Raw genomic sequence first — 57671 nt, 5'->3', positions numbered from 1 at the left:
CCATTCGAAGATGCTGGCCCTGTCCGGCGGCATGAAGCGTCGTGTCATGATTGCCAAGGCCCTGTCCCACGAACCCCGTATCCTGTTTCTGGATGAACCGACCGCAGGCGTCGACGTAGAACTGCGCCGGGACATGTGGGAGATGGTACGCGGCCTGCGCGAAGATGGCGTGACCGTGATCCTCACCACCCATTACATCGAAGAGGCCGAAGAGATGGCCGATCGGATCGGCGTCATCAACCGGGGAGAGCTGGTTCTGGTGGAGGACAAGGCTGAACTGATCCAGAAGCTGGGCCAGAAGCAGTTGCATCTGCACCTGCAGACACCGCTGACGGAGCTGCCCCCTTCGCTGAAGCCGTTCAATCTGGTCCTGAGCGAAGAAGGCACTCAACTGACCTATACCTTCGATGCCCATCAGGAAACCAGCGGGATCGCGGACCTGCTGCGCGGCCTGAGTGAACTGAATATCGATCTCAAGGACCTGCAGTCGAAACAGAGTTCACTGGAGGAGATTTTCGTCAGCCTCGTCCACCGACCAGAGAGTTAAGCCATGAATATCAACGGAATTCGTGCGATCTACCGCTTCGAAATGAACCGCACCCGACGCACGCTGATGCAAAGTATCATTTCGCCGGTGCTGTCGACGTCGCTCTACTTCATCGTCTTCGGCACCGCGATCGGCTCGCGCATGGGCGAAATCGACGGGATCAGCTACGGCGCCTTCATCATTCCCGGTCTGCTGATGCTGTCGCTGCTCAGCGAGAGCATCTCCAACGCGTCCTTCGGCATCTTCTTTCCGAAATTCTCCGGCACCATTTACGAGGTGCTGTCGGCCCCGGTGTCCCCCTTCGAAATTCTGGCCGGCTATGTCGGTGCCGCAGCGACCAAATCGCTGATCATCGGCGCCCTGATACTGCTCACCGCCCGAGTGTTTGTCGACTACAGCATCGCCCACCCGTTCTGGATGCTGGCCTTCCTGCTGCTCACTGCGCTGACCTTCAGCCTGTTCGGGTTCATCATCGGGGTCTGGGCCAACGATTTCCAGCAACTGCAGGTGATTCCGCTGATGGTGATCACGCCACTGACGTTTCTGGGCGGAGCCTTCTACTCCATCAACATGCTGCCGGAACCCTGGCATACCCTGACCCTGTTCAATCCGGTGGTCTACCTGATCAACGGCTTCCGCTGGGCCTTTTACGGTGTTGCCGACGTCCACATGGGCCTGAGCCTTGGCATGACCCTGATGTTCCTGCTGATCTGCCTGACGGTTGTCTGGTGGATTTTCCGCACCGGATATCGCATCAAACCCTGAGTACCCAATGCAGCTTCTGGATAGTTGCCCCGCTTCCAAACGGTGTAACATCCCGCTTTTAGTCACAACTGAACGACACTGGAGAGTTGCCGATGAGCCTGACCCCCGCCCCGACCCTGACGCTGGCCAACGGGATCGAGATGCCCCAGGTTGGACTGGGCACCTGGCCACTGAACGACCAGCAAGCGGCGGAGGCCGTCACCACCGCGCTGGAGCTGGGGTACCGCATGATCGATACCGCCGAGAACTACAACAATGAGGTCGGTGTGGGACAGGGTATCCGCAACGCTTCGGTGCCACGCGATCAGGTGTTCGTGACCACCAAGTTCAATCGTCAGTGGCACGGTTTCGAAGGTGCACAGACAGCCTGTGAAGCCAGCCTCCAGCGCCTGGGACTGGACTACATCGACCTCTTGCTGATCCACTGGCCCAACCCGGATCAGGACCGCTTCGTCGAAGCCTATCTCGGTTTGCTCAACCTGCAGGACAAGGGACTGGTACGTGCCATCGGCACCTCCAACTTCAAACCCGCACATCTGCAACGCCTGCTGGCTTTGGGCCTGACCCCTCAGGTCAACCAGATCCAGCTGGACCCGTATCACCGCCGCGACGACCTGATCTCGCTGCACCAGAGCAAGGGCATCGTGACCGAGTCATGGCGTCCACTTGGCTGCGGCAACGCCATGCTGGCCGATCCTGTGGTCACCGGTATCGCCGCAGCGCACCAGTGTACGCCTGCACAGATCGTGCTGCGCTGGGCGGTGCAGCAGGGGTTCGCTACGGCACCCAAGTCAGCCAACCCGGCACGCATGGCCGAGAACCTGAGTCTGTTCGATTTCGCCCTGAGCGATAGCGAGATGGCAGCGCTGGATCAACTGGGTCGTGATGATCCGGAGATGCTGGACGCCGACAGCTTCGGTCATTGAAAGGGGCGGTTGCCATCAAGGCTGACCGCTCGAAACCGGCTGTGCAGGGTTCGGATCAGCCCTGCCGGCGCTGCAGATATGAAAGGGTCAGCGAATCCGGCTCGCCGCCGTAGTACTTGTCCAGTATCTGCTCAAACTGCGACCCCGGCTTGTCCGCTCGGGCAAAGAGGGTTGCGCAGGACCTGAGTTTGAGGTCGTCCGGCGAGCCCAGAATCGCATGAGCACTGAGTCCCTCATGCTCCAGCAGAGCCTCGCAGCACTTGCGCAGTCTTGGTCCCAAAACCGGATGGTGCAGATAGGCACGCGCCTCTTCCAGCCCCGAGAGGCCGTAATGCTGCGCCATGCTACTGCGCCCCAGCACCGCCAGTTGCGGCAGGATGTACCAGATCCAGTGGCTGCGCTTGCGTCCCGCCTTGAGCTCGGCCAGTGCTTGTGGATACGCGCCTTGCTGGGCGGTGACAAAGCGGTTCAGGTCGAAGGGATCAGTGCCCATGGCGCGCATCCTCACAGTCATTCAGCATCAGTGTAGCCTGCCTCACGGCAACTCCAATAAGACCGAAAGCACCATTAGTCCACCCGCCGAATATCGCAGTCGGGATAGACTGGCATTGCATGAGCCGCTGCAGCCTGCGCAGGATCCTGCTCCGCCTCGCCCCAGACCTGCCGCACCGGCAATACCCCCGCCCAGACCGGCCAGTCCATATCCTCCTCGTCATCCACGACACCGGCAGCACGCGCCTTCATGGAGGCTTCGTCCAGCTTGATCCTCATGATACCGGTGGCCCGGGCTTCCAGCTCGGTCACAGGACGAAGCTGCGGCCAGCGTCCGGGGCTGAGTTTTTCCACGAATCGCTCAAAGTGGTACAGCTTCTGTACCGGGTCCGTCACCGCTTCCGGTACGCCGTATACCATTACGGAGCGATAGTTGACCGAGTGGTGAAAGGCCGAACGTGCCATCACCAGGCCATCCAGAGTCGCCAGGGTGATGCAGACCTTCTGCTCCGCCTGCCCGGCGCCATGAACATTGGCTGCCTTGCTGTGACCGTGCCAATAGAGGTAGTCCCCATCGCGCCAGTGACACGTGGGTATCACCCGCACCTGACCCGCGATCTGAAAACCGACAAAACAGAGCAGTGACCGGTCGATAAAATCCAGCATGGCTTCGCGCTCAGTCAGCGCCCGTTTGGCACCCCGTTTCAACTGGGTCAGGGGAGTGGCTGAAAGACGACCGCAGGCAACATTCTGTGACATTGAGAATCTCCGCTCTGTGCTTTCCCGCGTGAAGCCACATGAACTGTCCGGCTGTAGCTGGGAAATGAAAAAGAATGAGCACACTTTAGCCCCTTCAGGTATTCTCAAAAACATCCACCTTTTAACTTTTTTACCAGTCCAGATGAGCAGCACACGGCGTCACAGTATCGGCAGTCTGAGCCTTTCCCTGCACCCCGGCCAGGGGCCCTATTACCGCCAGCTGATCGAGCAGATCCTGCAGGCCATCACGACGGGGCAACTCCAGCCCGGAGACCGACTGCCGGGCAGTCGCGCACTGGCACAGGCATTGGGCGTCTCGCGCAGCACACTGGTACACGTTTACGAGCGACTGATTGCTGAAGGCATGCTGATCAGTCGGGTCAAAAGCGGTGTTTTCGTGGCCGACCAGCCGCAGCCAAGCGTCCAGATCCGTCCCCTCGCCCCTGCGAAGCCCGAAGCCCAGCCGCTGGCCTTTGACTCCGGGGCCGATAGCCGCATGTTCCCAAGCCGGAGCTGGCAGAAAAGCATGCGGGCCAGCTGGCAAGCACCCGACCCGCGGGTACTGGACGACGCCTACGCAACCGGATACCCGCCGCTGAAGCAGGCGATTGCCGAATATCTCCATCAGCTGCGCGGACTGAACTGCTCGGCAGAGCAGGTGTTCATTACGGCCGGCAACCGTGATGCCCTCACTCTGCTGCGTCACGCCTTCGGACAGATCAGCCCCGATAGTCGCTGGCTGACTGAAACCCCGTCCTACACGCCGATCAGGCACCAGTTGGCTGACTGGGCGGGTAACAACCACCAGCCCTTTCTGCTGCCCGTCGATGGTGAAGGCTGCCGCCTGCCGGCTCAGGAGTCCGCGCCGCCCATCGTTTTGCTGACGCCCAATCGCCAGTACCCCTCGGGGGTGGCCATGAGCTCCGAACGACGCCAGCACTGGCTGCAGCAACTGCAGGACAGACACATATGGCTGGTGGAAGATGACTACGACAACGAATTCAGTTACCAGGGGCGTACGGGGTTGCCCCTGATGCAGGCGGATCGCTCCGGGCGGGTCTTTTTCCTCGGCAGCTTCTCCAAGGTACTGTTCCGAGGACTGCGCCTGGGGTTCATTCTGGCGCCGCCGGAACACTGTGCCAGCCTGCGCCGCAGCCGTGAACTGCTGGGCGGATCAGCGGCACTGCCCATGCAGCCGGTGCTGACCGAGTTCATGACCAACGGGGAATTCGGCCGCCACATCAACCGCATGCGCCGTCATTACCGTAAGAAAAGAGATTACCTGCTGTCCCTTGTCGAACAGTATTTGACGCCCTGGTTCGACTGGCAGAGCCCCCAAGGCGGCATGCATCTGATGATTCGCCTGCGCCCCGCCGTGGCAGAGCGACTGCGCTCTGGGGACCGTCAGGAGCAACGCCCGCTCGATCAGCAAATCGCCGCAACGTTGGCGGCCGAGGGGGTCCTGCTCGAGCCATTATCGCCACACTATGGCCACCCGAAACAGGTGATCCAGACAGCGGGTGACCCACGGACTCCATCTACCGAAGGCTTCATTCTGGGCTTTTCTCGCCCGGATGAAGACAGCATGCACCTCATGCTGCAGACGCTGGCGGAACAGCTGACCAGAATGTCTGACTGAACCGATGAAGTCTGGTGTCCCGCCCCCAGCTACTGGATTAATCCCGCCAAACCGGCTAAGGTGACCAAAAATAATTACGGCTGCAGGACATGCTCAACCGTTCCATGCATAAACATCAATGGCGTCTCTCGATCGGTCAGCACTGGTCGCGGAGCATTCGTGGCATCGCCATTCCCCCTCCCCGCTTCATCGGACAGATCTGATCTGGCCGAGCTTTTCCACATCTCCATTTTCGTTGTTACGGCATTTTAAGTTCCTTGCACGCGTCCGCGTGTGCTGAGCTTCGTCCCCGACATCTGAACGCCCTGCATACCCGGGAATCTGTCGTGCGAGGCTGAATGCCACCCGCCGTCTGAACGTACAACAGCGAATGGATATCCAGGCGAAGTACCGACCGAGCCAAGGCTCGGCGCTGTACCCGTGGCGGCATACCGCCGCAGGTACGGACGGCCAGACAACTCACTAAGGTTTACCCATTTGTCAGCCAAAAAGAGTTTTCTGCGTCATGAAGCACACAGCCATGAACAATACCGCCACGAAAAAAATGACCGCCGGCGAAGCCATGATCGAGTCCGCCGTTGCCAACGGAGTGGATACCGTTTTCGGCATTCCGGGGGCTCAGATCTACCCGCTGTTCGACGGCATCTACAAGCACAACCTCAACTTGATCGTGCCTCGGCATGAGCAGAGCGCAGCCTACATGGCGATGGGCTATGCCAAGTCCACCGGCAAGACCGGCACCTTTGCCGTAGTGCCCGGCCCCGGCATTCTCAACACCACCGCAGCATTGTGCACCGCCATGGGCAATTGCAGCCCGATCCTGGGCCTGACCGGACAGGTCCCGTCACCCTTCGTTGGCAAGGGCCGTGGCCACCTGCACGAACTCAAGGATCAGGCCGGCACGCTGCGGTCCATCATCAAGGACGCCTTCGCCATTGACGATCCTGCACAAACCGCACAGGTTATGAACCGGGCCTTTGACACGGCTCGCAGCGGTCGACCGGGGCCGGTCACCGTGGAAATGTGCTGGGACACCATGGCGGCCGAAGGCGAGTTTGCCTCACCCGCGCCGGTGCCGGCCGCCGAGCCTGAACCCGAGATCAGCCCTGACTCGATCAAGTCGGCGGTCGAGATGATCGCCAAGGCCCGCAAGCCGATGATCATGTGTGGGGCCGGCGCTCTGCATGCCTCCGAAGAAGTCACCGCACTGGCTGAATTGCTCAACGCACCGGTCACGGCCTTCCGCAGCGGCCGTGGCGTTGTGTCGGAAGATCACCTGCTGGGCATGTCTGCCGTTGCGGCACGCCAGTTGTGGGACGACTGCGACCTGCTGATCGGCATCGGTTCCCGGCTGGAGATGCCCTATCTGCGCTGGAACAACTACATGCAGTACGAGCGCAAGCCGAGCAGTGGCCCCCAGCTGATCCGCATCGATATCGATCCGGCACAGATGGAAATCTTCGCCCCGGATCTGGGCATTGTCGGCGACTCGGCCCAGGTTTGCCGTGCGCTGTACGATCAGCTCATCACCCGGGCCAAGCCGAATTCCGACCGTCTGGACGAAATCGCACAAGCCAAGGCGGTCGCCTGGAATGCGCTGCAGAGCGTTCAGCCGCAGATGGCCTATCTGGATGTGATTCGTCAGGTGCTGCCGCGTGATGGTTTTTACGTGCCCGAACTGTCCCAGATGGGCTTCACCACCTGGGTCGGCGGTCTGCCGGTCTACCAGCCGCGCACCTATGTGGAAGGGGGGTTTCAGGGCACGCTGGGCTACGGCTTCCCGACGGCGCTGGGCGTCAAGGTAGCCAATCCGGACAAGGCAGTGGTTTCCGTCAGCGGTGACGGCGGCTTCATGTTCGGCGTACAGGAGCTGATGACCGCTGCCGAGTTCAACATCGGGCTGGTGTGCATCGTGGTCAACAACCATTCCTACGGCAATGTTCGCCGCGATCAGGAAATGGGGTTCGGGGGCCGCTTCAGTGGCTCCGAGCTGAAAACGCCGGACTTCGTCAAGCTGGCGGAGAGCTTTGGCGTCCGGGCTCATCGGGTCAACAGCCCTCAGGCGCTCAAGCCGGTGCTGGCCAAATGCATCGAGCTGAACCAGCCCTGTCTGATCGAGATCCAGTCCGAGCGCGGTCTGGAAAGCTCGCCCTGGCCCTTCATCCATCCGCAGGGCCCCTTGAAATCGGCCTGATCCCCGCTATGGGTTAATATGAAGGTATTCGGAGCAGGCCGCTGGTCAGGCTGGCCTGCTCCACAACTCACTTCATCCCGATAACACGAGATCAGCATGGCGATTTACGAATATGACGGCCAGCGTCCCGACGTGGACGCAGACGCCTACGTCCATGAACAGGCCACCTTGATCGGACAGGTCACGCTCGCCTCCGGTGCCAGTGTCTGGCCACAGGCGGTATTGCGCGCCGACAACGAACCCATCCACATCGGCACCGGCAGTAACGTGCAGGACGGCGCTGTACTGCACACCGATCCGGGCTTTCCGCTCCAGATTGGTGACGGCGTCACCATCGGCCACCAGGCAATGCTGCATGGCTGCACCATCGGCGACAACTCGCTGGTCGGCATTCAGGCGGTGGTATTGAACGGTGCCAGGATCGGCCGCAACTGTCTGATCGGAGCCGGCTCACTGGTGACTGAAGGCAAGGAATTTCCGGACAACTCGCTGATTCTGGGCAGCCCGGCCAAGGTGGTTCGTCAGCTCAGCGACGAGGCGATCGAAGGGCTGCGCGCCAACGCCCTGTCCTATGTCGGCAAGGCAGGCGACTACCCGACCAAGCTGAAACGGATCGGCTGATATTCACGGCCCGGGTGACGGCGCTTTACTCGTCATCGTAGCCCTTGAGCAATCGGCGCAGGTACCAGAACAGGCCCAGGGCCAACAGCGGCACCAGCAGGCTGAGTCCCAGTGACAACTGGCGCTCCAGCTCGGTATCGCCGAGGATGTTCCTTAGCGTACGGTCGATCAGGTCGAAGGCATAGTAGGTCACCACGATCACGGTGAAGCTTTCCAGCTTGGCCTGCATACGGATCTGGCGGCGGGCCCGGCGGTTCAGGCCCTCCAGCAGGTCCTTGTTCTGCCCTTCGATGGAAAGATCGACCTGTGAGCGGATCAACTCGGTGGAGCGGGCAATGCGTTTCGACAGTCGTTCGACCCGCTCACCGGTGGCACGGCAGGTGCGCCGTGCCGGGTCCAATCGCCGGTCCATGAACTGCTCGATGGTCTGAATCCCCTCCAACCGCTCCTCCCGCAGTTCTTCAATGCGACTGTAGAGCAACGCAAAATAGGCTTCGGATGCGGCCAGGCGGTTGGCACTGCGGGCCGACAGCTCTTCCACCTGCGCGGCCTGCAACATCAGCTGGTTCACCAGCTCCGCCGGCTCACGGCGTGCTTCGGCAATAGCCGCCACCGTCTCCGCCAGCGCCCGGTCCAGCTCGGTAACCTGAGGCATAACATCATTACTCATCGGCAGGCCCAGCAGTGCCATATGGCGATAGGTGTCGATTTCGCAGATCCTCTGCAACAATCGTCCGCAGCGATAATCGATCATTTTCGGCTGCTGCAGCACCAGTACCCGGCTCATGCGGCTGTCAGCCCGCTCCCGGAAATCGGTAAACACCTGCCCGGCTGACCCCATCACCGACGAGCCGGACACCTGATGATCGCCAAAGTGCTGTTCCAGCAACGGCTCCAGATCCATCTCGATCTGGGGCTGGCAGATCACCTCGACACCACAGAGATAGGCACCCGGCAATTGACCACATTCCTCATTGGAAAAGGCCGGCGGCTCGGTCGTCGCCAGTGCATAGAGCGTCAGACTGTAGAACTCGCCATGCGGTTCGAATCTGAGTGCCCAGCGCTCGTTACGGGAAAAGAAGAACCCCTCGCCGTTCTCCGGCAACGGCAGCCCGCGCCGGCTGGCCAGATCACGTACGCTGCGATTGACGGCATCCTCGCCGACACCATCATACAAAATGGCCTGATGGCACAGCGCCAGCGGCCCACTGAGTTTCTGGAACGGACGAGCGTGCACTTCGGCAACGATTTGGTCACGAAGGGAGTGGTCATGCATACTGGCGAAGCTCCGGGAAGACAGGCGATCGACGATACCCCAGAGCATACCAGACACCGATGAAGGAGTTGTGCACAGGATGACATCGGGCGATACCCACACGCTGGCGACCGAGCTGCGGGACTTTCCCGAATGGCACCGGGGCATTCGTCATTACGCCGTCTGGACACTGCCGGTAGAAGAGCCTGCCTGGATCGCGCGCATCGAATATCTGCAACAGCAACTGGCCCCGCTGCTGCACCCCGGTTACGATCGCCAGCCACACATCACACTGTTCGCAGCAGGCCTTGTGGATAACCGTCATTTTGCCGACCACCACGCCCGCCAGCAGGCCAATGCCCTGCAGCAACTCGGGTTGCCGGTGATGACACTGGTGGCAGATGAGTTATCCACATTCAGCACCGCCCCCTGGCTGGGCATTTCCGCCGGAGATAGTCAGCTGTTACGGATTCGCCAGACACTGGCATCGGTCAGTGCCGAAGACTCGCCTGCCCGTGACTACCGTCCCCATATCACTCTGGGGTTTTATCAACAGGCCATGCGACTGGACGCCGTCCACCGCCGCCTGGCCAGTCTCAGCGAAAGCCTGCCGCCCCTGCCTCCGTTACAGGTAAAACGGTTAGAATTGTGTCATTACGCCACCCATGAGATTCAGGGGAAACTGACCGTGAAAGACTCGATCGAACTCACCGAACGCCCGGCAATGAGCCAGCAGCCAGCAGCCGCCGACCCGCTGGAAGCGATCAGGCAGATGCGTCAGGAACAACTCAGGGTATGTGCACTCAAGCAGCAGACGGAACTCGGCCGCTTGATCCATGAAGCCAAAGACACTCGGGAAAAAGACGTTTAATGCCCTGAGGGCAAAAACTAGACACCCGGTCTAATACTGCCGATAATCCGTTCAGTATTGAAACCGCGAGACATCATGCCAAGCGACCACCCCGACAAGCCCATGCGCCGGCGCGGCCGACCGCCCAAGGACAGTGCCCGCCCCTATGCCGAAACCCGTCAGGCCCTGATTCAGGCCGGTCTCGCCATTCTGACCGAGAAAGGCTATTCCGCGGTCGGCATTGACCAGATTTTGCGCTCGGTGAACGTGCCCAAAGGCTCTTTTTATCACTACTTCAAGAGCAAGGAAGCCTTTGGCCAGGCGCTGATCGATGCCTATGCCGAGTACTTCGCACGCAAACTCGATCGTTTCCTGCTCAACACTGACATTGCCCCCCTGCAGCGGCTGCGCAACTTCATTGATGATGCCGGTCAGGGGATGGCCCGTTATGCCTTTCGGCGCGGCTGTCTGGTCGGCAACCTGGGTCAGGAGATGAGCCTGTTGCCGGAGTCGTTCCGTGAGCAGCTGAGTGGCGTTTTCGAAGACTGGCAACAACGGACCGCCCGCTGCCTGCGCGACGCTCAGGCGCAGAACGAAATTCCGGCTGACCTGGATTGCGAGCATCTGGCCGCCTGGTTCTGGATCGGCTGGGAAGGCGCCGTCCTCAGGGCCAAGCTGGAAGCGTCAACACGTCCGCTGGATATCTTTGCTGAAGGCTTTTTTCTCCGCCTGCAAACGTGAAAAAGGGCACCCTTGGGTGCCCCTGTCGATTGTCTCAGCGTGGCTGGCGACCGAGGCTGTAGAACTCGGCGTTCGGACGCATGCTGGTCACGTTGGCCATACGGTTGGACAGGCCGAAGAAGGATGAGATCGCCGCGATATCCCAGATATCATCCTCGTCGAAGCCATGGGCCTTCAAGGCTGCGAAGTCCTCCTCACCCACCGCATAGGCCTGCATTGACACCTTGATGGCGAAATCCAGCATCGCCTTCTGGCGTTCAGTGATATCAGCCTTTCGATAGTTGACCGCCACCTGATCGGCTATCAGCGGGTCCTTGGCGCGGATGCGCAGGATGGCCCCGTGGGCCACCACGCAGTACTGGCACTGGTTCAGATTGCTGGTCGCCACCACGATCATTTCTCGCTCGGCAATCGTCAGGTTGCCCGGCTTTTCCATCAAGGCATCATGGTAGGCAAAGAAGGCACGGAACTCCTCCGGTCGATGTGCCAGCACCAGAAACACGTTGGGGACAAAACCGGCTTTCTCCTGTACTGCCAGTATCCGCTCGCGGATGTCCTCCGGCATTTCGGACAGCTCCGGCACCGGGAAACGGCTGATGGCCTGTTGTTCAACTGCACTCATTACGACTCTCCTGATTGTCGGGACTCTCATCCCTGATCATTATTCGCCGGCAACCGGCACCACGATGCGTCCGCGGATCTGGCCCTTCATCATCAGCGCGGCCTGATCGATCACCTGCTCGAACGGTACGTCGGTGATCAGGTTTTCCAGCTTGTTGATATCCAGGTCCTGTGCCAGACGCTGCCAGGCCTCCAGGCGTTCAGCCTTGGGGGCCATCACGCTGTCCACACCGACCAGCGTCACGCCTCGCAAAATGAATGGCGCGACCGTGGCCGGGAAGCCCATACCCGCAGCCAGCCCACAGGCGGCCACCACACCGCGGTATTTCATTGCTGCACAGACGTTGGCCAGCACCTGACCACCGGCCACGTCGATGGCACCGGCCCACTGCTCTTTCGCCAGCGGACGGCCTTTCTCGCTGTACTCGGCACGGTCCACGATACTGGATGCTCCCAGCATTTTGAGGAAGTCGGCTTCTTCCGGGCGACCGGTCATGGCCGCCACGTCGTAACCCAGCTTGGCCAGAACCGCCACGGCCACACTGCCGACGCCGCCAGCGGCACCAGTGACCAGAATCGGGCCGTCTTCGGGTTTCACGCCCTGTTTCTCAAGCGCCAGCACACAGAGCATCGCCGTGTATCCGGCAGTCCCCAGCCCCATCGCCTGACGCTCTGTAAACGGCGCCTGCAGCGGGATCAGCCAGTCGCCCGGCACACGGACCTTCTCGGCCAAACCGCCCCAGTGCTTCTCACCCACACCCCAGCCGTTCAGGACCACCTGATCGCCCGGCTTGAAATCCGGGTTGTCAGACGACTCGACCACGCCGGCAAAGTCGATGCCCGGCACCATGGGATAACTCTTGGCGATCGGCGCACTGCCGGTCAGCGCCAGCGCGTCCTTGTAGTTCATGGTGGTATACGCCACCCGCACGGTCACATCACCTTCGGGCAACTGGGCATCGTCCAGCTCTTTGAATGCAACGGTCTGCTGATCTTCTGCCTTGTCGAGTACGATAGCCTTGAACATATGTCCTCCTGCGTGCTGAACGTTAGCGGCCCAAAGGCGGCCCTGTTAATTAGACGACCGTCTAATTAATGCCGCAAAACAGTGCGACTGTCCAGCAGTTTAGTCGAGAACACATATTTTTCCTGTTTCAGCGGGCGTGCACCAAAAGCCCATACCCTCGGGCTCCGGTGCTCGCATTCGCGATCTAATCCAGCAGGAAATTACGACGACCATCCCCTTCCAGCGCCTCGGCGTCACCGGATTCGTCCTTCAGCTCGACACCGGAGAGTTTGCGCCGCAGGGACTCCCTGACCAGCCACAGCAGGCGTTCGGCCGCATCCTGCGGCGAGATACCGGCCGGGCGGATGTTGGAGATGCAGTTGCGGGCGGCATCGGTCAGGCCGACACGCGGGTTGTAGGTGTAGTAGATGCCCAGACTGTCCGGCGAGCTGAGGCCCGGTCGCTCGCCCACCAGCAGGATCACTACTCGACTGTCCAGCAACTCACCGACTTCGTCCCCCACGGCGACCCTGCCCTGCTGCACGATGCAGACCGGTGATCGGGTCAGTCCTTCAGCCGCCAGACGCCGGTCCACCTCGGCCGCGACCCGCGCTGCATGGCGCTGTACTGCCGTGGACGAAAGACCGTCGGCGATCACGATGGTCGCGTCGCTGGCGGGTTGCTGTTCGCTCACCTGCTTCAGCAATGCCGCCGAATCGGCATCCAGCCGCCGCCCCTTGTCCGGCCGCTGCAAGTAGGTTGCGCGATCCTCCGCCTGACTGTGCAGCAACAGGCTCTGCAGCCCGGCTTCCATCAATTCAGTCTTCAGCTGCTTCACATCCAGCGGTATATGCACGGCATCCCGAGCGCGGGCATGAGCCTGCTGGAACTCCAGCTGAGGCGCCGTCGGCTGGCTGATGCCGCTGCGGCCGAGTCCGATGCGGGCATCGGTATGGCGGCGCAGGCTGGCCCAGCTGTTGGACGTTACGATCTGATGTTTATCCACAGGATTCTTTTCCACAATCAGGCCTCCTTACAACCGGTCCTGAAGATGGGCAAAGGGCGGCGGCAGCGTTGAACCGCTGGCCAGCCGATTGTCCGCGCCGAAAATGCCCATCTTCTCCAGCCAGGCGGCAAACTCAGGTGCCGGCGGCTTGTTCAGTACCTCACGCACGTAGAGGGCATCGTGAAACGAGGTGGTCTGGTAGTTGAGCATGATGTCGTCGGAGCCGGGTATGCCCATGATGAAATTGATCCCGGCCACGCCCAGCTGAGTCAGAAGCATGTCCATGTCGTCCTGGTCCGCTTCAGCGTGGTTGGTGTAGCAGATGTCACAGCCCATCGGCAGGCCCAGCAATTTGCCGCAGAAGTGGTCCTCCAGCCCGGCGCGGATGATCTGCTTGCCGTCGTACAGGTACTCCGGGCCGATAAAGCCGACCACGGTATTCACCAGCAGCGGATCAAAACGGCGCGCCACGGCATAGGCGCGGGTCTCGCAGGTCTGCTGGTCAACGCCATGATGGGCATTGGCCGACAGCGCGCTGCCCTGACCGGTCTCGAAGTACATGACGTTCTGGCCCACGGTGCCGCGCCCCAGCTCCAGCGCCGCCTTGTGCGCCTCGTCCAGAATCGACAGGCTGATGCCGAAACTGTCGTTGGCCGCCTGAGTACCGGCAATGGACTGAAACACCAGATCCACCGGCGCGCCCCGATTGATCGCCTCCAGATGGGTGGTGACATGGGTCAGCACGCAGGACTGAGTGGGGATTTCGTAGCGCTGGATCACCTCGTCGAGCAAGTGCATCAGCCGGGTCACTGCATGGTAGTTGTCGGTGGCCGGGTTGATGCCGATCACCGCATCGCCATTGGCATAGAGCAGGCCATCCAGCACGCTGGCGGCGACGCCGGCCGGGTCATCGGTGGGGTGATTGGGCTGCAGCCGCGTGGACATTCTGCCGCTCAGACCGATGGTGTTGCGAAAGCGGGTGACCACTTCGGTTTTCTGCGCCACCAGAATCAGATCCTGTATCCGCATGATCTTGGACACGGCGGCCACCATCTCCGGCGTCAGCCCCGGCGCCAGTGCGCTCAGGCTCTCGTGGCTCGCATGATCGGACAGCAGCCAGTCACGGAAGTCGCCCACCGTCAGATGAGCGACCGGCGTGAAGGCTGCAGCATCATGCGTATCGAGGATCAGCCGGGTGACTTCGTCCTGTTCATAGGGGATCAGCGCCTCGTTCAGGAACTGTTTCAGCGGCACCTCGGCCAGGCAGCGCTGCGCCGCCACCCGCTCGGTGGCGTTCTCCGCCGCGATGCCCGCCAGACAATCGCCGGAGCGCAGCGGCGTCGCCTTCGCCATCAGGGTTTTCAGGTCCGGGAAGGCATACCGGGTCTGACCAATATCAACGTGATAGCCCATGCGACTCACCCCGCCGTTGCCCTGATCGACTGTTCAAGCCGATCCAGAAACAGGTCCGCTTCAGCCCGTGCGATACAGAGCGGCGGACGGATTTTCAGCGTGCTGCCGGACTTGCCGGCGGCACCGATCAGCACCCCGTTACGCTTGAGGTCGTTGATGACCGCCGTGGTCCGGCCTGCATCCGGCGCGCCGTCCCGGGCCGGGTTGCACAGGTCAAGGCCGATGAACAGGCCTGCCCCCCGCACCGCGGCCACCTCCTCAAGGGTAGACTGCAGTCCCTCGAGCTGCTGCTTCAGATAATCACCCTGCTGACGGGCATTGGCAATCAGCGCTTCCTCTGCCAGCACATCCAGCACCGCCATGCCGGCAGCCACCGCAACGGTCGAACCGCCGAAGGTATTGAAGTAGCCCACATCGTCATTGAGTGCAGCCAGCAGCTCTTCCCGCGCCGCCAGCCCTGACATCGGGAAGCCGTTCCCCATCGGTTTGCCCATGGTAACCACGTCCGGCGTAATCTGATGACGTTCGAAGCCCCACATGCTATGGCCGGTGCGGCCGAAACCGGGTTGGACCTCATCGGCAATGAACAGCATGCCCCTGGCCTGGAGCCATTCCACCGCCGGCTTGAGGAAGCCGGGCGGGTCGGCAAAGATGCCGTCGCTGGAGAAGATCGAATCCACCAGCAGTGCGGCACAGCCGTATCCCAGCGCATCCAGACGCGCCACACCAGCACGCACCTGATCGGCAAACCAGGCGGAAGGGTCGGCCTGCTCAGGCATCAGCGAAATCGGGATGACATGCACATGCTCGGGCAGCGTGCCTTTCTTGAAAGATGAGGGCGACACCTCGGTCACGGCCGAGGTGTTGCCATGGTAGGCCGCCTCGGTGACGATGATACCCTGCTGCCCAGTCCACTGACGCGCCAGACGCAGGGCCATATCGTTGCTTTCACTGCCGGTGCACATCATCACCAGACGGTTCAAAGGCGGTGGCAGCGTGGCCAGCAAGCGCTCTGAATACCGGTGTATGCCTTCATGCAGATAGCGGGTGTGTACATTCAGCGTGCCCATCTGCTCGGCCACCGCCTGCACCACTCTTGGGTGACAGTGCCCGACAGAGGGTACATTGTTGTACACATCCAGATAGCGCTGTCCCTGATCGTCAAACAGCCAGACCCCTTCGCCCCGGACGATGTGCAGGGGCTCCTCATAGAACAGCATCGAGGTGGGGCCAACGGTTTCCAGACGCTTGCGCACCAGCGCCCTGATCCGCTCATCGGTCTGCTGAAGACGATCGAAACTGAATGCATTCTGATCCAGAATGCCACGGATATCGCTCACGGTAATGCCTCCTCGCCTCAGCCATGATCCTGCAAATACTGTCGGGCCAGCTGGGCTGTCCCTTCGATGTAGCCATCAATCAGGCCCTGTGCCCCCTCGCTGTCGGCATGCGAGGCCAGCCAGGCACTGAGCATGATGCGCCGGATCATGACGAAGGTATCGAGCATCGCTTCATCCGCCGCGGTAAATTCGGCGACCGAGCGATAGCCCTGTACCCAGGCCTCGCGCAGCTGCGGGATGATCGGGTCCAGTTCGTAGAAGCTGATCGCCGCCGCAAAGTCATAGGCATACCAGCAGAAGCCGCTGTCATCGAAGTCGATGATCGACAGCCGGTCCCCGTCCACCAGCAGGTTGGCCAGACGCAGATCCGCATGCACCAGCCCATAGCGACCAGCGCCCTGCCCGTAGTCGGCAATCGCCTGCTCGATGCGCCCGATCGCTGCATTGATCAGGGCCTCATCAACCGACGTTAGCCCCGGGGCATCACGCCAGTCGCCCCACAGGCCGTCAGGGGCAATCATGGTGTCCAGATTCCAGCGCTTGCGTACGAACCACTCCGGCGGCTGCCAGTCCCGGCTGTGCTGATGCAGCCTGGCTGTCACCGCGCCCAGCTTCTCGAACCAGTGGGGCAGGCTCTGCCCGACATCGGGCTCAGCCCCCTTCACATGTTCAAAACCCACGGCAAAAAAGTCGCGCCCTTCGGCATTCACACTGATCACCGGGCTGCCGTTTCGGGTATCCAGCGGTGATGGTGTATGGACCCGCCCCGAGGCACGCAGGTCGTTTATCCATGCCAGTTCTGATTCAATTTCCTCGCGCACATGATAATCAGGCCGATGCACACGGATAATTATTTTCCGATCCGTGTGACGGTCACGGGAAATAAAAGTGGCATTTTCAGACGTCGTCAGTAAATCGATATGAGCGTCAGCCGGCATCTGCCAATATTCAAGACACTGTCCCAGTTCCGCCCTGAGAGTATTCACCAGAGTATCGGTATACATCTGATTATCTCCATCCTGTAAAAACATTTACTGCCAGAAAACCCGCACCCAAAGGTGCGGGCCTGATATTCAGGCGCGAGATGTATCAGCCTGCAGCGGCAACTCGGCTTCAGGCAGGTGAACACCGTCCATTTCATCAAGATCGTGTTCCGCATCGAGAATCAGTGCCAGCTCCTCATCGGCGGATTTGGCGACCAGATGACGTCGGCCGTAGACGAAGAAGTAGACGGCACCAATGACGAACAGCACCAGGGTGTAGTTGAAGGCGCGCGGATCAAAGGCGTAAACACCGGTCATTGCCACCAGCGACAGCACCAGCGCAATGGATGAGGTGAAGATGCCGCCCGGGGTCCTGTAGGGGCGTTTCAGCTCCGGACGACGCAGGCGCAGCAGGATATGGCTCAGGGCCATCAGTGCGTAGGAAATGGTCGCCCCCACCACCGCCATGCCCAGAATCAGGTCACCTTCGCCGGTCAGCGAGACCAGAAAACCGAAGATGCCCGGCACGATCAGCGCCCAGGTCGGCGCCTTGCGCTTGCTGGTCAGCGAAAGCGCCTTGGGCAGATAGCCGGCACGGGACAGGGCGAACACCAGACGGCTGTAGCCATAGATCACCGAGAAGAAGGAAGCGATCAGACCGGTCAGGCCCAGCACGTTGATCGCCGTCGCCAGACCACTGCTGCCGGTTGCCTTGAGCGCATCCACCAGCGGTACGCTGCTGCTGCCGATCGCATCAGCGCCGGCGGCACCCGCCAGCAGGAACATGACCAGCGCCGCAGTGAACAGCAACACAATCATGGCACCGATGATGCCCTTGGGCATGTCACGGGCGGGGTCGCGCGCTTCTTCTGCCGCCAGAGGAACCCCTTCCACAGCAAGAAACAGCCACATGGCAAAGGGCAGTGCGGCCCAGACGCCGTACCAGCCGAACGGCAGTATCTCACTGGCACCAGCCGCATCGGTCGGCGCGATATTGAACAGGTTGGCCGTCTCAAAATCACCGATCAACGCAATCGCCGTGGCCAGAATAGCCACCACCGCCAATCCGCTGATTACCATCATGGTTTTCAGCGCCTCACCGACACCGGCCAGATGGATGCCGATGAAAATGGCGTAAAACAGCGCGTAAACCCAGGGACCGTTGATTCCCAGCAACTCCTCAACGGCGGCGCCGATAAAGATCACGATCGCCGCCGGTGCCAGTGCGTACTCGATCAATACCGCCAGCCCCGTCAGGTAGCCCCCGGTAGTACCCATGGTCTGGCGGGCAAAGCTGTAGCCGCCACCAGCCGCCGGGATCGCCGCCGACATCTCGGCAAGCGAGAGCACCAGCGCAAAGTACATGGTCGCCATCAGTGCGGCCGCGATGGCAAAGCCACCCCAGCCCGCTTCGGCAAGGCCAAAGTTCCAGCCGGCAAAGTCGCCGGATATAACGTAGGACACCCCAAGACCCGCCAGCAGGACCCAGCCCGCGGTCCCCTTCTTGAGCTGGCGCTTGGCCAGATAGTCCTGATCGATCGTATTTGCCATGAGCATTCTCCTGATCAATAACCTTATTCGTTGTCGATGCCCATTCCCTTTCGCTGCCTCCCAACGAAAGGGAATGGATATTGCTAGCTCTTTCAGCGTAACGAGAGCGTGCAAACGCCGGTTATCAAAAATTGGCAAAAGTGCATGGGCAGGAGTAAATACGATGGTGCGGACTTGGCAGAATCAAAATACAGCGTCCATACTGGATCGAAAAAATAATAAAGAGGCCAAAGTGCACCAAAAAGAACAAAAAGCACCACAGAGGTGCATATCCGTTTCGGATGACATTAATGAACAGGCCTTCAATCTGACCGACTGGAATCAGGAATATAACCAGTACAGCAGCGGCCGTTTTCAGGGCCGTGTCGAGGAATGTCAGTTTGACGGCATCCAGTTGATCAACGAATACACCAATCAGGCACTGCATCAGCACTGCATGGTCTGGCCTGACTCCTTCTGGGTCGGCATCACGAGCAAGCGGGAAGAGTTCCGCATCAACGGCCAGTCCGTCGAGCAGGAAGATCTGCTCTGGCGTCACGGCAGTACCCCCTTCGAGCTGGTGACACCGGCTGATTGCAACATCCTCAGCATCGTGGTGCAGCGTGAAGAACTGTTCGGCCTGGCTGCACGCCAGGGCATCGCCACCCAGCCCGGCGTCGCCGGTGACAACCCGCGTCTGCGCAGCAGCCGACATCAGGTCGAGGAGCTGTCGCTGCTGGTCACACGGATACTGGCAGCAGCCGACGAGGGCATGGATACCGAGATCCACAAGGACCTGCTGATCCAGCAACTGTTGAACCTGCTGGACACGGCAGAAGTCAACGAACGGGTCATTCCAAGCTACCGGCATCGCAAGGCGGTCGTGGATCGGGTGCGGGAGTATGTGGATGCGGCCGGTGATCTGCCGGTCACCATGACCGCCCTCTGTGACCTGGCCTGTGTCAGCCGGCGTACCTTGCAGTACAGTTTTGAAAGCATTCTGGGCATAAGCCCGGTGCAGTTCCTGCGTGCCACCCGACTCAACCGGGTGCGTCGCAAGCTGCTGTCCGCCGAGAGCATCTCCATCTCCGATGCGGCGGCCAGTCAGGGCTTCTACCATCTGAGCCAGTTTGCCACCGACTACAGACGCCTCTTTGGCGAGCGCCCTTCCGAAACCCTCAAACGCGTCTCTCACTAAGCGCCGAGGGAGGCCTAAGCCTCCCTCGAATCGGTTTACAGATGCTTGTCGAAAGACTCTTTCTCGTGCTTCATGATGCTGGCATTCAGAAAGAGATAGATACCCACGGCCGCGGCCAGACTGATGGCAATGCCGGTCGGGCTGTCGGAAAAAGTAAAGTAGGTGGCAACGTTTTCCCAGCTGGTAATCGGACTTGAGAACATGTTGTGCTCCTCGGTGCCTTTCGCACCCTTAGTGACTCATCTTGCATTATCCGGCGCTGCCGCAGCAGCGCCGTTTCAGGTTAGGCTCAGACCAGTTTTTCCTGGCCCGGCTCCAAAGTGTTTTCCACGATCGCCTGTGCCGGCAGAGACTCCGGGTAAGGCTTGGCCGGAATTTCGACCAGGTCCAGACCGAGCACTTCCACCTGAGGCGGTACGCGCAGGGCGTTGAGTTTCTTCAGCACATAGGAGATACCCCAGCCCGGGATGAAACCGGTCAGCGCCATGACAATGGCACCAATCAGCTGGCCACTCAGCGTGATATCCGGCAGATCGCCCACGTTCGGGTAGGAGGCGGCAAACACACCGACCATCACCACACCGTAGAAACCGCAGAAGCCGTGAACGGCCACCGCACCCACGGCATCATCGACGCCCATCTTCTCGATCATGCGACCCACGATCGGCATCAGCGCACCACCGCTGGCGGCAAGCACAAAGGCCAGACCCGGATAGTAGAGATCCAGACCGGCTGCCACGGTAATGATGCCGGCCAGACCACCGGACATGGTCCAGAAGGGCTCACGGGAGGTCAGGTAGGCACCGACAACACCACCGGCAAAGCCCATCAGAGTGTTGAAGCCGAACGCGGACAGGTTGGTCGGGTTGCCATAGATGGTGGTCCAGCCGGTCTCACCGCCGTTGAAGATGATGCAGCCGCCCAGGAAGCCGAAGAAACCGACGATGATCATCATCAGACCGATCAGCGCCATCGGCAGGCTGTGCGGCGGAATGTACATGGCCACGCCATTCTGGAACTTGCCGACACGGGCACCCAGGTTCATCAACACACCCAGTGCGAAGAAACCGGCGACCGCATGCACCACACCGGAGGCACCCACATCGTGGTAACCCAGCTCGGTCAGCAGCCAGCCATCCGGATGCCATCCCCAGGCCCCGGCCAGAATCCAGACAGCGGAACCGAGAATAGCGGCCAGAATCAGGAAGGCGCTGAGACGGATACGCTCGATTACGGCGCCGGACAGGATGGAGCCGGTGGTCGCGCCGAACAGTGCGAAGGCCGCAAAGAAGATCCCGGTGCCCATATCCTGGACATCAGGTCCCATGCTCAGACTCCACGGCAGTGCGGCCGACGCATCGATCGGAATCAGGCCGTTCGGGAAGGCGTTGTATATCCACCAGCCGAAGAAGTAGAAGGTTGGAATGATGACCGAGAGGGTCAGAATATTCTTCATCCCTGAGGTCAGGGCGTTCTTGACGCGGGAAGCGCCGATCTCGTAAGCGAGGAATCCGGCGTGGATCATGAACATGATGGCGGTACACCACCAATAGAACACTTCCACATTCATCGCCTGATGCATTTCGAATGTCGCCTTGAGCGACTCCACGGTTTCCACAGTCATAGGCTTGTCCTCTTGGTGCGGAAAAGATCCGCTTTTCTGTTTGCTGCGTCGCAGCATTTAAGCCCGAGCATCCTTGCCCTTCAGTGATATTTATTTCCTGTTAAGAAAAAGCAATCCATGTGCCAAAACCAGCACCCGGTATAAAAAACTATCACAAGGATTATTTAATTAATTGTTTTATAAGTATTTTAATTATCACTCTATCCATTTGACCCACCCCGTCCGCAAGGATACAAATATCCCAGAATAATGAACGTGCATTATGTGAGGGCTTTTTTTGCATCTGCGTGCACTCATATTGTTCATTTATTATCCAGGCATAAAAAAAGCGCCCGTACGGGCGCCTTCATGAAGCCGGCCTTTTGCGGCCTCAGCTTCTTACTCTGAGCCGTTCAGGGTCGTGGAACGGCAATATCCGGACCTCGGCAGGCAAGCGCTTCTGCAACCCGTCCAGTTGCCCCACTTCCAGCCGGGTTCCCGGCTCCGACCAGGCGGGCTGTACTCGACAGAGCGCTATCATCTTGCCCAGCAAGGGGGACGCCGTGGCACTGGTGATCTGTCCCACCGGCATGCGGCCGTCATACACCAGGTCACCGTGGTGAACCGGCTCATTGCCGTCCAGCACCAGCCCGACCAGCCTTTGCCGACTTTCCGGTGCCTGTCGTTGCAGGGCGTCCCGACCGCTGAAATCCTCCTCCTTGGTTTTCATCGGTACGGTGAAGCCGATGCCCGCTTCGTAGGGGTTGGTCTGATTGCAGAACTCGTGCTCGGCAAAAATAAGCCCCGCCTCGATGCGTAACATGTCCAGTGCATCAAAACCAAGCGGTGCCAGGCCATAGGACTGACCTGCCTCCCAGATCGCATCCCACAGCTGCCCGCCGTCATCCGGGTGACACCAGACTTCAAACCCCAGCTCACCGGTATAACCGGTACGGGACACCATCAGCGGTATGCCTTCGGGACCACCGAGACGACCGATCGTGAAGTGGAACCATTTCAACTCGCTGACCGGTGTCCGATTTTCCGGTTGCCAGATCAGCTCCGACAGCAGCGCCCGGCTGTTGGGCCCCTGCACCGCGAGATTGTGCAGCTGATCGGTGGACTCGCGGATGCTGACCCGATCCCCGCGCTGTTCAGCCAGTTCACGCAGCCAGGTACCACTCCAGGAGTCTCCGCACACCCAGCGGAAAGCCTGCTCTCCCATGCGGAACAGGGTACCGTCATCGACCATGCCACCGGTTTCAAAACAGGCCGCCGAGTAGACGATCTCTCCCACCGCCAGCCGGCGTACATTGCGGGTCAATGCGTACTGCAGCAGGGCCTCGGCATCGGGACCAACCACTTCAAACTTGCGCAGCGGTGACAGATCCATCAACACCACGGCTTCGCGGCAGGCCAGATATTCGGCACGGGCGCCCCAGCCTTCGAATTCGGTCGGCACCCAGTAGCCCCGGTATTCGGCAAACTGCCGGGTTAGCTTCGAGGTACGGCTATGAAAAGCGGTCTGTTTGGTCATGCGCGGTAACTCCTCAGGCACCACGCGATGGGCAATGGCGCGCTCGAACTGGTTTTCCGCGCCATAGACGCGGACATGGATATCGGTCGGAACCCAGCCATTGGCCGGATCAATGTCATCGGGACAGGCGGAGGACGCACAGATCAGGTCCCGGTTGGCACGCAACAGCACATAGTCACCGGGACGGGACCAGGGCTCATCCATGCCGACCGTGCCACACGCCTCCACCTGGGTATTGAAAAAGAAATTGATCGCCGGCCAACCGGCACGCGGCGCCACCCCCCAGTCTTTCAGCGTGCGGTTGAAGTTGTCGCTACAGCTGACATGACCGAAGTAGCCACTGTCCTCGTAATACTTGGGGGTACAGGCCAGCAGGAAGCTGTCATGACGACCGACCGTGTCCTGCACCAGTTCCAGCATTGGCTGCAACCGGCTGTCGGCAAAGCGGGAGTAAAGCCCCGGCTGAGGTAAGGCATGACCGGCCAGCGTTCGGGTCGCAACCGCATCCAGCGTCACCTCTTCACCCTGCTCAAGCGCCGCCGCATCGAAGGCGATGAAGTCGGAACACTGCTTGCCGGCCACGTCGATGATCTGAATCCACTCTCCGGCACGGACCCGGTAGGCACGTGCACTGCTGTGCGGAATATGGATCTCCTGTACCGGTTCCGCCAGCGGAGCGGGCAGCTCAGGTGTCCGTTCAGGCAGCAGCCAGAGCGACACCTCAAGCTCACTCACCGTTGTCTGAGCGTCAGGCGTCATGTCCTCGCCCGGCGCCAGCAGGATCAGGCTGACCGGTCCGCTCTGCTCGGTGGCTTCGATCTGCAACGGCAACTGGTCGGCGGGCAGATGCACTGCCTGCTGCAACTGCGCTTCACGGATCCCCCAGCCCTCCAGCTGTCGCTGCAACCGCTGGGCCGAGGGTCGGCCACTGCTCAGATGAGCCAGGGTGACAGACGCCGACTGCACGTTGGCGTTCAGCCCAAGGGGTGCGTATACGTCAGCACCCGATGGCCCCAGCGCGACCAGCTCGCAGCACTGCCCCTGATCCGGGCTCTCGATCTGCATCAGCTCCCCGGGATGCAGGGATACCTGTATCGCGCCTTGTGCAGTCACTCTCTGCCTGACCGAAGCCGGTGGCACCCCTGCTGCCAGGGCACTCATTTGCATATTCATTCTGTCACTCCCGACACGTGCTGCTCAGGTCGCAGCTGCCTCAATTCTGTGCACGACCGGGCGTTTTGCCCTGTTTTGCAACTGCTCTGGCAGGCCTCGACCTGCAGGCAGTTACGGTCATCCACAGTAAAAATTCTTTACTTACAGTAATTAATGGGCAATGCGTCAAAGGAGCTACCTCTACGGGGGTAACCCGAACAATGCTGGCATGATGTGTGCATTTTCCTTCCAGTTATCACCAGATAGGAACAGGAGGGTAGTGTGGCTGTCAGTCTCACACGCTGGTTTGCACGCCTGCATTCGGATGCCCGGCCCGACACACGTCGCTATCGTCCGCAGCGCGAACTGCTGCATCGCATCACGCTGACGCTGATCCGCAATCCTGACGTTGGGGACAGCCTGCCGGAGTTGCTGCGACAGGGCGTCATGGCCTCGGGGTTTTCGCTGCCCATCTGGCTGGCCTGGCGGCGCGCGGCCGATGCCAACTGGAACCTGACCGGTACCGGGCGAACACCGGCAAGCCTGGAGACCGCCCGTCTTTTCTACCAGCTGGATCTGGCCAGCCGAGGTGATCGTTACCGGCTTTCCGGTCAAGACACCCTTGATCAGCAACCCATTCAGGGCCTGCGTCTGCCGGATGGCGACAGTGGCCTGCAGCTCTGGATGCTATCGCCCGTCCCCCCGCAAGCGTCGATGGATAGCTGGAGCCAACTGCTGCGCGATCTGGGCCAGGCGATCCGTGAAGGTCTGGATATTCACCAGGCTCAGGAGCAGCAGTTGCTGCGTCAGCGCCAGGAACTGCAGCAGTCACTGGCTGCCAGCCTGCATGACTCCGTTGCCCAGCAGCTCTGCTACCTCTGTCTGCAAACCGGACGGCTCGAAAAGCAGGCCGCTCAGCTCTCCAGCGAAGCGCTCAGCACACGGCTGCAGGAGATTCGCAAGCAGACCCGTCAGGCCTACCGCCAGACCCGTGAACTCATCAGCAGCGCCCGTATCCGCCTGCAACACAGTCTGGAGCAGGAACTGCAATGCGCCATCACCGAGTTTGAACAGCACTCGGGGATCATGTTCGAACTCGACAATCGGCTGTCTCCACTTGATCTGCCCGAACCGGTGGCGGTGGAACTGCTGCTGATCCTGCGTGAAGCCCTGAGCAACGCCGTCCGCCACGCCCATGCCCGCCACGTCAGCGTGCAACTGTTGCCTCACAACAACCGCGGCTTCCATATCCGTATTCAGGACGATGGCCGGGGGCTGCCCGATCAACGCAGCCCGGACAGTTTCGGACTGGGCATCATGGAAGAACGCGCACGCAAAATCGGTGCCTGCCTGCGCATCAGCTCAACGCCTGCACAGGGCACCTGTATTGAAGTGATTGCAGAGGAGATCTGTCCGTGAGCCATGCCAACGTCATCCTGGTCGATGATCACCCGCTGTTTCGGCGCGGGGTCGCCGAACTGCTGCAGGACAGTGATCGGTTCACCGTGGTGGCCGAGTTTGACGGCCCTGCCGGTGTGCTGGAAAGGATCGACCGCACCCCGCCCGACCTGCTGTTGCTGGATCTGCAAATGCACGACAGCAACGGGCTTGAGCTGCTGCAAAGCATCAAGGCCGCCCATGCGGACATCCCCGTGGTCATGTTGACCGCCTCCGATGATCCCGCCCACCTGATGGAAGCCCTGCGTCTGGGTGCGGAGGGCTATCTGCTCAAGGATACGGACCCCGAACTGATGCTGACCCGTCTCGGCGCGGTGCTGGACGGCCATATGGGACTGGATGAAGAAATGCTGCTGTTGTTGCGCGAAGGCCTGCGCCAGCAGGGCGAGACAACGGACACCCACTCGACGCCGGCCGCCGCGCCGGCAGATGATCGCTGGTACGAGGTGCTGACGGACCGTGAGCGGGAAACGCTGGTCTGGATCTCGCGTGGCCTGAGCAACAAGCTGATCGCGCGAGAGCTCGGCATCAGTGACAGTACCGTCAAGGTGTACGTCAAAAGCCTGCTGCGCAAGCTCAACCTGCACTCCCGACTGGAGCTGGCGGCCTGGGTCCACAACCACCCACTGCCGGAGGTGACGCCGTGTTAAGTCGACTGCTGTCACGACCGTCCGCATCCCTCGGGGACGATATTCCACTGGAGCGAATCCTCGACAGCCTGGATATGGCACTGGTGGTCATCGACGCCGCCGGCCATATCCTTGCGGCCAATCACCGCTGGCATGACCTCAGCGGTCACCCGAGCCGCCGGCTGTTTCACGAATACCTCCATCCCGGTGACCGTTCGGCGTGGCAACAGGCACTGCTGAAACCCGATCCCACAGTCAGTCTGCGCCTGCTGCTGCCGGAGCATGACGACTGCCGCTGGTACGAGCTGAAACTCGCCCCGCTCACCCCCGGCATTCCCTGGCCACTCAGTATCACCCTGACCGATATCAGCACCCGGATGCAGGTCGACCGCCAGCGGGATGCGGAGTGGCGCAGCCTGACCCAGTTGGTCAGCCTGTTGCCGGCCATGCTCTACCGGGGGCGCAACAATCGGGACTGGAGCATGGAGTATGTCAGTGATGGCTGTCTGGAGCTGACCGGTTACGCCCCCGAGGTGCTCACCCACCAGTCCTGTCTCAATTATGGCGACCTGATTCACCCTGAAGATGCCAATCCGGTCTGGGAGCAGGTACAGGACGCGATCAGCCGCCAGCAAACCTTCGAGCTGCATTACCGCTTGCAGCATGCCGATGGCCGGCTGATCCCGGTCTGTGAAAAGGGACGCGGCCTCTATGCCGACAATGGCGCCATTCTGGGTGTTGAAGGCGTGGTGCTGGCGTTTTCTACCCCCTCGTCCTACCCCCATTCGTAGCCCCGCGGGGGTACCTTCAACGGGGAATTTTTCCCGACGGTTCACGCGGTTAATTTGGTTATCAATGGTCACGTTCCTGTGGCCGCTCTGATCCCGACAACAGGATTGATGTGGAGATAACCATGAACAAGCGAGTAGCCATCATCGGTGCCGGTCCCAGTGGTCTGGCCCAACTGCGAGCCTTCCAGTCAGCCGAAGCCAAGGGTGCCGACATCCCCGAACTGGTCTGTTTCGAGAAGCAGGCCGACTGGGGCGGCATGTGGAATTACACCTGGCGCACCGGCCTGGACGAAAACGGCGAACCGGTCCACGGCAGCATGTACCGTTACCTCTGGTCCAATGGTCCCAAGGAGTGCCTTGAGTTTGCCGACTACACCTTCGAGGAGCACTTCGGACGTCAGATCGCCTCCTATCCGCCGCGCGAAGTGCTTTGGGACTATATCAAGGGGCGCGTAGAGAAGGCCGATGTACGCAAATACATCCGCTTCAACACCCCGGTGCGCAACGTTAGCTATGACGACAGCACCGGCCTGTTCACGGTCGCCGTCCACGACCACAATACCGACACTACCTACAGCGAAACCTTTGACTACGTGGTCTGCGCCAGTGGGCACTTCTCCACGCCGAAGATGCCGGAATACGACGGCTTCTCCACCTTCGGTGGCCGCGTCCTGCATGCCCATGACTTCCGCGATGCACTGGAATTCAAGGACAAGGACATCCTCATCGTCGGTGCCAGCTACTCGGCCGAGGATATCGGTTCCCAGTGCTACAAGTACGGTGCCCGCTCGATCACCAGCTGCTACCGCACGGCGCCGATGGGCTTCAAATGGCCCGACAACTGGGACGAAAAGCCGGCGCTGACCCACGTCGACGTGGATACCGCCTACTTCAAGGATGGCAGCAGCAAGAAGATCGACGCCATCATCCTCTGCACCGGCTACCTGCACCACTTCCCCTTCCTCGCCGACGACCTGCGCCTCAAAACCGACAACCGCCTCTGGCCGCTGAACCTCTACAAGGGCGTGGTCTGGGAGGACAACCCGCAGTTCTTCTACATCGGCATGCAGGACCAGTGGTACTCCTTCAACATGTTCGATGCCCAAGCCTGGTTTGTGCGTGACATTATCCTCGGTCGCATCCCCCTGCCTGCCAAGGAAGACATGACCGCCGACAGTCTGGCGTGGCGCGAACGGGAACTGGCACTGGAAACCGCCCAGGAAATGTACGAATACCAGGGGGCCTACATCCTCCACCTGATCGAACAGACCGACTACCCGACGTTCGACATTGATGGCGTCAACCGCACCTTCCTCGAGTGGAAGCAGCACAAGAAGGACAACATCATGACCTTCCGTGACCACTCCTATCGTTCACTGATGACCGGCACCATGGCGCCCCCGCACCATACGCCCTGGCTGGATGCACTGGACGACTCGATGGAAGCCTATCTGGCCGACGCGCCGCTGGAGCAGGCCGCCCGCAAGGCCGGCTGATCAACACACGAGTGCCGGCGTAGTCGGCGCTCTATCGAGGACACCACGATGAGCAACACCCCCGTTACCCGTTTGCCCAACCGTCAGGCTACACCGATCACCGATGCTCTGCCGGGCTGGACCGCCGTTGAGGGCGACCCCAGCATGACCACCTGGATCGAATACACCGCCGATGACGGCAGCATGATCAGCGGCTGGTGGGAAGCCACCCCCGGCACCTGGCATGCCCAATATGAGAGCTGGGAATTCATTCACCTGATGGAAGGCGCGGCGATCATCACACCGGACGGCGGCGAACCCATGGAAGTAGGCCCCGGCGACGCCTTCGTCATCGAAAAGGATTTCGTTGGCACCTGGGAAATTACCGCCCCGATCGTGAAGCACTTTGCGATCAAGCTGAAATAAACGCCCACCCGTTAAAGCCCGACCGCCCGGCAGCAGGCCCACACACCTCTGCCGGGCACCCTCACATTTCGTTGTTCTTCTATATGCCGGGGTTGGCTGCCGCGTACTCTGGGCGCTTGCTTGTCACTTCGCCGTGCTCATTTTTGACTGGAAACACGCCGAAAAATCGTAGAATATCTAAGCACTATGGACTGGCCGCTGCGGGATACTGCGCACGGCAAATCTGCAAAACGCGCATGCTTGTTTTCATCGGAAGAGAATGGCTGTGATACCTCGCTTTATCCTTTCTCCTCAAGTGCTTAGCATGGCTCTCTTAGTCGTTTAGTGATGACCAAAACATGCATGCTTACGATTAAAATGTCGGCCCGCAGAAAAAGAGCCACTTCGATGAACGTATTTATTGATACCAACGTCTTCCTGTCCTTCTATCATCTTACAAACGATGATTTGGAAGAGCTGCGTAAGCTCAAGGTGCTTTTGGAGAAAGGGGATGTAACTCTTCATCTTCCTGACCAAACAGTAGACGAATATAGGCGCAACCGAGAAACGAAGATCGCTGATGCTCTGAAGCGCCTGAAGGAACAGAAACTGAACCTTCAGTTTCCAGCACTGTGTAAAGACTATGGAGAATATGGAACGCTCCGCGAACTTCAGAAAGAATTCGAAAAGCAGCATTCATCGTTGGTCAGGAAAATATCCGAAGACATTGAAAGCAACTCCCTCAAGGCCGATCAAGTAATTCAGGAGCTCTTTGACAAAGCCGAGGCCATTGAAACTACTGAAAAGCTGATATCGAAAGCACAACTCCGAATCAGCATCGGCAACCCTCCGGGGAAGAACGGATCGCTGGGAGATGCCATCAATTGGGAGTCTTTGCTCGAGAACGTGCCCAATGCTGAGGACCTGTACCTTATTGCTGATGATCGGGACTATTTCTCAGTGCTAGACGAAAATAAGCCTAAAGAATTCCTAATCCGTGAGTGGAAGGATAAGAAAGATGCCGGTGTCTTTTTTTATCGCCGCTTGGCACCTTTCTTTAAAGAACACTATCCAGATATCAAATTGGCCAGTGAGTTGGAAAAAGAAATGGCTGTTCAGCAGCTTGTTGGAAGCAGCGCGTTTGTAACTACGCATAGCGCAATTGCCAAGCTCGCAGGATTTGAGAATTTCAGTCAATCACAAGTCACTGAGATCGTCGATGCGGCGCTAACAAATAGCCAGGTCAGTTGGATATTGGGAGATCAGGATGTATTAGAGTTTATGACTAAGTTCGCTGCAGACTACAAAGACAAGATCGAGGCAGACTCTTACGAACAGCTGATTAAAAGCCTTAAAAAGCATGAGCCCGATGAGGACTAAGATGATGATTTTCCGTTCTTAGGTACAGGCCCAACAAGTGCAGGCACTGGGAGCAAATTTCCGCTGCGCTCCAATTTTGCCCGTGTTGCAAACGTAATGCATAACAGGAGCATCTTTCTTGTTCATCACTATTGACAGCCAATTCGCGGACGGAGAGCTGTTGAGGCTTCAAGAGCTATTCGCAATACTTGATGAGAAACTGGCTGATATTGACGCTCGAATGGGTAATCCTCCCCTTTTTAGCTGATGCCAAAAGTAGAGGCTAAGCCACTTTTAGTGGTGGCTGGCCACCATTGGCTTTGTGCGGCCGCTCATGATTGTAAAACCAGAGCCACTGCGTTGCATAATCCTGAACGTCCTCCAGTGTTTCGAATAGATGCTTACTGACCCAGCTGTAGCGGAGCGTTCGATTGTGACGCTCGATGTAAGCGTTCTGTTGAGGCTTGCCGGGTTGAATATACTCAATCCGGATGTCATGTTTACGAGCCCAGTTGGTGAATTCGTGACTGATGAATTCTGGGCCGTTGTCACAGCGAATGTGCGATGGTTTTCCCCTCCACTCAATCAACTGAGACAGGGTGCGTATCACTCGCATGGATGGCAGAGAGAAGCCTGCTTCTATTGCCAGTCCTTCTCGCCGGTAGTCATCGATCACATTGAGCAGCCGGTAGCTTCTGCCATCCGACAGCTGATCGTGCATGAAGTCGATCGACCACACCTGGTTGCGTCGCAGGGGCTGTTTCAACGGCTCCGGCTTATGGCGCTTTAGGCGCCGCCGAGGCCGTATGCGCAGATTCAATGCAAGTTCACAGTAGATACGGTATACGCGCTTATGGTTCCAGCCGAAGCCTTTCACATTACGCAGGTAGTCAAAGCAAATACCAAAGCCCCAGTCTGAATCCTGTTCAGTCAGGCGGATCAACCAATCTGCAATCTCAGCATTCTCCGATGACAGCTTGGGTTGGTACCGGTAGCAGGATTCGCTGATACCAAAGGCAGCACAGGCAAGCCGGATACTGACGCCACGGGAAGCAACATAGGTCTGTGCCATCTCCTTGCGCCGAGACGGCTTCACCACTTTTTTTGCAGTGCTTCCTGGACGATCTCGGCCTTCAGCCGCTCTTCAGCATACATTTTCTTCAGGCGGCGGTTTTCATCTTCAAGCTCTTTCAGCCGAGCCATCAACGAAGCATCCATGCCGCCGTATTTCGCCCGCCACTTATAAAATGTGGCGCTGCTCATCCCATGTTCACGACATAGTTCGGGAACTGGGGTACCTGCTTCCGCTTGTTTCAGTATCGCCATGATCTGGCTGTCGGTGTATCGGGACTTCTTCATGCAGAACCTCCTGCGTATACATTACGAGAAAATTCTACTTTTGAGCACTGCTACTTTTCGGGGGGATTACCCCTCCTGCGTATACATTACGAGAAAATTCTACTTTTGAGCACTGCTACTTTTCGGGGGGATTACCCCCTAACCAAACCGGAACTGACTGTCCCAGTCTCGGTGGTTGAACACCTGACCGCTGGTGCGCACATCAGCCAGCGCGGCCAGATCCAGCTCGGCCACGACCCAGCCCGGTTGATGTTCATCGCCCAGCGCCACCACCCCGTCATCCGGGTAGCCGTAGTCCACCGGAGCAAAGATACCGGCACGGCCGGTGTTCACATCCACCGATTCCGACCAGTCGGCGCTGCCGATGGTCGGTGACTGGGCGACGAAACACTGGTTCTCCAGCGCCCGCGCCTGACAGCCGATGCGTACGCGATGATAACCGGCCTGGGTATCGGTACAGCTGGGCACCAGAATCAGGTCGGCTCCCTGCTCCACCTGTCGGCGTGCAATCTGCGGGAATTCGCTGTCGTAGCAGACCGCCACGCCGACCTTGCCGAAGGCGGTGTCCAGCACCTTGATCGCCTCGCCAGCCTGAATCTGCCAGCGCTCGGACTCGAAACGGGTCATCTGCAGTTTGTCCTGATAGTCACGACTGCCATCGGGACGAAACAGCCAGGCGCGGTTGCGGTAGTGGCCGTCAGCCTGACGCAGCGGGAAGGTGCCCGCCAGAATATGCAGGCCATGCTGCTGCGCAAGCGACGTGAACAGCGCCACGAACGGCTCATGCACCGCCTGTATCGCATCCAGCTGGCGGTCCAGACAGGCACAGACGTCCCGACCGAACAGGGAAGTCAGTTCCATGCTGAAATATTCGGGAAAGACCAGGAATTCAGCCCCCTGCGTCAGGGCGTCCTGCACCATGGCGTCAATCTTGCGCGTATAGGCCTGCCAGTCGTCGAGCCAGTCGATCGGGTACTGGGCAAGGGCCAGTGTTACGGTGGTTTTCATCGTGTCGCTGTCAGTTGAGAGGTTTCAGGTAGAACTGCATCGGCTTGTCGGTCGACTCGGCCTGATCGATGTCCTTCCAGCTGAAGTGGGTCGCCAGACCCGGTTGCAGCTGATAACCAAAGTGCTGCCACACCCCATCCAGCGGGGCGTAGTCTGCGGGCCTCAGCGGGTGTTGCTCGGGACGCTGTACCGCGCAGAACACGCTGTACGCCTTGCCCAGCTGCCGTGCCTGCTGCTCGCGGCGGGCAAAGAACTCACGGTAGAGACCTGCGCCCCGGTACGCCGGCAGGAGGACCGATTCGGCGCAATAGAATATCGGACCCGTATCGATCCCGGCTGTCACAAAGGGACGCCGAAACGCCTCGGTCTCGTCATCCAGCGCAAGTCCGGTCGAGGCGCCCACCACCTGATCGCCCGCCTTCGCCAGCACACAGATGGCGCTGTCGCAGTTGGCATAGGTTTTCAGGTATTCGGCCTCGTAGGCTCTGGAGCCGTCATAGAGGTAGGGAAAGTCGCGGAACACCCGGATACGCAGGTCAGCCACCTGCTCCAGCCAGGGTTCCAGCGCTTTTCCCTTCAGCGTCAGAATCTCGATATTCGCCATGCCGTCAAGCGACCTGTGTGATCCAGTCTTCAAGGTTGTAATAGTTGCTGATGCGGGCGACCTTGCCATCCTTCACGTCAAAAAAGGCACCCGCCGGGAGCCGGTATTGCTGGCCCTGCGCCTCTGGCAGGCCGACATCCGTCTGCAGGTATTCACCCAGCACGACAAACTCGGCCGCCGCTCGACTGCCATCGCCGTTGCTCATGATTTCGATATCCACCAGCTGTTCACGGTAATGGGTGTTCATCTTCTGCATGAAGGCAGCGAACGCCTCGCGCCCGACTTCACGCCCGCCCTGGTTGATATCGTGGATCACATCCTCGCTCAACAGGGACAGAAAGCGGTCCATATCGCCCTGGTTGAAAGCCTCGTAATAGGCCGCGATCAGGGCCTCGGTTTCCTGTCTGCTCATCAATATTCTCTCATGCCGATGTGATCGGCCGCACATAAAAAACCGGAATGCGCTTGTGGCGACCGCATTCCGGTCATCGGATTCGGGTTACCCACTCGAAAGGCCGACCTCAGCCGACCGCTTCAAGCGACTCGGGCAGTATCTGCCCGCCATCCACGATCAGCGTCTGGCCGGTGATATAGCCCGCGTCGGGTGACGCAAAAAAGGCCGCGGCATGACCGATATCCTCGACACAGCCCAGCCGTTTCAACGGAATGGACGCTGCCATCTGGCGCAGGTAGTCCTCGCCCATGCCTTCCAGTCCCTCGGTGATGATGTTGCCCGGCATGACCGCATTGACGGTGATGCCGTATTTGGCCAGCTCAATCGATGCGGTTCGCACGAAACCGAGCTGACCGGCCTTGCTGGCACCGTAATGCGACCAGCCCGGAAAACCGGTGACCGGCCCGGTGATGGACGAGGTCACCACGATGCGGCCACACTGGCTCGCTTTCAGCGCCGGCAGGGCTGCCTGAACGGTATTGAACATGCCCTTGAGGTTGGTATTGAGGACCCGATCCCAGTCGTCTTCGGTCATGGTTTCAAGGTCTGCCGACGGGAAGATGCCCGCATTGGCGCACAACACGTCCAGTTGGCCGAAATGCGCCAGCACGGCACTCACGGCGGCCTCCAGCGAGGCGCGATCAGTCACGTCCGCCGCCAGCCCCAGCGCATCCGTCTTCAGGCTGTCAGCCGCCGCCTGCGCCTGCTCCAGATGCCGTGCCGCGATGGCGACCCGATAGCCTTTGCCGGCAAACACACGGGCGATCCCCAGTCCGATGCCCTTGCTTGCCCCTGTGACCAGCACAACCGGTTTGCTGTCATTCATGCTCATACCTCTCTGTTCCCATTCCATTTTGGCCGCTGTCAGACCGCACTCTCGCCAAAGAGCTTGAGCCCCACCACTCCTGCGATGATCATGCCGATACAGCCGATCCTGATCAGGCCGCCCGGCTCCTGCATGAACAGGATACCGACGACCGCCAGCGCCGATGCGCCTATCCCTGACCATACCGCATAGGCCGTTCCCACGGGAATGGTGCGCATCGCCAGCGACAGCAGCCCCAGGCTGACGACAATCAGCACCGCGGTGATCAGCGAAGGCCACAGCCGGGTGAAGCCGTCACTGTATTTGAGGCCGATCGCCCAGAGGCACTCCAGCACACCGGCGATCAGCAGATAGATCCAGCCCATGCTGCCTCCGTCTCAGTTGGCCGGATCGAAGCGCGACAGCCACTCGACGGCCAGATCGTGGTAACGGCCCAGCCCCTTGTACTCGACCAGCTCAGGCGGCAGGGTCTTGAGTACCCGGTGCATGCGACGCGCCCAGTCCGGGTTGGTCACCAGGTCGTCGAAGCTGAGCAGGTAGGTGCGGATACTGAACATCAACGCATTGCTGCGCGGCATGCGATCCAGCACCTGAAGCTCGACGCGCAGGTGCACCTTTTCGCCCACGTTGTCGGCGGTGACGCTGGCCCGGTCGGTCCCCCAGTTCGGATAGGTTTCCGGCGAGGTATCCATGCGCGCGTTCACGGTCAGGGTCCAGTTCAGGCGACGCACCGGACGCCCGACCGGAATGGCGGTCAGATACTTCAGGGCGCGATCGAACACGCCCATTTCGTGGGCCATGGGAACAGGGCCGTGCCACTCGGAAAAGCTCATGCCGGCGTCGAATGCCAGCGACCAGTCGGCCGGACAGGTGACGATGCCCGCATCCAGAAACAGATCGCCGTCACGCTGATCCAGCAGCGCGAAGTCTCCCTGCACCTGACGCCCCATGTATTCCATCGGCGGCAATGGCAGCGTGCTGCTGTCGCCAAAGGTGAAGCTGTCGTGGATATTGAGCAGTCGGTTGTGCCAGGTCCACTGGTCACCGTCGATGGTCAGGCTGAAGTGCTGAGGGTAATCCGCTGCCAGCGATTGCATGCAGCGTTCGATCATGTCCCAGCAGGCCAGGTCCATGTGCGGCATGGCCAGACAGCGCTGCGGGTTTTCCTTGAGTACGATATCCCGTTCGGCCATCTCCGACAGGTAGTGCTCGTCGATATCCAGCAGGAATTCGTACACCGAGCCTTCCGGTCCCGGCGTGACATGGGGCTCGATATTGACCGAATAGCGATACTCGTCTTCCGGGAAGGGAAACGGAAAACGTGCAATCGCGCCGGGACTGTTGCTGTAGGTAAAGTCGTCACGAAATGTCTGTACGGGTTTGGGTGACATGCGCATGATGCCGCTCCTATAGATCCAGAATCAGGTGGTTGCCGGCTGCGCGGGACACGCAGGGCATGATGCAGGTGCCGCTGGCCTTTTCATCGGCCGACAGGAAATCGTCGCGGTGTTCTACGCTACCCTCGACCACGGACGTGACGCACTGACCACACACGCCTCCCCGGCACAGGTTGGGGACCTCGATGCCTTCACGTTCCAGGGCCTCCAGCAGGCTCTCGTCGGCAGCAACTTCGACGGCCCGGCCGCTGCGGACCAGCTTCGCCTTGAAGGGCTCACCCGGCTCGGGTGCGGCGAAGGCTTCGTAATGGATCAGGCTCTCGGGCCAGCCCAACGCGCGGGCCGTTTCCCGCACCCCTTCAATGAGGGATTCGGGGCCGCAGATATACACATGACTGCCCGGCTCACGGTTGCTCAGCAGAACGCTGAGATCACAGCGCACGCCCGCATCCGAGTCATAGCCGTTGAACGCCTGCCCCAGACGATGCATCAGTTCATCCCGATAGGCACCGGTCTGACTGCTGCGGTAGAGGTAGTGCAATTCAAAGTCCGCACCCTGACGCTCCAGCTCGGGGATATAGGACATGAAAGGGGTGATCCCCACGCCACCGGCGATCAGCAGGTGCTTGCGCGCGTGCCAGGCCGGGGCAAAGAAGTTGGCCGGCGGGGTGATCTGCAAGCGATCACCGACGCTGACCTGCGAGTGCATGAACGCCGAACCGCCTCGGGAGTCCTCCTGCAGTCGCACGGCGATGCGGTAGCTGCCGGTCTCCCGTGGGTCACTGCAGAGGGAATACGCATTGCGAATCTCCCGCTGCTCACCGGGCATGGCCACCTGCACATGACTGCCCGGAGAAAAGGCGGGCAGGCTGCCGTCGATCGCCTCCAGGCGGAACTCGCGAATCATCGGCGCAACCGCTTCGATCGCCGCCACCCTGACCGGTATGCTGTCGATACTCATTACTGCAACACCTCCTGTTCGGGTAGTTCACTGGGATCTTCTGCATTGATCTGCACGCCCACGTAGGCTCCATGCAGGCGCGAGAAGTGATCACGCACCAGCAACAGGCGGCCACAGCCGCTGCAGCTGTGCGGACTGGCTTCAACCCCTTCCATGAGCGTGTAACAGTGGGTGCAGAACAGACGGCGCCCTCGGCTGACCGGCGGGGCGAGCTGAATCTGCTCGTCCACCAGCCCGGCCTCCAGCGCCAGATTACGGACATCCCAGAGGAAACCTTCGTGCCCGGCCACGTACAGGCGGGTCGACACCGGCACATTCACCAGCATCTGCTGCAGGCTCGCCAGCAGGGCCTCTGTGCCTGTTTCCTCGTCTGCCAGTACCCACTGCGCCTGCGCGGAGGCACACTGCTGATACAGCGGCTCAAGCAGGCCACGTGCCTCGGGCTGACAGACGAACAGCTGCAGCCCGGCCGGCTCCTCCAGCATGGGCGCCTGGTAGGTGGGACGACTCTTGATGGATGGATCGATCTGCATGGTTATACCTCCGGGTATCCGTTCAGCTCAGTGCGGCTTCAGGCATCGCCTTCGAGACGCTGACCACAGAAGAAACCGATACCGACGCTCGGAGACTGGAAGGTGATGGTGCTGCCCTTTTCGAAATAGAGCACGTCGCCCACCTTGGCGTGGACCTGATGCCCGGTTTCATCGGAGATCAGCATTTCGCCCTCCACGATGATTTTCATTTCGTGGTAGTGGTAGAAATACTCCAGCGGCGTGTCGGACTTCTCCATGCGGAAGAAGCCAGCCACGATGGTTTTTTCAGGATCGGTGGAGGCGATGACGTCATCCAGAAAGGCATTGCTGCCCGGCTTGTTCATGCTTGGCAGTTCCAGCTTGATCGCATCTTCAACGAATTTCATCGGCATGGGATCTACTCCTTTGGGGTTACCCAAAATTTATTAGTGGTATAATTTGTTTACTATCAGTAAAAGCAATTCCCCTGCCAAATTTAAAATATCCTTTAAATACAAATAGATATAAAAATCCTTCGATTTTTACCCACGGCCACCAGCACCGAGTCAGTGCATACCGGCGTCAACTGCTCAATCCAGGGGCGTCCTGCCGCGCACGATGCGGCACAGGCATAAAAAAAAGGCCCCGAAGGGCCTTTTGGTTCTGGAGGAATCAGGTTGTTTATTTCGAAGCAACCGGGCTTTCCTTGAAGACAGCGGCGCTCTGCGCCTGCGGCTCCATGCCGGGCTTGCCCGGGCCACTGCTCAGACCCATGGAGGAATGTGCCGGACCGAACTCCGGATAGGCCTGCATGCCACACTCGTGCACATCCATGCCTTCCAGCTCTTCCTCGTCACTGACACGCAGCCCCATGACGGCCTTGATCACCAGCAAGACGATAAAGCTGGCCACGAACATCCAGGCAAAGGTTGCCGCGGTGCCGATCAGCTGACCGGTGAAAGTGGCGTCATCGTTGCTCAGCAGCACCGCAAAGATGCCCCAGATACCGGCCGAGCCATGCACCGAGATGGCACCGACAGGGTCGTCCAGTTTCAGCTTGTCCAGCGCCAGTACCGACGCGACAACCACCAGGCCACCGATGGCACCGATGATGGAAGCCAGACCCGCAGAGGGCTGCAGCGGTTCAGCGGTAATTGCCACCAGACCGGCCAGCGCACCGTTGATGGTCATGGTCAGGTCGGTCTTGCCAAACAGGAAGCGGGCAAACAGGGCGGCGACGACCATGCCGGCAGCCGCGGCTGCGTTGGTGTTGACGAAAATCTTGGCCACCGCGTTGGCTTCTTCAACGTTGGCGATCTTCAGCTCAGAGCCACCGTTGAAGCCGAACCAGCCCATCCACAGGATGAACATGCCCAGCGTGGCCATCGGCAGGTTGGCACCCGGGATCGCACGGACTTCACCGTTCTTGCCATACTTGCCCTTGCGCGGACCGACCAGGATAACGGCGGCCAGTGCTGCGGCGGCACCCGCCATGTGAACAACGACAGAGCCGGCAAAGTCCTGGAAGCCCAGCTGATCCAGGAAACCGCCACCCCATTTCCAGTAGCCTTCCACCGGATAGATCACGGCAACCATCACCACCGCGAAGGCCATGAACGGCCAGAGTTTCATGCGTTCAGCCACGGCACCGGACACGATGGACATGGTGGCAGCGGCAAAAACCGCCTGGAAAATGAAGTCAGCCATGCTGGAGTAGTAAGGCGCATCGTCGCCACCGGCAACAACGGCTTCGGTGCTGTTGTCAGCGCCCAGCAGGAAGTCGATACCCGGAATCACCGAGCTGATCGGGTTGGCGGGATACATGACGTTGTATCCAACGACCAGATAGACAATACACGCCACACCATAGAGGAGTGCGTTCTTGTTGAGGATTTCTACCGTGTTCTTGGCGCGCACCAGACCGGCCTCGAGCATGGCGAAACCAGCCGCCATCCACATCACCAGTGCGGTGCACATCAGGAAGTAGAAAGTATCCAGGGCGTAGCCCAGTTCCAGCACCATGCCGTCCATATCTTTCTCCGCAAGTCACTTGGTTTGTGTGTCAGCTGCGCTCTTCGAGGGCATCGCCGACTTTTCCCAAAAGGATATTTAGTTTCCTGATATGAATAAGCAAAGGTTGGGCCACATTTTCAAGCCATTGTTTTTAAGACATAAATCATAAAGAAACAGCCCAACACCCGGCCGCAGTGGTCAAAAATAGAGCAGTCCATGGTGCACGGGGCCCATTGAGGGGCATTTGATGCCCGAACGCCCCGATGCCGGCCATAAAAAAAGCCGTACATCCCTGTTACGGCTGTACGGCTTGCTTGTGTTGCTGCCCGTGATTCTGGTGACGTCGGCTTCAGCCCGCTTCACTCGCCTCGCAGGCTTCCAGCGTATTCTGCAGCAGGCAAGCGATGGTCATCGGCCCGACCCCGCCGGGGACCGGCGTGATGGCGGAGGCTGTTTCAAAAGCGGTTTCAAATTCCACATCGCCGACCAGTCGGCCATCGTCGAGTCGGTTGATGCCCACATCAATCACGATCGCCCCCGGCTTCAGCCATTCGCCCTTGATGAACTCGGGAATCCCGACCGCCGCAATGACGATATCCGCCTGTGCCAGCTCCGCCGGCAGATCGGCCGTTCTGGAATGACAGATGGTGACGGTGGCCCGCGCCATCAGCAGCTCCAGTGCCACCGGGCGCCCGACGATGTTGGACGCTCCAACCACCACAGCCTTTTTACCCACAGGATCAATACCATAGGCTTCCAGCAGACGCATACAGCCATAGGGTGTGCAGGGTCTCAGTGTCGGCGCCTTGCCGGCCAAGCGGCCCAAATTGTAGGGATGGAAACCGTCCACATCCTTGGCCGGATCGATCCGCTCGATCACCGCCTGCACATCGATCTGCGGCGGCAGCGGCAATTGCACCAGGATGCCGTGGATGACCGGATCGGCATTGAGGCTGTCGATCAGCGCCAACAGTTCATCCTGGGTCGTCTCAGCCGGCAGACTGTGATTGCGGGAGATAATTCCCGCCTCTTCACAGGCTTTCACCTTGCTGCGCACATAGACCTGAGAGGCAGGGTCCTGACCGACCAGCACGACGGCCAGTCCCGGGCGGGACTTGCCTGCCGACACCCGCTCGGCCACCTGAGCCGCAATATCCATGCGCAACTGTGCGGCGACGGCCTTGCCGTCGATCCGCTTGTCACTAACGTTCAGCGCTTGGTTCACGCTTGTCTCCTCTGTTCGAAGAGGCGGGGCCGGACCCCGCCTCGGTTAGAGCATCAGAACTGCTGTCCGGGAATCCAGCTGGTACCGGCCAGCGGGACGCGGGCCATGGCGGCGGATTCTACGGTCAGCGCGACCAGATCTTCCGGTTCCAGGTTGCGCAGGTCATTCTTGCCACAGGCGCGGGCCAGCGTCTGGGCTTCCAGCGTCAGCACGCGCAGGTAGTTGGCCAGACGGCGACCGCCTTCGACCGGGTCCAGTCGCTTGGCCAGTTCCGGGTCCTGAGTGGAAATGCCGGCCGGGTCCTTGCCTTCCTGATAGTCGTCGTAGAAGCCGGCTGCTGAACCGATCTTCGCATAGTCCTCACTGTATTTGGGATCGTTACAGCCCAGTGCCACCAGTGCCGCGGTACCGATCGCCACTGCATCCGCCCCCAGCGCCATGCACTTGGCCACATCGGCCCCGTTGCGGATACCGCCGGAGACGATCAGCTGCACCTTGCGGTGCATGCCCATCTCCTGCAGGGCCTGTACGGCCTGCGGAATGGCCGCCAGCGTCGGGATGCCCACGTGTTCGATGAACACATCCTGAGTCGCCGCGGTGCCGCCCTGCATGCCATCGACCACGATCACGTCGGCACCGGCCTTCACCGCCAGTTTGACGTCATAGTAGGTACGGGTTGCGCCGACCTTGATGTAGATCGGTACCTGCCAGTCAGTGATCTCACGCAACTCCTGGATCTTGATCGCCAGGTCATCGGGACCGGTCCAGTCCGGGTGACGGCAAGCCGAGCGCTGGTCGATCCCCTTCGGCAGGGTCCGCATCTGTGCCACACGGTCGGTAATCTTCTGGCCCAGCAGCATGCCGCCGCCGCCCGGCTTGGCACCCTGACCCAGCACCACCTCAATGGCGTCCGCCTTGCGCAGATCGTCCGGGTTCATGCCGTAACGGGATGGCAGGTATTGGTAGACCAGCTTGCTGGACTGGCCACGCTCTTCCGGCGTCATGCCTCCGTCACCGGTGGTGGTGGAGGTGCCCACCATGGAGGCACCACGGCCCAAGGCTTCCTTGGCGTTGGCCGACAGGGCGCCAAAGCTCATGCCGGCGATGGTGACCGGGGTTTCGATCACGATCGGCTTCTTGGCAAAGCGGGTGCCCAGAGTCACCTGAGTGTTGCACTTCTCGCGGTAGCCCTCGAGCGGGTAGCGCGACATGGAAGCCCCCAGGAACAGCAGGTCATCGAAGTGCGGCAGCTTGCGCTTGGCGCCGAAGCCGCGGATGTCGTAGATGCCGGTGTCCGCAGCGCGGCGGATTTCGGCCATGGTGGTACGGTCAAAGGTGGCTGACTCACGCAGGCCCGGGTTGACGTTGATATCGTTGCTCATAATCAAGTCCTCAAAATTCGGTTTCAAAGGCCGCCTGACCGGATGGCTTACAGGCGGCCATGAAGGCCTGTGGCCGCTCAGTAAGCGCCCGCGTTATCGACCTTGAAGTTGTACAGCTGACGGGCGGAGCCGTAGCGCTTGAAGCTGGCCGGGTCTTCATCCAAACCGGCACGGTTGAGCAGCTCGGTCAGCTCTTCAATATGCTCGGGACGCATCTCCTTCTCGATGCAGTCGGCCCCCAGGGACTTCACTGTGCCCTTCACGTAGATGTGCACCTCGTACATGGAGTCGCCAAGCGCATCACCGGCGTCACCGCAGACCACCAGGTTGCCGGATTGACCCATGAAGCAGCTCATGTGGCCGATGCTGCCCTTGACCACGATATCCACCCCCTTCATGGAGATGCCGCAGCGAGCGCCGGCGTTGCCTTCGATCACCAGCAGACCGCCGTGGGCCGTGGCACCGGCGGCCTGGGAGGCATCGCCCTTGACGCGGACAGTGCCGGACATCATGTTCTCGGCGACACCCTGTCCGGCGTTGCCGTGAATGACGACGTGCGCCTTCTTGTTCATGCCGGCGCAGAAGTAGCCGGCATGACCATGGATATCCACCGACAGGTTCTGGTCCAGACCGCAGGCGATGTTGTGCTGTCCCTTCGGATTCAGCACTTCCCATTCCCGCTCGGTGCATTCAACGGCCTGGTCGTGCAGCGCCTGGTTCAGTTCACGGATGCTGGATTCAGCCAGATCGATTGTTTTCATCGTTGTTTCTCCTCACACAGGCTCAGTTGCTGCTACGTTCCCAGACATAGAAAGTGGCCGGTTCCGGCTCCCAAACCCTGGCGTTTTCGATCCCCGGCAGGGTCGTCAACGCCTGGTATTCGGACGCCATCGCCACGTAGTCGTCGGTTTCCGCGAGCACCGCCGGCTTGCAGGCGATGGGGTCACGCATCACGGCAAAGCCGTCACGGGTGCCAATGGTGAAGGTGAAGAAACCGTCCAGATCTTCCAGCGCATGCTCCAGCGCTTCCTTCAGGCTGTCGCCCTTCTGCAGACGCCAGGTCAGGTAGCCGGCAGCCACCTCGGAGTCGTTCTGCGTCTCGAAGCTGATACCCTCACGCTTGAGCGTGTCGCGCAGGCGGTTGTGGTTGGACAGGGAGCCGTTGTGCACCAGGCACAGGTCCATGCCGGTGGAGAACGGGTGGCTGCCCTCCATGGTCACGGCCGACTCGGTCGCCATACGGGTGTGACCGATGATGTGGCTGCCCTTCATGCGCTCCAGGCTGAAGGTTTCGGCGATCTTTTCCGGCAGCCCCACTTCCTTGAGGATTTCGATCGACTGGCCGACGCTGAGGATCAACACGTCCGGGGCTTCCTCTGCCAGCCACTCGCGCAGGGCCGCTTCCTCGGCACGCACCTTGAACACCGCCACGCTGGCGTTCTGGAACCAGCTCAGTTCCAGCTGCTGTTCCGTTTTAAGACGGGTCGCCAAGGCTTCCCAGTCATAGTCCGTTTCCGGATGGCGCAGGGTCAGCTTGATCCAGCCCTCGCCCACTTCGTCGCCGTAGATGGCAAAGCCGGCGCTGTCGGGACCACGGTCGGTCATCGCAATCAGCATCGGTTTGAACAGTTCGCCGATCCGGCTTTCCAGTTCAGGGTTTTTCAGATAAAGCCCGACAATTCCACACATAATCAGATTCCTCGTAACAGATCCGGATCAGAAAAATTCGGCGTAGTGGCTGACTTCCCAGTCAGACACGTGGCGGCTGTACTCAACCCATTCGGCCCGTTTCACTTTCAGGAATTCGGACACGATCTCGCTGCCCATCGCTTCAGCAAACACACTGTCCGCTTCCAGCGCATCGAGCGCTTCATTCAGGTTCTGCGGCAGGATGCCAACGCCCTTCTCCTTGATTTCGTCCAGGCTCAGGCTGTACAGGTTGATGTTCATCGGCTCGCCCGGGTCCAGCTCGCGCTCGACGCCATCCATGCCGGCGGCGATCAGGGCCGCGGTAACCAGATAGGGGTTGCAGCCGGAGTCCGGCAGGCGGAACTCCAGGCGGCCGTAGGGGATACGCACCATGGCGGAACGATTGTTGTCGCCATAGCAGATGTAGGCCGGCGCCCAGGTTGCGCCCGAGGCGTTGCCGCCCACGACCAGACGCTTGTAGGAATTCACTGTCGGCGCGGCGAAGGCACACAGGGCAGGGGCATGGGCCAGCAGACCGGCCGTGAAGTGATAGGCCAGTTTGGACAGCCCCATGCCGCTCTTGTCATCGGCATCGTGGAACAGGTTCTGGCCGTCCTTGTCGGTGATCGACAGGTGGAAGTGCATGCCGTTGCCGGTGCGGTCGGAGGATGGCTTGGGCATGAACGAGCAGACCATGTCCAGCTCGTTGGCGATTTCGCCCGCCGCCATGCGTACGAAGGTGAAACGGTCGGCAGAGGTCAGGGCATCGCTGTAGGTGTAGTTGATCTCGAACTGGCCGTTGGCGTCTTCGTGGTCGATCTGATAGACATCGAAGTCCACCGCCTGCAGGGACTCGACCAGCTTCTCCAGGAAGGCGCGGGAGCGGGACAACCCCTTGTAGTCATAGCAGGGCTTGTCCAGCACATCACTTTCATCGACCGGCTGCAGTGCACCCTTGTCGTCCCGGGTAAACAGGGAGAACTCAGGCTCGACACCGGTATTCAGCGTCCAGCCCTTTGCGGCCAGGCGTGCCAGCTGCTGCTTGAGCACTACGCGGCTGCAGTAGGGATGCGGCGCGTTATTGACGTAACCGTCGCAGGCGATGCGGGCATAGCCCGGCTGCCAGGGCACCACACTGAAGGTATTCAGGTCACCACGGGCCATGAAGTCAGGACCGTGAGGCTCCATGCCCAGTCCCCAGACCGCGAAACCGGCAAAGCCCGCGCCCTTTTCCACCACATCCATCAGGCAGTTGGCCGGGACCGATTTGGTCTTGGCTACGCCGTGGATATCCACAAACTGGGCCAGGACGTATTTGATATCGTTCTGGCTGACAATGCGTTCGATCTCTGCGGGCATCATGATGCACCTCCTGTCGGATTTCGGGTTGCGCTCAGGTCATCAAGGACCGCGCTGAAGGTTTCGATGAGGTAGTGGCGGTAGCCCGGATCAGCACCGATCAGCAGGTTTCCGCTTTCGATTTCGTGGTACAGCCAGCAGCTGACCCCGGCGGCGGAGGTCATCAGCCAGTCACCCGGCTGCAGCTGGCGGAAGTCGTACTGGCACAGATGGGTCATCAGCTCGACCCAGCCTCGCCCGGCAAGCTCGAACACGCAGTCATAGCGGCGGAAGCACCACTCGTCCTGCGGTGCCGGATGACCGGCCTTGAGCATCGCCATGTATTCGTCGCGTCCGGTGCGCGCGACCAGCGCGCCGGGACGCTCCTCGGCGGTCAGCAGCTGTTCGGGTACCGGCAGGCCGGCGGCCGCCAGCGCGGCACGGCTGGCGGGACCGGTCAGCAGATAGCTGGCCCGTTCGGTTTCGTTCAATCGCAGAGTGCTCATCAGGCCACCTCCGTCAGGTCAACGGTCTGACGCACACCTTCGGCGTCATAGAAGGGAGTGCTGCAAGGCTCAAGCGGCACCAGCGCACCGCTGTCGACCCGCACCTGGAACATGCGCTCGCTGCTGGCCAGCGGCTGGTCCACCATCGCTAGGCCGATGTAGCGACCAAGCGAGGGGCTGTAGGCGATACTGGTGATGCGACCGGCGATGTCGCCGTTGTCGATCAGCAGATGACACTCTTTCGGCAGTTCACCGCTGTACCCCTGAGGCAGCATGAAACCGCGCAGACTGCGCTGGCAGCGCTCCTTGAGCAGCGCCAGCGACGGCTTGCCGGTGAACCAGGGCTTGGTCTTGAGCGGTACGGCCCAGGGCATGTTGGCTTCGAACGGGTTGGTCAGGCCGTCGGTGTCCTGACCAACGATGATGTGGCCCTTTTCCAGTCGCAGCACACGCTGGGCTTCGACACCGAAGGGGCGGATACCATATTCGGCGCCCTGCTCCATCAGCGTGTTCCACACCTGGAGTGCCGCATCGACCGGCAGGTGGATCTCGTAACCCAGCTCACCGACGAAACCGACCCGGATCAGGCGGACCGGCACACCGCAGAGAGTGCCCTCCTGCAAGCCCAGATAGGGGAAGTTGTCTTCGCTCAGATCGATGTCGGTCAGCGGCTTGAGCAGCTTGCGGGCGTGAGGTCCGGCCAGGTTCATCGCCGCCAGCGTGCCGGTGCGGTTGACCAGACGTACATCCAGCCCCCACTCGACGATATGGCGCGACAGGGTGCGGAAAGTGGCATCGGCATGACTGGTCGTTGCGGTGACGTAGAAGCGATCCTCGGCGATGCGTCCGACAATGCCGTCATCCACAATCACGCCGCTGTCATCCACCATCAACGCATAGCGGGTCATGCCCAGCTTGATGTTGGACATGCGCATGGTGTAGGTGCCGTCCAGCAGCTTGCCGGCATCCGGTCCCATGACCTCGATCTTGCCCAGAGTGGACACGTCGATCAGACCCAGACCGGTGCGCACCGCCTGAACTTCACGCAGGATCGCCTGAGCACGTTCCTCAGGACGGCCATAGAATTCAGGCCGCATCCAGACACCCGCTTCCATCATTTGGGCACCGTTATCCAGATGCCACGGGTGCAGTGCCGTCAGTCGTTCCGGACGGAAGCGACGACCGGCCAGCGCCTGTACCGGTACCGGGTGGAACATGGGGCGGGCCGTGGTCGAGCCGGTCTGGTCGATGCTGCGACCGGTCACGGCGGCCAGCACGCGGATACCGTTCATGTTGGCGTGCTTGCCCTGGCTCGGCCCCATGCCGACGGTAGAGAAGCGCTTCATCAGCTCGATGTTGTCGAAGCCTTCCTTCGCCGCATTGACCAGATCCTTCAGCTGCAGATCCTCATCGAAGTCGACGAAGTTCTTGCCCTTGGGATGATCGACGATCGGCCAGGGGTGAGAATGCGCCTGAGTATCGCGGCAGGCTGCCAGTGCCGGTATCAGGGGCTCGCCTTTGAGGAAGGCGGCGGCTTCTGCACCGGCGCGCTCCCCGTCTGCCAGCCGCTGTTCCAGCGTGAAGGCACCGTTCAGGCGACCGCAGGCAAAGATCCCGTTCGGCAGCTCCTGCGGCAGGAGCTGCTCCAGGGTCGAATCGTAGGCCAGGCGACCACCGGCCTGATACAACAGCTGTGCCGCCGGTGCCCAGCCCACGCTCATCAGCAGCAGGTCGGCATCAAATTCCCGGGCATCACGGCTGTCACACTTGTCGCCATCGAAGGGTGCCACCACGACACGCTTCAGCTGTTCCTTGCCCTGAGCCTCGTAAACGGTATGACGCTCCAGAACCGGAATTTTCAGAGCATTCAGCTCGTCTGCCCAGACACCCCTTTCAGCCAGACTGCCCATATCAATCACGGCAGACACATCAACCCCTGCCTTGACCATATCCAGCGCCGCACGGTAGCCCTCGCTATTGGCGGTCAGCACCACCGCCCGCTGACCGGGTTTAACCGCATAACGCGCGACCAGTCGCTGGGCGCCGGAGGCCATCATCACGCCCGGCAGATCGTTGTTGCGAAACACCGCGGGCTGCTCCATCACGCCCGTCGCGCTGATCACGGCACGGGCGCGCATCTTGATGATGCCGTCCGGCCCCAGCAGCGGCACATAGTGATCGGTGTACCAGCCACAGGCCAGATGACCCGGCAGCACACGAATATTGGTGTGGTTCTGCACGTCATGCTTGAGGCGGGCGCGCACAACAGCCGCAGAGGCTTCGTTGACCAGCTGATAGTCCAGACTGCCGCCGATCTGCGGGTTCTCGTCCACCAGCACCACATCCAGTCCCTGCTCGGCGGCGCTTAGTGCGGCCTGCATGCCGGACGCACCGGCCCCGATCACCAGCAGATCGCAGAAGCCATAGGTCTTGGCCTTGCGACGTACGCTCCAGCCGGTATCGATGCGCCCCAGACCGGCTTTTTCGCGGATCAGCCGTTCCCATAGGGGGAAGAACTTCTTCGGCTTGTGGAACGTTTTGTAGTAGAAGCCCACCGGCAGGAAGCGGGACAGCTTGCCGATGATCTGGTCACGGTCCTTTGCCAGGCTGCCGTTGACGTTACAGGCCGTCAGTTGCATGCCGGCGGCCAGAGGCGTGACATCACCCCGGATGTTCGGCTCTTCACTGCTCTGGAACAGCGCATTGACGTCATGGTTGGCCAGCGTCACCGCACCGCGGGGACGGTGATACTTGAAACTGCGGCCCAGCAGGGTCTGGCCGGATGCCAACAGTGCCGAGCTGATGCTGTCACCGGCAAACCCGATGTAGTGCTGGCCCTCGAATTCAAAGCTCCGTGTCTCGGAGCGGTCAAGCCACTCCAGCGGCTGGGGATCAAGCCGGGATGTCATAACGCACCTCCTCCAGATCAATGAACCGCACCACTTCATCCTTCAGGGTGTCGCGTTCCATCACGTACCAGCGCCCGGTCGGACGGTGATACCACCACTCGCGCAGCAGGCCGGGTGCGCCCTGCCGGTTGAACACATAAGCAGCCCAGCTGGCCTCATCGGCATCCATCGGGGGCTTGCGAACCTCGCCGACATAGTCGAATTCGCTGATCGGCCGACGGCCGATGACGGGACAATCAAATACTTTCATCGCCCTTTCCTCAGTGCCCGACCGATGCTGCGCCCTTCTCGCCGACCAGATCGAAGTCGGTGAAACGGGACAGACGGAAGGGTTCAATCAGTTCATGGTTGCGATCGTTGGCCAGCGTCCAGGCCATGGTCTTGCCGCTCACCGGCGTGGCCTTGAAGCCCCAGGTGCCCCAGCCGGCATCGAGGTAGAAACCTTCGATCGGCGTCTTGCCCATGATCGGGGCGAAGTCAGGGGTGATGTCGCTCATGCCCGCCCACTGACGCATCACCTTCATGCGGCTCATGAACGGGAAAAGATCGATCATCTTGTCGGTCAGTCCCTCAACGAAATCGAAGCTGGAACGGGTGGAGTGCAGCACCGAAGGGTCCACCGAGGCCCCCATCACCATCTCGCCACGGGACGACTGGCTGACGTAAACGTGCAGGCTGCCGGAGACGACGATGGTGTCCATGAAGGGTTTCACCGGCTCGGACACGCAGGCCTGCAGCGGGAAGATCTCGATCGGCGTGTCCAGCCCCAGCATCGAGGTGATGCGTGGCGTGGAACCGGCCACCATGGAGACCACCTTGTTACAGCTGACGAAACCGCGATCGGTTTCGACACCGGTCACCTTGTCGCCCTGGGTGCGGATGCCGGTTACCCGAGTGCGCTGGTGAATCTCCACGCCACGGTTATAGGCACCGCGGGCATAGCCCCAGGCCACCGCATCATGACGCGCCACGGCACCCGGCGCGTGGTAGAGCGCGCCCATGACCGGGCTGTGACCGGCACAGTCCAGATCCATGTAGGGCACTTCTTTGGCGATGAAATCCCGGTCCACCACCTCGGAATCGATGCCGTGGTGCTTATTCACCTCGGCGCGCCAGCGCATGGTGCGCAGGGCACTGTCGGTGTGCGCCAGGGTGAAGTGACCCCGGGTGGAGTAGAAGATGTTGAGGTCGAAGTCATCGGACAGATCCTCGAACAGCTTGAGGCTGGTGTCGTAGAACTTGACCCCTTCCGGCGTCAGGTAGTTGGAGCGCACGATGGTGGTGTTGCGGCCGGTATTGCCGCCGCCGATATACCCCTGTTCCAGCACCGCCACGTTGGTGATGCCGTGTTCCTTGGCCAGGTAATAGGCACAGGCCATGCCGTGCCCGCCGCCGCCGATGATCACCACGTCGTAGTGGGATTTCAGCGGCCGTGACTCGGGAAAGAACCGGGGTTCGTCGTGAGACGACTTGAGGCCGTATTTAAGCAGGCGCCAGGGCATGGGATTCTCCTAGGCAAAAACAACGGTTTTGTTGCCGTGTATCAGCACACGATCTTCGATGTGGTAACGCAGGCCGCGTGCCAGCACCGCCTTCTCCACATCCTTGCCAAGACGGACCATGTCCGCCGTGGTGTTGTGATGAGTAACCCGGTGCACGTCCTGCTCGATGATCGGACCGGCATCCAGTTCAGCGGTCACGTAATGGCAGGTGGCCCCGATCTGCTTGACCCCGCGCTCGGCCGCCTGGTGGTAGGGGCGGGCTCCGATGAAGGACGGCAGGAAGCTGTGATGAATGTTGATGATCCGGCCCGGATAACGCTCACAGAGCTCCTCCGGGATAATCTGCATGTATTTGGCGAGCACGATGACATCGGCTTCGGCCGCGGCGATCTGCTCACGCACCGCCTGGAAATGCGGTTCCTTGTTGCTCATGTCGACCGGTACATGCACAAAGGGGATGCCATGCCACTCCACATAGGAGCGCAGCACGTCGTGATTGGAGATCACGCAGGGGATGTCGATATTCATCTCGCCGGAGCGCCAGCGATAGAGAAGATCGGACAATGCGTGGGCTTCCTTTGATACCATCAGTACCACGCGCTTGCGTGCTGCCGAATCGGTAATCTGCCACTGCATGTCGAATGCGTCGGCAAGTGGCGTGAATTTCGCTTTAAGCTCTTCGAGACCAAAGGGCAGAGAGTCCGCCAGCACCTCATAGCGCATGAAGAACTGGCAGTTCTCGGTATCGGCAAACTGGTGAGCCTCACTGATCCAGCCACTATGAGAGGCGAAGAACTGGGTGACGGCGGCTACAATGCCGACCCTGTCGGGGCAGGAGACGGTCAATCGGTACTTGCGTGCATGTTGGGTTTCGATAGCCATGACCTTGATCCAAATTTCTCATGGGGAAAATTTATTTCACCTAGGTAAAAGCAAACGCTTTGCCAACTTTGCACATATGAAGAATAAAAATTTCACCGCAGCTCTAAATGACTGTTTTTACTGAAATGATGAAAGTTTTTTTCTTGAAGGGAATATTCTAAGATTGAGCTGAAGTTTGATCAGATGCCGTGCTATTGAGCTTCAGGGCGCACCAGCACGGACCACTCTGCACAATGAAGGAGCATTCGAGCATGAAAAAAGAAGAAGAAAGTCCACGACTGCGCCTTGAGCAGTACATCGCCATGCGCGTCAAAAGCAAACGTACCGAACAGGGGCTGAAGATTACCGATGTGGCCCGCATTGCCGGGCTCAGCCAGGGCATGGTCAGCAAGATCGAGAATGCCCAGGTATCCACCAGCCTGGATACCCTCAGTCGACTCTGTGACGCCATCGGCCTGCCGATTTCACAACTGTTTACCGACTATGACCGTCCTGAAGGTACGGCCCAGCTGACCCGAGCCGGTGAAGGTATGGAAGTGGTCCGTCGGGGTACCGAGAAGGGTCATACCTACCAGTTGCTCAGCTATCACCGCGGCAAGAAGAAGAGTTACGAGCCTTTCCTGATTACGATGGATGACGCCAGCGAAGTGTTTCCGACCTTTTCCCACCCGGGGCAGGAGTTCATCTATCTATTGAAGGGACAGATCCGCTACCGTCACGGCAACCATCTGTATGATATGGGGCCAGGGGATGCACTCTCATTCGACGCCGAAATTCCGCATGGACCGGAAGAGTTGCTGGAGGTCCCTATCCAGCTGCTGTCAGTCATTCACTACGATGATCAATGAATCCTGAGCGGGTCAGGACAGGGTGAGAGGTCAATGCCCGCTCGGAAAGGGCTCGGGCTCGCTGAAAAGGAAGCCCTGAGAGGCATCGATGCCCAGTGATTCCACGATGGCCTGCACTTCTTTGCAGTGGACGAACTCGGCGACCGTTCGGATACCGGCATTGCGCGCAAAGAAGACGATGGCCCGCACGATTTCATAGCTGGTCGGATCCAGATGGATATTACGAATGTACTTCGCATCCACCTTGATCATATCGATCTCCAGTTCGAGAATGCGCTCGAAGTTGGAATACTCGGTTCCGAAGTCGTCAATGGCCAGCTGATAACCGCTGCGCTTGAGCTGTTGTAGCTGTTCGACGAAGGCCTGCTTGCTGCCACTGCTGACGCCCTCGTGTATCTCAAGAATCAGGCGTTTCGGGTCCACGCCCCGCGCACGCGTTTCCTGCTCGAGAAAATCGGGCAGGTAGCCCAGTTCCAGATCGGTTTCCGTAATGTTGACGGACACCTCGCCATCGACCCGCTGCAGCAGGCTGACCGCCTGTTCAACCATCTGGCGAGTAATGACCGGCATCAGGCCCGTCAGTTCAGCCACAGGCAAAAACTGCACCGGGCCAAAGATCTCGCCGCCATGCTCCAGACGAACCAGCGTCTCCCATTTGCGGATAACACCATCGTGGTTATCCCGGATGCCCTGAAACCAGGCCCTGATTCCCCCGTTCTGCAACGCTTCGTGCAGCCGCACACTCCAGCCGATGTAATCGACCTGCTGCTGTTTGACCGGTTCATCAATCGCGGGGTCATAGACATGGGTGGCGTTCTTGCCCCTCAGCCGCGCACGCTTGAGTGCCACCATGGACCGACGCAGCAGATCCTCGCCCTGCTGCGCGACCCCGGCATTGAAGGTCAGGTAGAAACTGGCTCCCTCCAGCTCGGCCGGCTCATTGAAAAAGTGCTTCCGCAAACGTGCCAGCTCCTGTTCCGGGTGCTCAAGCTCATCGTAGAGCAGGGCAAACTCGTCCGCGCTACCGCGAAACACCCGGCCGTGTCCCGAGATACGAGCCAGCTCCTGGCCGAAAGCCTGTAACAAGTGGTCGCCAGCCTTGAGACCATAGCGGGTATTGATCAGGCCCAGATTGTTCAGATTCAGCAGGATCAACACGGATGAAGACGGCACCTGGCGCAATGCCTGCACCAGACTCTGCCCATTGGGCAGTCCGGTCAGCGCATCCTGTTTCATCCGCTCGATCAGTGCATCCTTCTCCGCTTCAAGGCGCTGATGTTGGGCATGCCGGAGCACCGCGATCGAAATCAGCGCGGCTCCCACTTCCAGCAGGCGACGATGAAACCCCGAGGGACGACGGTGTTCGAACGAGGACAACGCAAAGGAACCGATCGCACGTCCCTCTTCATCTCGAACCGGCATGGACCAGCAGGAACACAGGTTGAAATCCACCGCCAGATCGCGAAGATCGGTCCAGCGGGGGTCCTCGAAGGTATTGAATACGAAGGTGGGTGCATTGCCATACACGGCATTGCCACAGGAGCCGCTGGCAGGTCCCGGGCGCAGCCCCTGCAGCCGTTCACGGCCGGTTTCGGGAACGCTCGGAGCCGCGACGACATTCATCAAACCCGACTGGTCGTCCAGACGCATGAACGAGGCCACCGAGCCGGGCAACAGCTGTTCTGCCATACGACAGGTTTCATTGATCACGTCGAGAAAGGGCGCGCCAGATGCAACCAAACTGCAAATGGTCTGTTGCAGACCCAGTATATGATCCAGCTGATCAATACTGAGACTGAGTTCTGTTTCCGTTGCAGACGGCATCAGGCCCTCGCTCATCTTTTGCCCTCTGATGCACATGGCCGTAGAGGCAGGTTGCATCGGTATTTACGCATTTGCGGCTCAGTATGACGCCACACAAAACAAACGGAAAACAGCTCCAGTCACTCCTGCCGGGGCGCTGTCTCCGTTTTACGAGAGGGCATCTGCTCCTGCAAATGATTGAACAGGTCCACGGGCAGCGGGAAAACGATGGTGTGGCTGTGCTGCCCGGCAATTTCGGTCAGCGTCTGCATGTAGCGCAACTGAATCGCCTGCGGCTGTTTTGACAGGGTCTGTGCTGCAAGCAGCAGCTTTTCCGAGGCTTCCTGCTCACCCAGGGCATGGATCACCTTGGCGCGACGGGCACGTTCGGCTTCGGCCTGACGGGCGATCGCCCGGATCATGCTTTCATCCAGGTCCACATGCTTGATCTCCACATTAGCGACCTTGATGCCCCAGGCATCGGTCTGCTTGTCGAGGATTTTCTGGATATCCACGTTGAGCTGGTCACGCTCCGACAGCATCTCGTCCAGCTCATGCTGACCCAGCACCGAACGCAAGGTGGTCTGTGACAGCTGACTGGTTGCCTCCAGATAGTTTTCCACATGAATCACCGCCCGCTCCGGGTCGACCACACGGAAATAGATCACGGCATTGACCCTCACGGATACGTTGTCGCGGGAGATCACATCCTGAGTCGGCACATCCATCACCAGCGTGCGCAGGTCCACGCGCACCATCTGCTGGATCACCGGCACGATAACGATCAGACCCGGCCCCTTGACGCGGTAGAAACGTCCCAGCAGGAAAACCACGCCTCGTTCATATTCACGCAGGATGCGGAACATGGAGATCAGCAGCACGACCACCAGCACGGCCAGCGTCGTCATGAAATAGGGAAAACCAAACATCTTATGTCTCCTGTTTGTCCACCAACAGATGCAGGCCGGCACTGCCGGTCACAAGTACTCTGTCACCCGGTGTCAGCGGCTGCTCACAGTGCACCGGCCAGAGTTCACCCTCAAAGCGCACCATGGCCCGCTCATCCTGTAACTGCTCAATCGCCAGCACCTGCCCCAATGCCGCATCTGTACCCAGTGTCTGCGGACGGTTTCTGGCTCTGAGTGCCATGGCAACGACCCCGAAGGCCACCAGCAGCGAACTGACGCCCAGGGCGATAATCACCGGCCAGGCGATCCGGTAGGCGGGCAGATCGGTATCCATCAGCATGATCGACCCCACCGTAAAAGCGATGGCGCCGCCGATGCCCAGAATGCCGAAACTGGGGGCATAGGCTTCAGCCACCATCAGGCCGATGCCCAGCAGCATCAGTCCCAGACCGGCATAGCTGATCGGCAGCACCTGAAAGGCATAGAGCGCGATCATCAGGCTGATCACGCCCAGTACGCCGGGTACGCCGAAGCCGGGATTGGAAAATTCAAAGATCAGACCATAGATGCCGATCAGCATCAGCAGGTAGGCCACATTGGGATTGGTGATAACGGCGAGAAACTCGGTACGCCAATCCGGCTGGTACTCGACTCGAGGAGCCGAGCTCAGGTGCAGCGGCAGCAGGCGTCCACCGAGTTCGATCTCGCGCCCCTCCAGCTGTGCCAGCAGTTGCTCCAGATCTGGCGCCACCAGATCGATCACTCGCTGTTCGAGCGCCTGTTCAGCACTCAGGCTGCTGCCCTCGCGCACCGCCTGTTCGGCCCAGTCCGCATTGCGTCCGCGCAGTTCGGCCAGACTGCGAATATAGGCCACGGCGTCATTGACGATCTTGCGCTCCATGGCACTGCCACTGCGCCGTGGTGCTGACGATTCATCTTCGGATTCAGGATCAAGGCTGGGCAGGCCACCGATGGCCACCGGCGTAGCGGCACCCAGATTGGTTGCCGGCGCCATGGCTGCGATATGGCAACTGTATAACAGGTAGGTACCGGCGCTGGCGGCACGAGCACCGCTCGGGGCCACATAGCCGACCACCGGGACCGGTGAGGCCAGTACAGCGGAAATCATCCGCCGCATCGACAGGTCCAGTCCGCCGGGCGTATCGATCTGCAGCACGACCGCCTGGGCACCGGCCGCAGCGGCCTGTTCCAGCCCACGCACCAGATAATCACTGCTGGCCGGACCCACAACACCTTCCAGCCGCATCAGCCAGACAGCTGCAGCCCCGGATGGGTCGGATTGAGGTTCTGCCGCTGGCAACGTGCCCCAGGGCAGCAGACTCAGCCACAGGGCAAGCAGCACGCGGATGCAAGATGACATGACACACCCCCGTCGATACTTCCAGTATAGAAGACTCTCGACAGGAACAAGTGATCAGGACCGGTCCGATCCCCTCATCGGATCAGGCCGGTGACATCAACGCCAACCCGGCTGCCAGCAACGCAACCTCCGTCAGTTCGATCAGTGCTCCGGCGGTATCACCGGTATAGCCCTGAAGACGCGCCAGCATCAGCCGCCGCAGCCACCAGAACAGCAGTAAGGGCAACAGCAACATCAAGGGGTGCAGACCCAGCAACACCCAGGCCAGCACGGCGGCCGTCAGCCAGACCGGCTGATGCGGTATCTGCCGCAACCCGCTGGCGATCCCGCCGGGACGGGCATAGTCAGTGGTCAGCAGCAACCACTGCGCCGCACTGCGACCAACCACCGGTGCCAGCAGCAGCGGCCAGAGGCTGTTGCCGGCCAGCAGTGCCTGCAACAGGCTCCACTTGAGCAGCAGCTGCAGCATCAACGCCAGGGCACCGGTCGCTCCGATGTGTGGATCTTTCATGATCCTCAGGGTGCGCTCGCGCTCACCCAGGCCACCCATCCAGCCATCGGCACTGTCTGCCAGCCCATCCAGGTGCAAGCCGCCGGTCAGGGCACACCAGAGCAGCAATACCAATGCGGCCTGAACACCGTCGGGCAGGCCCTGGCTCAGGGTCGCCAGTCCGGCGAACGAGGCGCCGAGCACCAGTCCGACCAGAGGATAATAGAGTACGGCCCTTGCCTGAGTGGCCGCATCAGGGACACCGGGCAGACGCACCGGAACCAGGGTCAGAAACTGCAGCGCGCAGAGGAAAGACCGCCAGTGAGCCCTCATCGGCGGGCATCCCTGAGCGAGTGCAGGCTGCCATGTTCCACCGGGTAGTTGAACATCTCACTGACCGGCAGGCCGTTGAGGATGGCATGCAAGGCACGAATAACACCGCCATGACAGATCAGCAGCACAGCGCCTTGATGACGGCGTTGAAGCTCGTCGACCAGATCCTCCAGACGGGCAAAGAAATCCGCCAGCGACTCGCCCATCGGAGGCGGGTTATGCCAGGGGTCCTGCCAGAAGCGTCCCAGCGAATCCGGATCACGGGCGTGAATCTGGGCTGCGGTCTCGCCATCCCATTCACCAAAATCATATTCGCTCAGCCGTTCGTCGATGTTTAAACGGCAGCTGCCAGCCCATTCCCGTGCAAAGCTGGCACAGCGCTGCAACGGTGAGCAGTAAATGCGTTCGTAATCGCCCGGCGCCATACTGGCCAGCCCCCGTTCCATCTGCTGCCAACCCTCTGCGGTCAACGCGGCATCGGTGCGTCCCAGAAAACAGTTGCCCCGCTCGGTCACGCCATGGCGCAGCAGGTCGATGCGCAGATCACTCATGACCCCTTCTCCGACACGGCGGCTTCGGCAAAGGTCGCCATCTCCGCATGCAGCTGGCACGCCATGCGCAGCAGCGGAACGGCGAGGGCTGCACCGCTGCCCTCGCCCAGGCGCAGGCCCATATCCAGTAACGGAGCAGACGGCAGGGCCTGAGACAGAAGCCGGTAACCGGGCTCAGCGGAGTGATGGGAAAAGAGCAACCAGTCGGCCACGGCAGGATTGAGGCGACAGCTCAGCAAGGCTGCAACGGTACAGATAAACCCATCCACCAATGCCGGAATGCCGGCCTGTGCACAGGCAAGATAGGCGCCGGTCAGGGCCGCCACTTCAAAGCCACCCAGTGACGCTAACAGCATCAGGGGGGCACGCGAATTACCGTGCCGCTCCAATGCCTGCTCGATTACCTGGCACTTCAAGGCCATGCCGGTACTGTCCAGCCCCGTACCCGGCCCCACCAGTTCCTTCACCGGCTGCTCCAGCAGCATGGCGGCCAGT

Annotated in this window: 56 protein-coding genes (2 of these 56 only partly in view); 16 read left to right on the top strand and 40 right to left on the bottom strand. The window is 60.2% G+C overall.

Translation table 11 applies throughout. The annotated features are described in order from the left end of the window. From LN244_RS01335 to LN244_RS01325, 3 genes are all read left to right on the top strand, one after another. A protein-coding gene (locus LN244_RS01335) for an ABC transporter ATP-binding protein (protein WP_239041069.1) crosses the window boundary here: on the top strand, positions 1–547 show its 3' portion. Its footprint begins 383 nt before the window's first position; the window shows 547 of its 930 coding nt (coding positions 384–930); the start codon falls outside the window, past its left edge; it ends in the stop codon at positions 545–547. A gap of 3 nt (positions 548–550) precedes the next feature. Continuing rightward, complete coding sequence (locus LN244_RS01330; RefSeq protein ID WP_239041068.1) at positions 551–1312, top strand: ABC transporter permease; 762 nt, start codon at positions 551–553, stop codon at positions 1310–1312. Positions 1313–1404: 92 nt separating this feature from the next. After that, the gene (locus tag LN244_RS01325; RefSeq protein WP_239041067.1) at positions 1405–2238 is read left to right on the top strand and encodes an aldo/keto reductase; all 834 of its coding nucleotides are present in this window, start codon (positions 1405–1407) and stop codon (positions 2236–2238) included. Positions 2239–2293: 55 nt separating this feature from the next. Here LN244_RS01325 and LN244_RS01320 read toward each other — a convergent pair whose 3' ends face one another. After that, on the bottom strand, positions 2294–2731 hold the full coding sequence (locus LN244_RS01320) for a DUF1810 domain-containing protein (protein WP_239041066.1): 438 nt from the start codon (positions 2729–2731) through the stop codon (positions 2294–2296). 74 nt (positions 2732–2805) lie between these two features. Further along, the gene (locus tag LN244_RS01315; RefSeq protein WP_239041065.1) at positions 2806–3489 is read right to left on the bottom strand and encodes a pyridoxamine 5'-phosphate oxidase family protein; all 684 of its coding nucleotides are present in this window, start codon (positions 3487–3489) and stop codon (positions 2806–2808) included. A gap of 142 nt (positions 3490–3631) precedes the next feature. Between LN244_RS01315 and pdxR the strand changes: the two genes are divergently transcribed. The 3 genes from pdxR (at position 3632) to LN244_RS01300 (ending at position 7943) form a co-directional block, all read left to right on the top strand. After that, positions 3632–5128: a MocR-like pyridoxine biosynthesis transcription factor PdxR gene (gene pdxR / locus LN244_RS01310; RefSeq protein WP_239041064.1), complete on the top strand. Its 1497-nt coding sequence runs from the start codon at positions 3632–3634 to the stop codon at positions 5126–5128. A 505-nt stretch (positions 5129–5633) separates the two neighbouring features. Continuing rightward, complete coding sequence (locus tag LN244_RS01305) at positions 5634–7322, top strand: thiamine pyrophosphate-dependent enzyme (RefSeq protein ID WP_239041063.1); 1689 nt, start codon at positions 5634–5636, stop codon at positions 7320–7322. 96 nt (positions 7323–7418) lie between these two features. Continuing rightward, entirely contained in the window at positions 7419–7943 is a 525-nt protein-coding gene (locus LN244_RS01300) for a gamma carbonic anhydrase family protein (RefSeq protein ID WP_239041062.1), read from the top strand. A 25-nt stretch (positions 7944–7968) separates the two neighbouring features. Here LN244_RS01300 and LN244_RS01295 read toward each other — a convergent pair whose 3' ends face one another. Then, positions 7969–9267: a DUF3422 domain-containing protein gene (locus LN244_RS01295; RefSeq protein WP_239041061.1), complete on the bottom strand. Its 1299-nt coding sequence runs from the start codon at positions 9265–9267 to the stop codon at positions 7969–7971. A 31-nt stretch (positions 9268–9298) separates the two neighbouring features. Here LN244_RS01295 and LN244_RS01290 point away from each other — a divergent pair, with 31 nt between their 5' ends. Continuing rightward, positions 9299–10069: a 2'-5' RNA ligase family protein gene (locus tag LN244_RS01290; protein ID WP_239041060.1), complete on the top strand. Its 771-nt coding sequence runs from the start codon at positions 9299–9301 to the stop codon at positions 10067–10069. 75 nt (positions 10070–10144) lie between these two features. Beyond that, complete coding sequence (acuR, locus tag LN244_RS01285; protein WP_239041059.1) at positions 10145–10789, top strand: acrylate utilization transcriptional regulator AcuR; 645 nt, start codon at positions 10145–10147, stop codon at positions 10787–10789. 34 nt (positions 10790–10823) lie between these two features. On the opposite strand, the gene LN244_RS01280 is transcribed toward acuR, so the two are convergent. The 7 genes from LN244_RS01280 to eat form a co-directional block, all read right to left on the bottom strand. Then, positions 10824–11411, bottom strand: a complete 588-nt coding sequence (locus tag LN244_RS01280) for a peroxidase-related enzyme (RefSeq protein ID WP_239041058.1) — start codon at positions 11409–11411, stop codon at positions 10824–10826. Positions 11412–11450: 39 nt separating this feature from the next. Continuing rightward, complete coding sequence (gene acuI, locus LN244_RS01275) at positions 11451–12437, bottom strand: acrylyl-CoA reductase (NADPH) (protein ID WP_239041057.1); 987 nt, start codon at positions 12435–12437, stop codon at positions 11451–11453. A gap of 184 nt (positions 12438–12621) precedes the next feature. Beyond that, positions 12622–13437 carry an ethanolamine ammonia-lyase subunit EutC gene (eutC, locus tag LN244_RS01270; protein ID WP_239041056.1) on the bottom strand — a complete coding sequence of 272 codons (816 nt, stop codon included), beginning with the start codon at positions 13435–13437 and terminating at the stop codon, positions 12622–12624. Between the two features lie 12 nt (positions 13438–13449). Continuing rightward, positions 13450–14835, bottom strand: a complete 1386-nt coding sequence (locus LN244_RS01265) for an ethanolamine ammonia-lyase subunit EutB (RefSeq protein WP_239041055.1) — start codon at positions 14833–14835, stop codon at positions 13450–13452. 5 nt (positions 14836–14840) lie between these two features. Beyond that, entirely contained in the window at positions 14841–16175 is a 1335-nt protein-coding gene (locus LN244_RS01260) for an aspartate aminotransferase family protein (protein ID WP_239041054.1), read from the bottom strand. Between the two features lie 17 nt (positions 16176–16192). Then, positions 16193–17179: a phosphotransferase enzyme family protein gene (locus LN244_RS01255; protein ID WP_239041053.1), complete on the bottom strand. Its 987-nt coding sequence runs from the start codon at positions 17177–17179 to the stop codon at positions 16193–16195. A 69-nt stretch (positions 17180–17248) separates the two neighbouring features. Further along, entirely contained in the window at positions 17249–18709 is a 1461-nt protein-coding gene (gene eat, locus LN244_RS01250; protein ID WP_239041052.1) for an ethanolamine permease, read from the bottom strand. Between the two features lie 232 nt (positions 18710–18941). On the opposite strand from eat, the gene LN244_RS01245 reads away from it, so the two are divergent. Then, complete coding sequence (locus LN244_RS01245; RefSeq protein WP_239041051.1) at positions 18942–19886, top strand: helix-turn-helix domain-containing protein; 945 nt, start codon at positions 18942–18944, stop codon at positions 19884–19886. A gap of 35 nt (positions 19887–19921) precedes the next feature. Here the strand turns inward: LN244_RS01245 and LN244_RS01240 are convergent, their stop codons facing one another. From LN244_RS01240 to LN244_RS01230, 3 genes are all read right to left on the bottom strand, one after another. Further along, complete coding sequence (locus tag LN244_RS01240) at positions 19922–20089, bottom strand: hypothetical protein (protein ID WP_239041050.1); 168 nt, start codon at positions 20087–20089, stop codon at positions 19922–19924. Between the two features lie 86 nt (positions 20090–20175). Next, the gene (locus LN244_RS01235) at positions 20176–21510 is read right to left on the bottom strand and encodes an ammonium transporter (RefSeq protein WP_239041049.1); all 1335 of its coding nucleotides are present in this window, start codon (positions 21508–21510) and stop codon (positions 20176–20178) included. A gap of 370 nt (positions 21511–21880) precedes the next feature. After that, positions 21881–24199 carry a DUF1989 domain-containing protein gene (locus LN244_RS01230; protein ID WP_239041048.1) on the bottom strand — a complete coding sequence of 773 codons (2319 nt, stop codon included), beginning with the start codon at positions 24197–24199 and terminating at the stop codon, positions 21881–21883. A gap of 261 nt (positions 24200–24460) precedes the next feature. Between LN244_RS01230 and LN244_RS01225 the strand changes: the two genes are divergently transcribed. The 6 genes from LN244_RS01225 to LN244_RS01200 all read left to right on the top strand — a co-directional run bounded on the left by LN244_RS01225 (position 24461) and on the right by LN244_RS01200 (position 30316). Beyond that, the gene (locus LN244_RS01225) at positions 24461–25597 is read left to right on the top strand and encodes a sensor histidine kinase (RefSeq protein ID WP_239041047.1); all 1137 of its coding nucleotides are present in this window, start codon (positions 24461–24463) and stop codon (positions 25595–25597) included. Then, complete coding sequence (locus tag LN244_RS01220; RefSeq protein WP_239041046.1) at positions 25594–26286, top strand: response regulator; 693 nt, start codon at positions 25594–25596, stop codon at positions 26284–26286. Before LN244_RS01225 ends, LN244_RS01220 begins: the two co-directional genes overlap by 4 nt. Then, complete coding sequence (locus tag LN244_RS01215) at positions 26280–27056, top strand: PAS domain-containing protein (protein ID WP_239041045.1); 777 nt, start codon at positions 26280–26282, stop codon at positions 27054–27056. Before LN244_RS01220 ends, LN244_RS01215 begins: the two co-directional genes overlap by 7 nt. Positions 27057–27178: 122 nt before the next feature. Next, complete coding sequence (locus LN244_RS01210; protein ID WP_239041044.1) at positions 27179–28552, top strand: NAD(P)-binding domain-containing protein; 1374 nt, start codon at positions 27179–27181, stop codon at positions 28550–28552. Positions 28553–28600: 48 nt separating this feature from the next. Continuing rightward, positions 28601–28957: a cupin domain-containing protein gene (locus tag LN244_RS01205; RefSeq protein WP_239041043.1), complete on the top strand. Its 357-nt coding sequence runs from the start codon at positions 28601–28603 to the stop codon at positions 28955–28957. 387 nt (positions 28958–29344) lie between these two features. Then, entirely contained in the window at positions 29345–30316 is a 972-nt protein-coding gene (locus LN244_RS01200) for a PIN domain-containing protein (protein WP_239041042.1), read from the top strand. 262 nt (positions 30317–30578) lie between these two features. Here LN244_RS01200 and LN244_RS01195 read toward each other — a convergent pair. The 21 genes from LN244_RS01195 to purU all read right to left on the bottom strand — a co-directional run bounded on the left by LN244_RS01195 (position 30579) and on the right by purU (position 50862). Further along, a protein-coding gene (locus tag LN244_RS01195) for an IS3 family transposase (RefSeq protein WP_239039826.1) occupies positions 30579–31654 on the bottom strand; the annotation gives its coding sequence in 2 pieces (ribosomal slippage) (positions 30579–31405 and positions 31405–31654; 1077 coding nt in all). Between the two features lie 138 nt (positions 31655–31792). Beyond that, a complete protein-coding gene (locus LN244_RS01190; protein WP_239041041.1) occupies positions 31793–32662 on the bottom strand; it encodes a carbon-nitrogen hydrolase family protein in 870 nt (289 codons plus the stop codon). A 10-nt stretch (positions 32663–32672) separates the two neighbouring features. Further along, positions 32673–33266, bottom strand: coding sequence for a GNAT family N-acetyltransferase (locus LN244_RS01185; RefSeq protein ID WP_239041040.1), 594 nt, complete (start codon positions 33264–33266; stop codon positions 32673–32675). Between the two features lie 4 nt (positions 33267–33270). Continuing rightward, on the bottom strand, positions 33271–33678 hold the full coding sequence (locus LN244_RS01180) for a ketosteroid isomerase-related protein (protein WP_239041039.1): 408 nt from the start codon (positions 33676–33678) through the stop codon (positions 33271–33273). 109 nt (positions 33679–33787) lie between these two features. After that, entirely contained in the window at positions 33788–34546 is a 759-nt protein-coding gene (gene fabG / locus LN244_RS01175; RefSeq protein WP_239041038.1) for a 3-oxoacyl-ACP reductase FabG, read from the bottom strand. A gap of 38 nt (positions 34547–34584) precedes the next feature. After that, positions 34585–34911 (bottom strand): DMT family transporter, encoded by a 327-nt coding sequence (locus LN244_RS01170; protein WP_239041037.1) that lies wholly within the window; start codon positions 34909–34911, stop codon positions 34585–34587. Positions 34912–34923: 12 nt separating this feature from the next. Beyond that, the gene (locus LN244_RS01165; RefSeq protein WP_239041036.1) at positions 34924–35943 is read right to left on the bottom strand and encodes a heme-dependent oxidative N-demethylase family protein; all 1020 of its coding nucleotides are present in this window, start codon (positions 35941–35943) and stop codon (positions 34924–34926) included. Positions 35944–35953: 10 nt separating this feature from the next. Further along, entirely contained in the window at positions 35954–36904 is a 951-nt protein-coding gene (locus LN244_RS01160) for a PDR/VanB family oxidoreductase (protein WP_239041035.1), read from the bottom strand. Continuing rightward, positions 36904–37437: a dimethylamine monooxygenase subunit DmmA family protein gene (locus LN244_RS01155; protein ID WP_239041034.1), complete on the bottom strand. Its 534-nt coding sequence runs from the start codon at positions 37435–37437 to the stop codon at positions 36904–36906. The genes LN244_RS01160 and LN244_RS01155 overlap by 1 nt, the downstream gene beginning before the upstream one ends. Before the next feature lie 38 nt (positions 37438–37475). Next, positions 37476–37829 (bottom strand): cupin domain-containing protein, encoded by a 354-nt coding sequence (locus tag LN244_RS01150; protein WP_239041033.1) that lies wholly within the window; start codon positions 37827–37829, stop codon positions 37476–37478. A 268-nt stretch (positions 37830–38097) separates the two neighbouring features. Further along, the gene (locus LN244_RS01145) at positions 38098–39447 is read right to left on the bottom strand and encodes an ammonium transporter (protein WP_239041032.1); all 1350 of its coding nucleotides are present in this window, start codon (positions 39445–39447) and stop codon (positions 38098–38100) included. Between the two features lie 331 nt (positions 39448–39778). After that, positions 39779–40654 (bottom strand): bifunctional methylenetetrahydrofolate dehydrogenase/methenyltetrahydrofolate cyclohydrolase FolD, encoded by an 876-nt coding sequence (folD, locus tag LN244_RS01140; protein ID WP_239041031.1) that lies wholly within the window; start codon positions 40652–40654, stop codon positions 39779–39781. Between the two features lie 53 nt (positions 40655–40707). Continuing rightward, positions 40708–42036, bottom strand: a complete 1329-nt coding sequence (locus LN244_RS01135; RefSeq protein WP_239041030.1) for an FMN-binding glutamate synthase family protein — start codon at positions 42034–42036, stop codon at positions 40708–40710. 77 nt (positions 42037–42113) lie between these two features. Further along, positions 42114–42797: a GXGXG domain-containing protein gene (locus LN244_RS01130; protein WP_239041029.1), complete on the bottom strand. Its 684-nt coding sequence runs from the start codon at positions 42795–42797 to the stop codon at positions 42114–42116. A gap of 22 nt (positions 42798–42819) precedes the next feature. Beyond that, on the bottom strand, positions 42820–43725 hold the full coding sequence (locus LN244_RS01125; protein WP_239041028.1) for a class II glutamine amidotransferase: 906 nt from the start codon (positions 43723–43725) through the stop codon (positions 42820–42822). Between the two features lie 27 nt (positions 43726–43752). Beyond that, the gene (gene glnT, locus LN244_RS01120; protein WP_239041027.1) at positions 43753–45087 is read right to left on the bottom strand and encodes a type III glutamate--ammonia ligase; all 1335 of its coding nucleotides are present in this window, start codon (positions 45085–45087) and stop codon (positions 43753–43755) included. After that, positions 45084–45569 (bottom strand): hypothetical protein, encoded by a 486-nt coding sequence (locus LN244_RS01115; RefSeq protein ID WP_239041026.1) that lies wholly within the window; start codon positions 45567–45569, stop codon positions 45084–45086. Before LN244_RS01115 ends, glnT begins: the two co-directional genes overlap by 4 nt. Beyond that, complete coding sequence (locus LN244_RS01110) at positions 45569–48478, bottom strand: 2Fe-2S iron-sulfur cluster-binding protein (RefSeq protein WP_239041025.1); 2910 nt, start codon at positions 48476–48478, stop codon at positions 45569–45571. Before LN244_RS01110 ends, LN244_RS01115 begins: the two co-directional genes overlap by 1 nt. Next, entirely contained in the window at positions 48462–48728 is a 267-nt protein-coding gene (locus LN244_RS01105; RefSeq protein WP_239041024.1) for a sarcosine oxidase subunit delta, read from the bottom strand. Before LN244_RS01105 ends, LN244_RS01110 begins: the two co-directional genes overlap by 17 nt. Positions 48729–48738: 10 nt before the next feature. Continuing rightward, complete coding sequence (locus tag LN244_RS01100; RefSeq protein WP_239041023.1) at positions 48739–49980, bottom strand: FAD-dependent oxidoreductase; 1242 nt, start codon at positions 49978–49980, stop codon at positions 48739–48741. 9 nt (positions 49981–49989) lie between these two features. Then, positions 49990–50862, bottom strand: a complete 873-nt coding sequence (gene purU, locus LN244_RS01095) for a formyltetrahydrofolate deformylase (RefSeq protein ID WP_239041022.1) — start codon at positions 50860–50862, stop codon at positions 49990–49992. Between the two features lie 251 nt (positions 50863–51113). Between purU and LN244_RS01090 the strand changes: the two genes are divergently transcribed. Next, complete coding sequence (locus tag LN244_RS01090) at positions 51114–51710, top strand: helix-turn-helix domain-containing protein (RefSeq protein ID WP_239041021.1); 597 nt, start codon at positions 51114–51116, stop codon at positions 51708–51710. Positions 51711–51740: 30 nt separating this feature from the next. On the opposite strand, the gene LN244_RS01085 is transcribed toward LN244_RS01090, so the two are convergent. The 6 genes from LN244_RS01085 to cobT form a co-directional block, all read right to left on the bottom strand. After that, positions 51741–53549 (bottom strand): EAL domain-containing protein, encoded by a 1809-nt coding sequence (locus LN244_RS01085; protein WP_239041020.1) that lies wholly within the window; start codon positions 53547–53549, stop codon positions 51741–51743. A 104-nt stretch (positions 53550–53653) separates the two neighbouring features. Next, positions 53654–54442, bottom strand: a complete 789-nt coding sequence (locus LN244_RS01080) for a slipin family protein (RefSeq protein WP_239041019.1) — start codon at positions 54440–54442, stop codon at positions 53654–53656. 1 nt (position 54443) lies between these two features. Next, positions 54444–55802: an NfeD family protein gene (locus tag LN244_RS01075; protein WP_239041018.1), complete on the bottom strand. Its 1359-nt coding sequence runs from the start codon at positions 55800–55802 to the stop codon at positions 54444–54446. Positions 55803–55884: 82 nt separating this feature from the next. Beyond that, on the bottom strand, positions 55885–56625 hold the full coding sequence (cobS, locus tag LN244_RS01070) for an adenosylcobinamide-GDP ribazoletransferase (RefSeq protein WP_239041017.1): 741 nt from the start codon (positions 56623–56625) through the stop codon (positions 55885–55887). Continuing rightward, positions 56622–57176: a histidine phosphatase family protein gene (locus tag LN244_RS01065; protein WP_239041016.1), complete on the bottom strand. Its 555-nt coding sequence runs from the start codon at positions 57174–57176 to the stop codon at positions 56622–56624. The genes cobS and LN244_RS01065 overlap by 4 nt, the downstream gene beginning before the upstream one ends. Next, positions 57173–57671, bottom strand: the 3' portion of a protein-coding gene (gene cobT / locus LN244_RS01060; RefSeq protein WP_239041015.1) for a nicotinate-nucleotide--dimethylbenzimidazole phosphoribosyltransferase. It continues 539 nt past the right edge of the window; 499 of the gene's 1038 nt are visible here — the last part of the coding sequence; its start codon lies off the right edge, out of view — the gene reads right to left on this strand; the stop codon is at positions 57173–57175. The genes LN244_RS01065 and cobT overlap by 4 nt, the downstream gene beginning before the upstream one ends.

The organism is Marinobacterium sediminicola (assembly GCF_022343685.1).
GTDB lineage: Bacteria > Pseudomonadota > Gammaproteobacteria > Pseudomonadales > Balneatricaceae > Marinobacterium > Marinobacterium sediminicola.
This window is presented reverse-complemented; position numbering and strand designations above follow the sequence as displayed.

Bases quoted from the DNA above. Each gene is read 5' to 3' on its own strand.
- LN244_RS01125 (WP_239041028.1), bottom strand. From the start codon at position 43,725: ATGTGTGGAATTGTCGGGCTTTATCTGAAAAACCCTGAACTGGAAAGC.
- LN244_RS01315 (WP_239041065.1), bottom strand. From the start codon at position 3,489: ATGTCACAGAATGTTGCCTGCGGTCGTCTTTCAGCCACTCCCCTGACC.
- acuI (WP_239041057.1), bottom strand. From the start codon at position 12,437: ATGTTCAAGGCTATCGTACTCGACAAGGCAGAAGATCAGCAGACCGTT.
- purU (WP_239041022.1), bottom strand. From the start codon at position 50,862: ATGGCTATCGAAACCCAACATGCACGCAAGTACCGATTGACCGTCTCC.
- LN244_RS01100 (WP_239041023.1), bottom strand. From the start codon at position 49,980: ATGCCCTGGCGCCTGCTTAAATACGGCCTCAAGTCGTCTCACGACGAA.
- LN244_RS01205 (WP_239041043.1), top strand. From the start codon at position 28,601: ATGAGCAACACCCCCGTTACCCGTTTGCCCAACCGTCAGGCTACACCG.
- LN244_RS01280 (WP_239041058.1), bottom strand. From the start codon at position 11,411: ATGAGTGCAGTTGAACAACAGGCCATCAGCCGTTTCCCGGTGCCGGAG.
- LN244_RS01115 (WP_239041026.1), bottom strand. From the start codon at position 45,569: ATGAGCACTCTGCGATTGAACGAAACCGAACGGGCCAGCTATCTGCTG.
- LN244_RS01135 (WP_239041030.1), bottom strand. From the start codon at position 42,036: ATGAGCAACGATATCAACGTCAACCCGGGCCTGCGTGAGTCAGCCACC.
- glnT (WP_239041027.1), bottom strand. From the start codon at position 45,087: ATGATGCCCGCAGAGATCGAACGCATTGTCAGCCAGAACGATATCAAA.
- LN244_RS01320 (WP_239041066.1), bottom strand. From the start codon at position 2,731: ATGGGCACTGATCCCTTCGACCTGAACCGCTTTGTCACCGCCCAGCAA.
- acuR (WP_239041059.1), top strand. From the start codon at position 10,145: ATGCCAAGCGACCACCCCGACAAGCCCATGCGCCGGCGCGGCCGACCG.
- LN244_RS01130 (WP_239041029.1), bottom strand. From the start codon at position 42,797: ATGAAAACAATCGATCTGGCTGAATCCAGCATCCGTGAACTGAACCAG.
- LN244_RS01235 (WP_239041049.1), bottom strand. From the start codon at position 21,510: ATGACTGTGGAAACCGTGGAGTCGCTCAAGGCGACATTCGAAATGCAT.
- LN244_RS01290 (WP_239041060.1), top strand. From the start codon at position 9,299: ATGACATCGGGCGATACCCACACGCTGGCGACCGAGCTGCGGGACTTT.
- eat (WP_239041052.1), bottom strand. From the start codon at position 18,709: ATGGCAAATACGATCGATCAGGACTATCTGGCCAAGCGCCAGCTCAAG.
- LN244_RS01160 (WP_239041035.1), bottom strand. From the start codon at position 36,904: ATGAGTATCGACAGCATACCGGTCAGGGTGGCGGCGATCGAAGCGGTT.
- LN244_RS01180 (WP_239041039.1), bottom strand. From the start codon at position 33,678: ATGAGCAGACAGGAAACCGAGGCCCTGATCGCGGCCTATTACGAGGCT.
- LN244_RS01230 (WP_239041048.1), bottom strand. From the start codon at position 24,199: ATGAATATGCAAATGAGTGCCCTGGCAGCAGGGGTGCCACCGGCTTCG.
- cobS (WP_239041017.1), bottom strand. From the start codon at position 56,625: ATGAGGGCTCACTGGCGGTCTTTCCTCTGCGCGCTGCAGTTTCTGACC.
- LN244_RS01075 (WP_239041018.1), bottom strand. From the start codon at position 55,802: ATGTCATCTTGCATCCGCGTGCTGCTTGCCCTGTGGCTGAGTCTGCTG.
- LN244_RS01165 (WP_239041036.1), bottom strand. From the start codon at position 35,943: ATGCGCATGTCACCCAAACCCGTACAGACATTTCGTGACGACTTTACC.
- LN244_RS01065 (WP_239041016.1), bottom strand. From the start codon at position 57,176: ATGAGTGATCTGCGCATCGACCTGCTGCGCCATGGCGTGACCGAGCGG.
- LN244_RS01085 (WP_239041020.1), bottom strand. From the start codon at position 53,549: ATGAGCGAGGGCCTGATGCCGTCTGCAACGGAAACAGAACTCAGTCTC.
- LN244_RS01150 (WP_239041033.1), bottom strand. From the start codon at position 37,829: ATGCCGATGAAATTCGTTGAAGATGCGATCAAGCTGGAACTGCCAAGC.
- LN244_RS01145 (WP_239041032.1), bottom strand. From the start codon at position 39,447: ATGGACGGCATGGTGCTGGAACTGGGCTACGCCCTGGATACTTTCTAC.
- LN244_RS01325 (WP_239041067.1), top strand. From the start codon at position 1,405: ATGAGCCTGACCCCCGCCCCGACCCTGACGCTGGCCAACGGGATCGAG.
- LN244_RS01210 (WP_239041044.1), top strand. From the start codon at position 27,179: ATGAACAAGCGAGTAGCCATCATCGGTGCCGGTCCCAGTGGTCTGGCC.
- LN244_RS01080 (WP_239041019.1), bottom strand. From the start codon at position 54,442: ATGTTTGGTTTTCCCTATTTCATGACGACGCTGGCCGTGCTGGTGGTC.
- LN244_RS01155 (WP_239041034.1), bottom strand. From the start codon at position 37,437: ATGCAGATCGATCCATCCATCAAGAGTCGTCCCACCTACCAGGCGCCC.
- LN244_RS01110 (WP_239041025.1), bottom strand. From the start codon at position 48,478: ATGACATCCCGGCTTGATCCCCAGCCGCTGGAGTGGCTTGACCGCTCC.
- LN244_RS01255 (WP_239041053.1), bottom strand. From the start codon at position 17,179: ATGTATACCGATACTCTGGTGAATACTCTCAGGGCGGAACTGGGACAG.
- LN244_RS01305 (WP_239041063.1), top strand. From the start codon at position 5,634: ATGAAGCACACAGCCATGAACAATACCGCCACGAAAAAAATGACCGCC.
- LN244_RS01190 (WP_239041041.1), bottom strand. From the start codon at position 32,662: ATGAAAACCACCGTAACACTGGCCCTTGCCCAGTACCCGATCGACTGG.
- LN244_RS01300 (WP_239041062.1), top strand. From the start codon at position 7,419: ATGGCGATTTACGAATATGACGGCCAGCGTCCCGACGTGGACGCAGAC.
- LN244_RS01330 (WP_239041068.1), top strand. From the start codon at position 551: ATGAATATCAACGGAATTCGTGCGATCTACCGCTTCGAAATGAACCGC.
- LN244_RS01200 (WP_239041042.1), top strand. From the start codon at position 29,345: ATGAACGTATTTATTGATACCAACGTCTTCCTGTCCTTCTATCATCTT.
- LN244_RS01295 (WP_239041061.1), bottom strand. From the start codon at position 9,267: ATGCTCTGGGGTATCGTCGATCGCCTGTCTTCCCGGAGCTTCGCCAGT.
- pdxR (WP_239041064.1), top strand. From the start codon at position 3,632: ATGAGCAGCACACGGCGTCACAGTATCGGCAGTCTGAGCCTTTCCCTG.
- LN244_RS01090 (WP_239041021.1), top strand. From the start codon at position 51,114: ATGAAAAAAGAAGAAGAAAGTCCACGACTGCGCCTTGAGCAGTACATC.
- LN244_RS01170 (WP_239041037.1), bottom strand. From the start codon at position 34,911: ATGGGCTGGATCTATCTGCTGATCGCCGGTGTGCTGGAGTGCCTCTGG.
- LN244_RS01265 (WP_239041055.1), bottom strand. From the start codon at position 14,835: ATGGGCTATCACGTTGATATTGGTCAGACCCGGTATGCCTTCCCGGAC.
- LN244_RS01240 (WP_239041050.1), bottom strand. From the start codon at position 20,089: ATGTTCTCAAGTCCGATTACCAGCTGGGAAAACGTTGCCACCTACTTT.
- LN244_RS01105 (WP_239041024.1), bottom strand. From the start codon at position 48,728: ATGAAAGTATTTGATTGTCCCGTCATCGGCCGTCGGCCGATCAGCGAA.
- LN244_RS01185 (WP_239041040.1), bottom strand. From the start codon at position 33,266: ATGGCGAATATCGAGATTCTGACGCTGAAGGGAAAAGCGCTGGAACCC.
- fabG (WP_239041038.1), bottom strand. From the start codon at position 34,546: ATGAATGACAGCAAACCGGTTGTGCTGGTCACAGGGGCAAGCAAGGGC.